Source organism: Chryseobacterium contaminans, assembly GCF_001684955.1.
Lineage (GTDB): Bacteria > Bacteroidota > Bacteroidia > Flavobacteriales > Weeksellaceae > Chryseobacterium > Chryseobacterium contaminans.
Genome location: NZ_MAYF01000113.1, coordinates 1 through 48,529 on the forward strand (window position 1 = coordinate 1; position 48,529 = coordinate 48,529).

The following is a 48,529-nucleotide window of genomic DNA, read 5'->3' on the forward strand; positions in this document are numbered from 1 at the left end:
AACCGTCCGCAAATCTTACTTCCTGATAGCAGTCCAGGTGAACCTTTCCTTCCGCTTCTTTCCAGAAGGCTTTCATATCTGGAACAAGGTCCTTAAGGCTTTCCGCAATCCCGAAAAACACGTCATGCTGTTCTATGTTTCTACCTTTGGGAGTTGCCCCAAGGATGACATAAAATAATTTCATTTCACTTTTCATGCATACAAAAATACGTTAAATTTATCTTTTTCAAATGTTTGGCAGACTACTACAATAATTTTATATTTGTAATATTAATTGTAGTATGTCAGAAATCATCATACTCTTCTTTGGTGCCATTTCAGCGGGCCTTTTGGGTTCACTTACAGGACTGGGAGGAGGAGTTATCATTATTCCTTTATTAACGCTGGGATTCGGCGTTCCAATGCATTATGCCATCGGTGCTTCTCTTATTTCCGTGATCGGTACTTCTTCTGGTGCTGCGGTAGCTTTCGTAAAAGAAGGTTTTACCAATATGAGAGTCGGAATGTTTCTTGAAATAGCTACCACTGCCGGAGCGATTGTTGGAGCTTTAGTCTCAGGAATGCTTAATCCAAATACCATTGGAATTATTTTCGCCAGTATCCTCCTTCTGACCGTTATTTTAAATTTAAAAGGAAAACCTGATCATCAGGAACCTTTAATTCATGGAAGTCTGGAAGAAAAACTTAAACTTTACGGAACTTTTCCTGATAAAGGAATCCTGAAAAGCTATTCCGCGAGAAATACAGTCCCAGGATTTTTAATGATGATGTTTGCCGGTGCAATGTCCGGACTTTTAGGAATTGGTTCCGGAGCATTGAAAGTATTGGCAATGGATAATATGATGAAACTACCCTTCAAAGTTTCTACCACTACCAGTAATTTTATGATTGGGGTAACAGCCGTTGCCAGTGCACTGATCTATTTCCAGAGAGGTGAAATTATTCCGGTGATTGCAGCTCCTGTACTGATTGGAGTGGTTATTGGAAGTTTTATCGGTTCTAAAACATTAATGGTATCTAAAACCAAAAAGTTAAAGGTATTTTTTGCCATTGTGATTACAATTCTGTCTGTGTATATGATGTATAACGGTATTAACAAAAGCTTCAGATAATGAAAAAGAACTTTACAGATGTAGATCTGAACCGCTCCGTAGGAAATCTCCTGAGACTGGGTGTCATTCTTTCTGTGGCTACATCCTTGATCGGCTTTATCAAACTGTTTACTGAAGGCTTTGAAATGCCCAGCAAATATACCAGTCTTGTTGTAGGAACTTCTTCTGAAAAAATATGGAGCCACTTTTGGAATTCTCTTTGTAAAGGGGAAGGAATGGCTATTATTCAGCTGGGAATCCTGATACTGATTCTAACTCCTCTGATGAGGATTATCTTTGCTTTAATAGGGTATTTAAAAGAAAAAGACTACGTATATGTATTTATTTCTTCAGTAGTTTTAGCAATTATGGCAGTAAGTTTCTTTGCTGGTTACGCCCATTAATTACATTTCATAAAACTCCAACGGCAGCTGGTCCGGATCCTGGGTAAAGAAAAATTCTTTCCCTGTGAATTCATCGATACGGATTTCTTCACAACTCAGTCCCTTCCCTATCAGTTCATTTCGTTTTTCTGTTACATTTTCCACTGAAAAAGCAAGATGTCTTAATCCGCAGGCTTCGGGACGGGATGGACGCGCAGGTGGATTGGGAAAGGAAAATAATTCAATTACATAATGATCTCCTATAGCCAGATCCAGTTTATAAGACTGTCTCTCTTCTCGATAAACTTCACGGACAACTTTTAAGCCTAAAGTCTCTGTATAGAATTTCTTTGATATTTCGTAGTTTGAGCCAATGATGGCAATATGGTGGATCTTCATTTCTTTTTAACTGCTTTGATTTTTTTATTTTATTTCCTTACAATTTTCCTTTCTTCGGGTATCAATAATATACTGAATCTTCCATTCATTATTCTGCTTAACCAATTGAAAACTATTAGCACCACAATGAGATAATTTTCCTTTCAAATAAAAGCTATAAGGAGTGAATACACTAGCCAGACTACCATCTGTATGAATAGCATCTATGGTAATTCTTTCATCCAGGTCCCCCTGTTTGAACTTAGAAACCGTTGCTATAAACTCCTGTATATTGTCGCTTTTTATGGTTCCGTCTTTAGTAATAGTCTGCAAAATGGCATTTTCAGCAAAGGCAGTTTTTACCAGTTCTGGATCAGCATTTTTCATTCCAAGAAACAGGTTACGGACAGTCTTTTCTATTTCCTGATTCTGCTGTGCGAAGCAGAAACTACTGAATATGAGAAAAATTGCGGTTATTTTATTCATAATATTGATTGAATTAGATCAATAAAAATAGGGAAAATATGTTTTGGCTAAAGCCATGGAATGTATTTTCTTAATAAAAAAGGCGGGCTAAAGCCCACCACTATTGAATATTGTTTTTTATTCTTTTTAAAACCTCATCACATCCTTCACTACTCCATTCTTCTGGGTGTGCTGTAATAATTCAGCTTCTATAAATGTTTTAATCGATTCTTCTGAAGCATCAGCCGGGAATAAAAGATGTACGTTGGCGCCGGCATCCAGAGTGAAGAATAATGGAAGTCCGGTATCTCTTCTGAAATCCCAGATTTTATTGATGACTTCTAAGGTTCCTGTTTTCATCAGGATAAAAGCCGGATCGCTCATCATCATCATGGCATGAAGAGTAAGCGCTTCGTGCTCTACCAATTTGATAAAACTTTCCATATCTCCGCTTTTCAGGATTTCCTTCATCGGAACAAAGTTCTCCCTTGCTTCCTGGAATCTTCTTTCTGCGTAAGGATTGGTTTTCATCAAACTGTGTCCAACTGTTGAAGAAACGCTTTTCTGCCCTTCATGAATCAACAGAACCCAATCATTAAAGCTTTTGAACACTTCATGAATTTCAGTATCAGGATAAGGTACTGCAAACAGATCTGAACTTCCCTGAACTTCTTCTGTTGCTCCCCAGACAATAAGCCCATTGTACAAACTTCTGCATGCACTTCCGCTTCCTAATCGGGCTAAAAATGAGGCTTTTCTCAAAGATTCTTCTTCAGAAGTTTTTCCTGTAAATGCTTCATCCAATGCCATCAGACATTTAGCTATTGCTCCGAAACCTGAAGCTGAACTCGCAATTCCTGAACTGTGAGGGAATGTATTCTCTGTTCTGATGATATATTTCCCTTTTAAGATCCATGGAAGATACTGTTCAATATTTTTGAAGTATTTTTCAATCTTTTCAGCAAACTTCACTTCTTCATTTCCTGACAAAAAGGTTTGGACAGAGAAAGGTTCATCTGCCAGAAACTCCATCGTAGTATTGGTCTTACAGTGATTTAATGTATAACTGATACTTGGATTAGCTGGAATCTGATGCTCATATTTCCCCCAATATTTAATCAAAGCAATATTAGACGGACAGCTCTCTGAAACCGTTTGTGTATGAATCGTGAAATTTTCTTTTCCTATAAATTGTGTTGTCATAGTTTAATTTAAGTGATTGAGACCTGACCACCCCGTCAAAAATTCAAAGAATTTTCGCCACACCTCCAAGGGAGGGAATTTTCACGTTTTCAACTGAGATATTCGTGAAAATCGGAGATTCTTACAAAACTTAAGTGTACTTCTTATACGTTAAGCTAGTAACTTAAAAACCTTAAGTGTTTAAAAATATGTGGTTTACAAGTCAATTAATACATCTTCTCTATAATATCTGCATATTTTTTAAGAACCACGTTTCTTTTTACTTTCAATGTAGGAGTAATTTCTCCTGTATTGATGTCAAATTCAGCCGGCATCAGCGTAAATTTCTTCACTTTCTCATAATCGGCAAGGTGACTTTGCAGTTCTTTGATTTTTTCTTTATAAAGATTGATTATCTTTTCATTTTTCACCATATCTTCCCAATTGGTGAATGGAATATTATTCTTTTTAATATAGTCCTGTAGGAACTCAAAATTCGGAACGATTAAGGCAGATACAAACTGTCTTCCTTCCGCTACCAGCATAATCTGTTGAATGAAATTATTATTGGTCAGAAGGTTTTCAATCTGTTGTGGTGCAATGTATTTCCCATTGGAAGTTTTCATCAGATCTTTAAGCCTGTCTGTAATAATAAGGTTTCCTTTATCATCAATTTTACCTGCATCACCTGTTTTGAACCAGCCGTCTTCTGTAAACACCTTTTGGGTTTCTTCAGGTCTGTTATAATACCCTTTCATGATTCCGTTTCCTCTGGCCTGGATCTCATCGCTTTCTCCGATACGGATTTCAACACCTGGCAATGGTTTTCCGCTTGTTGCATGTTCAAAATGGGTTAAAGGGAAAAGCGTTAAAGTAGCCGTAGTTTCCGTTAAGCCATATCCAACCGTCACGTGAATACCAACAGACTCAAAGAATCGGGTTACTTCAGGTGATAATGAAGCTCCTCCACAAGGTAAAAACCATAATCTTCCACCCATTTTTTCTTTAATCTTGCTAAAGACCAGCATATCTGCAACAGATTCTTTTAATTTTAGCCCAAAAGGAATTGGTTTTTCATTTCTTCTTAACTCTGCAGTTTCCCATCCGGTCTTTAAAGCCCAATCGAAGATTTTTTTCTTTAGTGATGAACCTTCTTCTGCCTTTTCAAGGACTCCGGCATATACTTTCTGAAAGAATCTTGGTACCGCACACATAGCAGTAGGTTTTACTTCTTCCAATGCTTTGGCTACGTTTTTCGGATCTTCAAGGAAATAGACTCTTGCTCCACCATACAGACATAGTAAACTCCAGCTTCTTTCAAAAACGTGGCTTAAAGGTAAGAATGCCAGCGAAAGTTCTTCTTCAAAGTTTTTAAATTTAAAAAATTCAAAGTGGGAATCAAATGCTTTGATGAAATTTCCATGGGTAAGCATTACTCCTTTAGGTGTTCCTGTAGTTCCGGAAGTATAGATCAGCGTAGCAGTATCATCGTATTCTCTTTTGCATATCTCCAATTTTGGAGAAGCCTTAGCGATGAAATCTTCAAGATAAAAACTATTGAATTCTTTCTTGATCCATACTGCTTTTTTAGACACAATAATGGTTTCAAGATGATTATCTTCTTTATGTAAAAGTTCCAGACAAGCATCGTACTGCATTTGGTTTCCTACCAAGACTACCTTTGCTCCGGAATCTTTAATGATATATTCTGCCTGCTCAGCATTATTGGTAGAGTAAATAGGAACAGTAATCGCTCCAATGGCCATTGCTGCTAAATCTACGATCATCCATTCAGATGAATTGTCTGAATAAATAGCCACTTTATCATTTTCCTGAACGCCCGCTCCTTTTAGTGCATTGGCTGTTTTAAAAATAATTTCACTGAATTTCTTCCAGCTCAGCTCTTTCCAGGCTTCTTCTTTCTTTTTAAAACCGATGGCTGCTTTTATAGGATGTTTTTCTACATTTTTAAGGATGATTGCCTCTGCAAGATTCATTTCTTCAGCTTTTTGTCGTTAATATAATTGTTCAGGTGAAAGTCGATGCTTTCTTGGATGGGAATAAACTGGTAATTCAGTTTCTCCGTGACTTTGTGATTGGAAATGGTATTGAATGAAGAGATCGCCTCAATATTGGATTCCGTAACCATTCTCAGCTTGGGAAACAGCCATCCGAAAAGAGTATTGGCCCATTTTCCTATGTTTAATTGCCATCTTGCAAGAATTTTTGCTTCTTTAAGTCCCAATCGAGTTCTGATCTGTTTCGCCAGATCGGCATATCTTTTATTTTCGGCAACAATGATAAAACGTTCTCCAAAAATATTGTTTTCCATCAGTTCAATGGCGGTTTTAGCAACATCTCTTACATCTACATAGGCAGATCCGCCGGCAAAAGTAAAGCTGTTATCTTCAAAGGTTGAAAAAAGCTCACCGCTGCTTTGCGTCCAGTTTCCGCTTCCTACAATCATTCCGGGATTGATGATCACTATATTCATCCCTTCAGCAGAGGCTCTCCAGACTTCCATTTCAGATAAATGTTTGGAAATAGCATAAGCTGAGTGTTCTAATTTCGGATTAAAATCAGACTCTTCGTCAAGCTCTCCTTTTTCATTATAATTATCTAAAACGGCTACAGAACTTACGTGCAGAAATTTTTTAACATCTGATCCTTCACAGGCATACAATAGATTTTCGGTACCTTTAATATTAGTATGGTACATTTCTTTTTCATCTTTAGGATGAAAGCTTACTTTTGCGGCACAATGATAGACCTCATCTACTCCTTTCAATGCATCTCTTAAAGAATCAATATCATCAAAATCCACATTCATCCATTCGATCTTATTGAAAAAATCATCAGGATTCTCCGTATAAAAGCTGTATGAATGCCTTACTTCGTTTAAATTGCTGCCCGGTCTTTTGGAAGCACGTACGCTTTTACCTCTTTTAAGAAGCTCCAGCACGATTATTCTTCCCAGAATTCCGGTTGCACCCGTTACAAAAACCATTAAATTATGTTGCTTGATTGCTGACTAAAATATGACAATATTTTCTATCCGGCAATTCTTCAGGTTCCTGCAAAAGTTACCTAAAAAACTGCTTTTGCAAATTTGCGATTTTTAAAGCAAAATTCAACTTTATTTAACCAATATTATCATTCTGGAAATCAGAAAATATGAAATTTAAATACAGAATACTTTTATTTGAACCACAAATCGAAGATTCAACGAAATCAAAAGACGCAAAGTTTTTGAACACTTAAGTTTTTTAAGTTACCAGCTTTGCGAATAATAAGAACACTTAAGTTTCATGAAAATCTTCGATTTTCATTGATATGATAACTACACCTAATGTTCAGTTGAAGACGTGATCATTCCCTTCCCGCCGGAGGGGTGGCAAAAATTCAAAGAATTTTTGACGGGGTGGTTTAAAAAAAGCCCTGAAAGCATAAAACCTCCAGAGCCAATATATAAAAAGTTAATCATTTTATACCATCACCACATTATCTCTTCTCGGAGCTTTATCACAGAGAACATCTGCAATACTCTTAGAGATAAGATTTCCTTCTGTAAGTTTATCCAGCCAAAAGAATTCTCCGGCAGCGTTGATTTCTATGAAATAATATTCATCTTCAGGAGAAACGATAATATCTATTGCTCCATAATCTACGTTATAAACATCCAGAAGTTCCAGAAGTTTTTCTTCAACATCTGCCGGCAATTCTGTCTGCTTCCATTTATCCAGCAGATTAATTCCATCTTTTCTCCAGTCAACTTTAGCATCTTCAAACTGTTGGGAATCCACTTCAAAAGCATACACATCCCGCCCCACAATAGTCACCCGCAATTCTTTTTTCTTTTGAATCATTTTCTGGAACTGCATTGGGCAATACAGCAGTGAATCTAATTCTTCAAGCTTATCTTCACTCACCACATTGGTAAAGACTACGCTTTCCACACCGTCTTCATAGATGGCAAAGCCGGTTTGCATTTTGGCTACCACATTCTGATGCTTGAGAATAAACTGTCTGGCTTCTTCAGGATTATTGGTAAGGCAGGTTTCCGGTATGGAAAGTCCTATTTTATGAGCGATTTTAAGCTGTTCTTCCTTACTGTCGAGTCTTCTGTAAACACTTGGCTTTCCTAGAGAGTAAGTATCAATAGATTCAAAAAAACCAAATAACGTATTACGAATTTCTCCCATGGCAGCACTCAGGAATTTAGCCTCCATTTCATCCTTCAACCCTTTTCCTATATTGTAAGCCCGGCGATACCAGACTGCCGAAATATCATCCAACCTGTATTTTTTTGCAGGTGTTTCAAGCAATGTAATCCATTCTCCTTCCTGAAAAACAGTTGACAGTTTATTTTGTAAAGGATACAGATCAACATCAAAACGAATAACCTCACAATTATTCCCTTCAATATATTCCGTTACCTTTTCAATGGAAAAATTATCTGCAGTATGTGTTATAATTAAAATTTTATTCATGAATATTGGTTCTTTTAATAAGGTTGTCGGCAATTCTTTCTGCAATGGGAAACCCCAGCTCTTTTTGAAGCATTCCCCATTCTCCCTGCGGATTGACTTCCAGGAAATAATATTTCCCATCTTTTCCACGGATCATATCAATAGCTCCAGTATATAATCCCATTTCCTTCATCATAGAAGTCAAATTATTTTTGATATCAGCAGGCAGTTCATAAGCTGTCCAGAAGTAATCTTGATGACTTACTCTCCAATCTGCATTTTCACTGTTATTGATCTTTCCGGTATAAAATTCCCCATCTACATACATGATCCTCAGCTCATATTCTTTATCGATATAAGGTTGGAAAATCATGGGGCAATAAATGATATCCGAAAGGCTTTCCAAGGTTTCCTGTTCTATTACCATCGTAGAAATCAGGTTTTCGCCATTCATTGTTTTCCGGGTTACTCCGTGAAGTTTAGCAATAGCTTTTCCTGAGCAATGCTGTTCAAAAAAAGCTTTTACTTTTTCTTCATCATTAGTAAAAACAGTGGGAGGAATCGTAAGGTGATTCCGTTGTGCAATGTTCAGCTGAAGCATTTTATTTCCATCAATTTTCTTTTCATTTTCATAAGGATTGATCCATGGAAGGTGCTGTAGCTGGGTAAAAAGGTTATAACGGAGGTGAGTGTATTCATTCAGGAATATTTTTTCGTATTCCTGATCCAATTCTTCAGGAACGCTGATTCGCCATGCTTTTCTATTCCATACTCCTGTAATATCATCAGAATGTACAGATTTTCCATTCTCATCAGTAATCTCAAATGAATCTACATTGATACTGATTTTCTGAAGATGGTTCAATTGGTCAGAATTCAGCCTGAAATAAGGGATATTTTTTGAAGAAAGATGCTGAAAAAAACGATCAATCGTATAAAAATCCTGTGAATGGGTAATACAGAGAATCATTTGCCGGTTTTAGTAAAAAGGGAAACTTAACATGTTAAGTTTCCCTCCTTTGTTACAATTTTGTTAATATGTTACTGTAAAATAATCATTTTATAGGTCACTAGTATCATCATCTCCGTCAGAAGGATATTTCAATGTACGATCCATATCCGTTAACTTAGATGTTACATCATCCAGGGTAGGTTTTGTAATAACATCTCTCTCAGGAATTGTAATATCTGTTCCTCCTTTTACTGTTTCCGGATCCTTAAGTTGTTTCTCAAGAAATGTTGCAAAAAACGGCTTCTTTTTTGATTTTTTATTTTCCATAAGTTAATATGTTTGTTTATTTGATAATCGAATGTACAAAATTTTCAACTTATGGAGAAATAAATCAATATTTTAATATAATTTTAACACATTGTCAAAATACAGAGTATATTATTAATTCAAACTCAAAAATTTCTTAACAACAATAGCGAAATCAACAGGGTTTTCAGCCTGAACCCAGTGCCCTGCATTTTTAACGGTTACAATTTTCGCTTTTGGAAACTGTTGTTTGATCCCATATTCATCCTGTGGCAGAATATAATTAGACTTCTCTCCTGCAATGAATAAAGTTTCTCCTTCAAAAACACCATACTTCACAGCATTGGATACAAATTCATTATATTTTTCAGACAATGTTTTAAGGTTGAATCGCCAGTTCAGCCTTTTATTATCATCCCAATACAGATTCTTTGTTAAAAACTGTATCGTTGATTTTTCAGGGATATACTGATTCAAAACAGCTTCCACCTCATTTCTTGAGCCTACCGTATTAAAATCTACTGTTTCAAGGGCCTTGATGATTCCCTGATGATGTGGCGGGTAAGCTTTTGGTGAAATATCTACCACAATCAGTTTCTCCACTTTTTCAGGGTATTTTATAGCAAACTGCATCACAGCTTTCCCTCCCAGAGAATGTCCTAAAACATGAGCTTTCTGAATACCATAATGTTCCATATAGCGGGCAATGTCATCCGCAAGATCATCATGAGACATATCATCGGAATGAAAACTTCTTCCGTGGTTTCTAAGGTCAATAAGGTGTACCGGAAGATATTCTCCAAGATCTTTCCCGAAGCTTCCCCAGTTATCAAGCATTCCAAACAATCCGTGGAATACTAAAAGCGGCGTGGCAGTTGAACCTTCGCCAAATATTTTTGAGTTTAAGATTTCCATATTTTTTAAATAACAGATTTGAAATACAGATTCCAGAGGATACAAACAAAACTTTTACGATAAAGTTTAGCTGTCACATCCGGTATCTGTTTTACCATTTTGCCAATCTCTTCAAATAAGACTGAACTGTATTTTCCAAGCCCATGTATAATGCTTCAGAGATCAAAGCATGTCCGATAGACACTTCTAACAGGTTAGGGATAGTATCTGCGAAATATTTCAGGTTTTCAAGGCTCAGATCATGTCCTGCATTGATTCCCAAGCCAAATTCATTGGCTACAACAGCAGTATCATAGTAAGGTTTGATGGCCTGCTCTTTATTAGAGAGATAATTTTTCGCGTACGCTTCCGTATACAGTTCAATTCTGTCTGCTCCTGTCTTTGCAGCATATTCTACCAACTCAGGTAAAGGGTCAAGAAAAATAGATGTACGGATGCCTGCATTTTTAAATTCACTAATGATTTCTGTAAGATAATCAAGGTGTTTTTTAGTATCCCATCCTGCATTGGAAGTAATAGCATCATCTGCATCCGGAACCAGCGTTACTTGCTCAGGTTTCACTTCCAGTACCATATCAATAAATGACTGATGCGGATTTCCTTCAATATTAAACTCAGTCGTCACCAATGGCTTCAGATCGTAGACATCTTTTCTTGTAATATGCCTCTCATCCGGTCTTGGGTGAATCGTAATTCCCTGTCCCCCGAATTCCTGAATCTTTATAGCAGCCTCTGTCACGCTTGGTGTTTCACCTCCTCTTGCATTTCTTAATGTCGCAATCTTATTGATGTTTACGCTTAGTTTTGTCATTTTTATATTTAGATGTTAGATAACAGAAGCTAGAAAATGGAAGGCAGAAGATGGAAGTTTATCCAGACTTACGACTTCTTTAAGATATTCTAACTCCATTATCACTTAAGTTGAATTTATTTTTCAGAGAGTTTATCTCTCTTTATACTTTAACACTTACCTGCATCACCTGAAGCTCAAATTCTTTAGATGCCACCAATAAATGATCGAAAATATCAGCCTGAATTTGCTCAAAATGTTCCCATTTAGAATCATTGGCAAAACAATAGATCTCAAGAGGAAGCCCTTGCGGGGTAATTTCCAGCTGACGAACCATTCTTGTTGCATTTTCTTCAATATCAGGATCGTTTTCTATGTATTTCTGTGCATAATATCTGAAAACCCCGATGTTGGTAAGCTGTCTTCCGTTAATGGTTTTATCATTATTGTTCAGGCTTTCTTTTTCTCTTCTGATTTCTATTCTTTTCTGTTCAAGATAGTCCGCAATAAGATTAATTTCTTTTAAACGTTCAATATCCTCTTCGGTAAGAAACTTAAAAGAATTGATATTGAAATAAATAGATTTCTTAATCCTTCTGTTATTAGATTCAGACATCACCTGCATATTTTTGATCTCCGTAGTCAGGAAATCATAGGTAGGAATAGTAGAGACCGTTTTATCAAAATTGGTGATTTTTGTAGTCAGAAGACTTATCTCTGTAATATTTCCTTCTATGCTGTATTTGGGAATACTGATCCAGTCTCCTACTTTCAGATTCTTGGAAGTCGCCACATGAATTCCGGTTACAAATCCCAGAATAGTATCTCTGAAAACGAGTACCAAAACTGCCGTTATTGCCCCAAGACTTCCTAAAATCGTTCCGCCCTTAATCCCAAAAATCAAACAGATTCCTATGACGGAAAGCACAAAAATCCCAAAAATCTTTACAGTTTCCGAAATAGCATTAAGCGTCATAATCTTATAATAATCCTGCTTAATCACGAAATAATTTCTAAAAGCAGTTAATGCCCTGAATAACAGTCCTGCTATTACAAAAATCGTAGCTACTCCTACTATTATTTCCAGTAATGCAAAGCTTTTCGGATGTCTATAGAAGACTGAAAACAATGCATATCCGGCAAAATTCAATGCTCCTAAGTGAACTACAGAATTTGTAATTCTTGAATCATAGATTGACTTTAAAACAGGAAATTTTTCTTTATCAAAAAAGAATTTGAAAATAGTATTGACAATTAATTTAAAAACAAAATCCAGGATATAGATCATCCCTGCCAGAAATATAAATTTCAGCATAATCTGAATAGGAAGTGCCAGATCAGGATATACATGATCTCTTACAAAATAATGGATCTGATCACTGATATTCTGCAGAAAATCTCTGGTATCTTGTATTTCATCTTTCATTACCGCAAATTTATAAAATTAAGGATGATCATATTACTATTCCCAATCAATTTTCATCCCAAAATCTAAAACCGTTTATAAATTCCTTTTAAATCATTTAAAAATCTGCTGTATTTTCATATTTAGGCCTATTTGTTGAATGGTTAAGGTTTCATATATTCGTTTATATTTAAAAGAATGGATACAACGGTTATTAATATTCTATGCCTTATTTTATTGTTTGTAGGAATACTGGGCACATTCCTTCCTGTTTTACCAGGGCTTTTACTAAGCATTTGCGGATTACTGATCTATAAATTCGGTACCGATGCTGATCTACCGATGATCTATGTCTGGGCTTTTGGAATTCTCACTGCAGCCTCTGTTGTTTTAAGTTACGTAATTCCTGCAAGAACCAACAGAAAATATGGCGGAACGCGTTGGGGAAGTATTGGCTCTGTTATAGGAACCATTGTCGGGATTTTCATTCCAATTCCTTTAGGCTTTCTTATCGGAATGTTTGCAGGAGTCTTTATTGGTGAGATGCTTCACGATAGCAAGGATATGAACAAAGCTTTACAATCCACTAAAGGCGCCTTAATTGGTTTTATCTATGGAACCGGATTCAGTTTTGTAGTGGGTGTGGCAATGTTTTTGGTAGTACTTCTTAATATGTTTGATATTATTTAATTCAAAAAAAAGAAAAATCATGCTTCATAAAATCATCTTATTCAGTCTGGGAATTTTCGCATTAACAGGATGTGATGCCCAAAAGAAAGCCAAAACAACCTCGAAGACCTCTGAAATGACCAGCAACAGTACAAAACCTGATGAACAAAAGAATGATATCATCTATCTGAGTGAGGGTGAGAATAAGTTTCTTCCGGAATATAAAATGAATATTACTTTTAAAGGAATTTCCGAAGACAGCCGTTGCCCTGAAGGCGTAAATTGCATTTGGGCTGGCGTTGCTCTTGCTCAAGTTGAAGTTATGGGAACCTCTACCCGACCTGTTCTTTTAAATCTGGCCAGTATGGATTTTCCTAGCAGACATTATCATCAATCCGCTGATTTCAATGGCTACACTATTGCCTTACAGGAAGTCACTCCGTATCCTAAAGCGGGAGGAGCAGAAGGGCTAAAAGGAAAATACAAAATTGGAGTCAGCATCAAAAACAAAAGAGCATCTTCAGATACTACCATGAAATAGGCTTCTTCCCTTTGGAAATAAGATATTCATTAATTTTTGAGAAAGGCTTACTTCCGAAAAAACCTCTATGAACAGAAAATGGTGACGGGTGCGCCGATTTCAGTATAAAATGCTTAGCCGGATCTATAAGTTCGGCTTTTTTCTGTGCAAAAGCTCCCCACAATACAAAGACTACATTTTCTTTTTTATCTGAAATTTCCTTAATGATATAGTTGGTAAATGTTTCCCACCCGAGATCTTTATGAGAATTGGGTGAATGGGCACGAACCGTTAGTGTTGCATTCAGCAGAAGAACCCCTTGTTTTCCCCAGTCGTCCAACTCTTTGGAAGTTCTTACCACTCCAAGATCATCTTTTAACTCTATAAAAATATTTTTAAGGGATGGTGGTGCCGTAACCTGCTCAGATACAGAAAAACATAAACCATTAGCCTGAAAATCGTTATGATAAGGATCCTGGCCAATAATTACCACTTCAACATCTTCAAAGGGTGTAATTTCCAAAGCTCTGAAGATTTGATTTTTCGGAGGAAAAACCTTGGTAGTTGCATATTCATTTTTTACTTTTTCCCAAAGGGTTTTAAAGTATTCTGTACTTTTTATCGGGGCTAAAACTTCTGTCCAGGTCATATTGCAAAAGTAATTAATATTAAAATAAGACTGCAAATTATACTTTAAATATCTTTATTTTTCTTTAAATTAAAACAGATGAAACATTATTACACCTGACGGTCAGTCTCTGTTTAAACTAAAAATAACACTGTCCGGATTATGTTCGTCCTTTTTACCCTCTTCAAGAATAAAATGATGTTTTAAAAGCAGTTTTTTAGAATTTTCATTGAACCTGTTGGTGATGGCTATGATTTCCTGCAACTCTAATTTATTAAATCCATACTCTACAACAGCACTAAGCGCTTCAGACATAATTCCTTTTTTGTGGTAATCAGGCAATAATTCATATCCGATTTCTGCTGTTTTTTTGTCCTGTGAAAAATTCCAAAGGCATATTGTTCCTATGAGATTCCAGGAATCTTTATATGAAATTCCCCAAAAAGCAACCTTTTTATCCTGAGTTTCTTTTTTAATGTGTAAAATAAATTCCAATGCATCATAATTTGTTTTAGGAGATCTTCTTTTCACATATTGATTGGTTATTTCATTGCTTCTGATACGCAGAATATCTTCCGTATGGGCTTCATTAATCTCTTTTAAGACCAATCTTTCAGTTTCCAGTTTCATATTTTCATTAAAAATTAACATCAAATCTCTAAAAAGAAAAACAGAATAAGGCGTAATTCTTTCATCAATCTATTTTGTAAATCACTCAAATATACGTAATAATCAAAATTCTCACTAAATTTGCAGTGTGTATATAGATAAAGAAGATTTAGACGAATTAGAGTTTCCGCAATTGCTCGCGGAAATCTCCCCATTTGCGTATTCTCCGAAAACAAGAGAAAAAATTCTTCAACTTCGTCCGATGGAAATTGACGAGGCGGAGCTTTCATTGAAAAAAACGTCAGAATATCTGTCGAGCTTTGAAAGTTCAAATGCAATTCCGTTTGATGAATATGAAGATATTGAAAGTGAGCTGAAACTGATGCTTATTGAGAACTACCGTCTGGAAAACAGTGCTTTCATCAAAATAAAAACCATCACGGAACAGATCGGAAGATTACAAAAATTCTTCCCTACCATGCCGGAAACGTTTCCTACTTTACTGGAAGAGGTTTCTGTACTGGAATTCAGAAAAGAGATTATCGAGAAGGTTGATAAGGTATTCAACCGCTTCGGTGAAGTAAAAAGTGAAGCTTCTCCTACTTTAAAAGGGATAAGAACTGAGATCCAACATGCTAAAAAAGCGATCCAGGAAAACTTCAATCGTGCTCTGACTACGTATGGACAGAGTGACTTTTTGGATGATATACGGGAAACTATTATTGATGACCAAAGGGTTTTGGCGGTAAAATCAGGATTTAAGAAAAGAGTTCCGGGAAGAACCCTGGGAATTTCAAAAACAGGTTCTATCACCTATATCCAGCCGGACAGTGTTGTAAAACATTACTTCAAATTGCGTGAAAATGAAGAGGAAGAGAAAAAAGAAATTGACAAGGTCCTTAGACAGCTTACCGGTGAACTTGCAGAATTTCAACCTCAGCTTTGGAGGTATCAGGTGTATATTTTTGATCTTGACCTGGTAAGAGCTAAAGCTAAGTTTGCAGAACTTATTAATGGAGTGCTTCCTAAGATCAACCGTCATAAGACATTGAGATTAAAAGATGCTTTTCACCCTTTGTTATGGCTAAGGAATAAGGTTGAGAACAAAACAATTCATCCACAGACTCTGACTTTAACGGAACATAACAGAATTATCTGTATTTCCGGACCAAATGCCGGCGGAAAATCAATTACATTGAAGACTGTCGGATTACTGCAACTTATGATTCAGAGTGGTATTCTGGTTCCTGTTCATCCAAAATCTGAGATGTTTTTCTTTGAGAAAATCATGACTGATATTGGTGATAATCAATCTATAGAAAACCACCTTTCTACCTATTCATCAAGATTAAAGAAAATGTCCGGAATCATCCGTGAGGCTGATTCGGATACGCTTTTACTGATTGATGAGTTCGGAACAGGTTCTGACCCTGAATTAGGCGGTGCATTAGCCGAGAGTTTCATGGAGTTTTTCTATGACAAGAAGAGTTTTGCGATCATTACAACGCACTACACCAATATCAAACTGGTTATAGAACAGCTTCCGAATGCTCAGAATGCGGCAATGCTTTTCAACGAAGAAACGCTGGAGCCAATGTATAAACTGGAAGTTGGCCAGGCAGGAAGTTCCTTTACTTTTGAAGTGGCTGAAAAGAATAAGATTCCAAGGTTCATTATTCATTCTGCCAAGAAAAAGGTTGAACATGATATTGTGAATCTTGATAAAACGATCGTAAAGCTGCAACAGGAGAAGTTTGAAGTTGAAAAACTGAAGTCTGATCTTGCGGAAAGAAAAGAATCTGTAGAGGATAAACGTGATAATCTTCAGAAACTGAATGACCAGCTTCAGCAGAAACTTTTCAATTTTCAGAAACTGTATGAAGAGGAACACCGTAAGCTTCAGTTTGGAAACAAGATTGAAGCTTTCATCGACAGCTATACAAAAGGAAAATCCAGAAAAGATGTTGTAAAGGATTTTGTGAAACTGCTTGAACAGGAGAAATTCAGAAAACTGGGGGCTGACAAGGATGAATCCAAGCGTCTGCAGGTGGTGAAGAGAAAGATTACGCAACAGCTTAAAAAGGAGGAAGTGATTGAAAAAATTGCTGAAACCAATGAAAAACTGGAAGAAAAACGTAAAAGTGACCGCGCCATCTGGATGAAAGAAGGCCAACGTGTCCGAATTACCGGAAGCACAAGTGTAGGAACGATTGAAAAAATCTCCAGAAACAAGGTGATCGTTAATTACGGAACTTTCAAAACAACTATTAATGCAGATGAATTAGAGAGAATCTAATCAATTTGAAAATGTGTTAATTTGAGAATTTGAAAGTTAACTGAATACAATAATGGAAGAGAGCGTCTGAAGATGCTCTCTTTTCTTTTATACATTATCATAATTTTCCTATTTTTAACAAAAACAATAATTTATGAAACCATTAAAAGTATTATCAGACCTTATACCGATACCGAGTTATACAGTCATTATTTTGTGTTTTTTCTTCCCGTTTTTCCTGATAAAATGCGGAGACACCACCTTAATGTCTATTAAAGGAACAGATTTGATAACGGGAGTTTCCAAGCAAACAATGAATGAACGTATGAAGGAAAATCTGAAAAAGACTTCGCCTTTTGGTTCTGCATTCGGAAATGATTCAAGCGATAAATCGTCCAATACAGATTCTGAATATTCACCACTGAACGAATCCGACAATAAAAAAAACAAAGAAAATATTCCACCTAGTCCAATTATTATCATTGCTTTTCTGGCAGCTATTGCCGGAATTATCATCCAGGTGGTAAAAAGCATAAGGAAGAAATATATTTATCATATTGCCATTTCTTTAGTTGGACTTATTTCTTTACTCACTTTCTATTTAACTTTTCAATCCAAAATGGAAGGATTAGGAAACAATCAAATCGGAATGGGATTAGGTGGCGGAGTAACGATCAGCTACGGCTTCGGAACAGCTTTTTATATTTGTGGGGTATTATTCCTTCTTATATTGTTATTCTTCGGAGTATTTTCTTATTTCCTGAAAAATAATCCAAAAGCAATTTATGGCCCTGCAGATCAAAATCATGAATAAAAACCTACTTATCCTTTGGATTTTCTATAAAAAACTCATTCTTCCTGCCGGATTATTTTCCCTGCTTTTTTATTTTTTATTTCAATCTGATCCTAAAACCTTTGGGCTGAGCTTTCTTTTAATTTTACCTCTTCTTCATTATTTCATTTATGAGCTGAGATTAAAAAATGAATATTATTTTTATGCGAATTTCGGATTCTCAAAACTATTCCTCTGGATCTTCACTGTATCATTAGGATTAACTGTAAAAATCATCACCTATTTCTTATGAATACACTTCATATCGACAGTATTACCAAATCTTTCGGTGAGAAAAAAGTATTGCAGGATATCTATCTTGGATGTAAAACCGGGCAAATTGTAGGGTTACTAGGTAGAAACGGTTCCGGAAAATCAACTTTATTAAAGATTATTTTTGGTGTTCTGAACAGTGAAACCCAGTTTATCAGATGCAATGGTAAAGTCTTAAAAAGTATAACAAACAGAAAAAAATTAATTTCTTATTTACCACAGGAACCTTTTTTACCTAGAAAGAAGAAGGTGAAAGACCTAATTTCACTTTTCTGCAATAAAGAAAATACTGCAGTTCTTCTTACATCGGATCTGATGAGCCCCTTTCTCAATGAAAAGCCTAAAACCCTTTCCGGCGGTGAACAAAGACTGATTGAAGCCCTACTGATCATCTATTCTGAAGCTAATTTCGTCCTTTTGGATGAACCCTTCCAAAGTCTTTCCCCAAAAATAATTGACAAGCTAAAGAAAGTCATCAGTTTACAAAGTAAAAACAAAGGTTTTGTTATTTCCGATCATTATTATCAGGATGTACTGGATATTTCAACCTCTATTTATCTACTTTCCAATGGCCATTTGAAATTGATACAGAATTTAAAAGAATTGCAGCAATATAGTTATCTTCCGAAAAGCATTTAATTTATATATTTGAGGATCTAAAATTTGTTAAGATGATTTCAGTAAACAAAGCATTGTACCTGTCTGCATTCAGTATTTTTTCTTTAGCCTTTGTTAAAGGTCAGAATAAAGTTCCTTTTGGTGTTGTAAAAGCTGAAGAAGGATATGCCAATGTACGTGTGCATAAGGATAATTACAGAAAAATTGTTGATAAGATCCGTATGCGTAAAGGAGATGTTTTTGTTTATGTAAAACCTGCTCCGGGAGAAACGGAATGGATCTGGATTAAATACCCTGAAAAACAGGACGAAGACAAACCATTTGTACGCTATGAAACGCTTGACAAAGAAGGAATGGTGAATAAAGAGCGTATTGCCTTTGTAGATCAGCTCCCAGCCTATACTCCTTCTAAGTCTAAAAACGGAAGATCGCTTATTTTTACTGATAATTCTGACCCTAAAATTCCTACTGCACAGAGAAGCAAGGTTGTTATTGATATTTATCCATCTAATGCCGGCTACCGTAAAAAGGAAAAGGATGCCGAAGGAAAACTTCTTACCATTGATAAAGTAAAACCATGGGGAATTGGAAATGACCTTCCTGAAGGGATGACCGAGATCAAATCGATCAGGCTTCAACAGCCCGGAAGAGGTTCCGTTTTCGTGAGAGAAGCCATCAAAAATATGTTTCAGCCTACAATGGATTTCAACAATGTAGGAGTAACTTCCCTGGACAATGATAATATTTTCCTTTACATGACCAATGGTACAGGGGAATACAGATATACTACCCTTTGGACCATCAAGAAAGGAAGAGTAATCAGCCAGATTATTTATCATAATCCGGAATAAATTCATTATTTTTGCACCGAAAAGTTTTAACGCTTATTCATCACAGAAACTGGTTCTGCATAACCGCAGATTAAAAGGGAACCGTGTGAAAATCACGGACTGTCGCGCAACTGTAAGTAACTAAAGTCTTTATCAAAAGATCCACTGTGCGAGGCATGGGAAGGAGATAAATGATGTTACAAGTCAGGAGACCTGCCGATTTCTTAAACAAGAAACTTTCGCGATCTGAAGTTTTATTGATCTGATGGATTGTTTCAGGAATTTCCAAAGTTCCTGTCATTATTCTGTTGTTTTAATACCATTTCATTTCGCTTTAATTAATAATGAAATATGACTACAGAAGAAAGAATTGAAGCTGCCGAAACCAGAATATTTAAAGCGGTTTTCCCTAACACAACCAATCATTACGACACCCTTTTCGGAGGTACTGCCATGCAGCTGATGGATGAAGTAGCCTTCATAGCAGCTACCCGTTTCGCAAGAAAGAGAGTGGTAACAGTGAGCAGTGACAAAATCGATTTTAAAAAGCCTATTCCTGCCGGAACTATTGTAGAACTGATCGGAAAAGTTTCATACGTTGGGAAAACCAGTATGAAGGTAAGCGTGGAGATCTATACAGAACAGATGTATTCTTACGAAAGAGAAAAAGCAATTGTGGGTGATTTTACTTTTGTAGCGATTGATGAATTCAAGAAACCAATCCAAATACTATAAATAGAAAAGTTTCGGGCGGCCAAAGGCCGCCCGAAACTTCATATCTCGTTATTCTATTTACTTTAAAACTTTTTCCGTTTCCAAGCTTCTGCTTAACAATACTTCAAAAGCTTCTCCCATTTCATCTGATGCTCTGGTAATCGCATTTTCAAGCATATTTCTGATTTGCTTTTCGGTAACACCAGCTTCTGTCCAGCTTTTCCCTGAAGTATGAGAATTCAGGATGAAAGGCATAATTCTATCGATAGAACAGGCAAAAATAGCATCAGGAGTAGCTTCTTCCTCAAATTCAAGCCAAAGATTGAAAAATTCCGAACGTAATGGTTCATCAAGAATTCCAAAGATCTTTTGTGCGGAAATTTTTTCTCTTTCAAATTTCCCTACCATAGCTGCTTCATCAAAAAGAAAGGTATCTCCTGCTTCAATCTCTACAAGATCATGAATGGAAAGCATCCTGATTACTCTCAGTAAATCAATATCTTCGCGGTTTTTGGCATACGGGTAAAGGATTTGCGCCAGTATAACGATCTGCCATGAGTGTTCAGCAGTGTTCTCTCTTCTTGAATCATCTGCATTATAATTTCTTCTCTGTACATTTTTCAAGGCATCTACCGCCAGGATAAAATCGATTTCTTTTTGAATTTTCATTTTACTTTTTCTCTATTATATTGATCTGATGGATATACCTTGGTTCTGGTAGTCCATTTATTATTTTTCTTTTCTTTTATGGTAACTTTTACATAATCTTCATGGGTAAGGTCTTCTTCTTTGTCAAGAACCCTATCAAGTCCTTTATTAGGAATAACTTCATATTCTGTGGTAAAAAGCCGGCAACATCCATCCTTTCCGAAAGTAATAATACGTTTACGAACCGGATCTGTTTCAAAAAAATCAAAATTATCTGATGCTAACTCTGTAAGTTCTTTACTTTTCACAAAAGCCATTCTGGTACTATTGAAAACATACACATCATAAGATGCCGAGCTGTAATTTCCCATATTGCCATTTCTTATGGCGAGATCTTCGGTTCCATCAAAATTAAAGTCACCAAAAATCAATGGACTTTGTTCCTTCTTTAATGGAATTATTTTCCCACGTTCCAGCCTTTTGCCTTCTCCAAGATACAGCACCAAATTATCTGATGTAAAAGTCTGCACTTTACTGTTATTGTTGTTAAATAATTCAACAGTTCCTTTATCCATACATTGGCCATCAAAACAATTCTCTATATGGATAATGGCATCATAGTTTTTAGAAGCGTCTTTAACTTCAAACTGATATTGTCCAAAACATAGCGGGCCTAATACTATAAAAGCGGATAAACTCCTGTAATAATTCAAAATATTCATGTTCATAGTCATATTTGGATTCAAATGTTTTATAAAAAACTTTCAAACAAAAATACGAATCATAATACCGATTTCAAAGCTCGAATGCTTTCAGATATAAATATAATGATGAATCGATAGAAACGCAAACTGCTTATGATTTAAACACTAATACCACAAATAACATATAAAATTTCACCCCAATAAGGGCTTCAGCCTTCCATCCATTTTCACCTTAAATTTTCCAAAATTCATCAATTTTTTAAACTTTCTTCCCTGGAAATAAGATTATCAAAAATTGAGGTGAAAAATTATTACATTGAATATCAAATAGTTAATTATTTTATTTTCAAAATTTCACTACTTTGTATTGCATAATACCATTTTAATTATATATCTTTGTAATGTAAAATCAGAATAGGCTCAACTAGCTAGGAGCATCTTTCTGAAAATATAACCTTAATTAACAAAAACTTATCAAAGATGAATACTGAAAATACCAAAGCGCAAATGCGAAAAGGAATTCTGGAATTCTGTATTCTAAGTCTCATCAATCATCGTGAAATGTATGTTTCTGATCTTATTGATGAACTGAAAAAAGGAAAACTGGATGTAGTGGAAGGGACCCTCTACCCTCTTCTCACAAGACTTAAAAACGGAGAGTTTCTCTCTTACAGATGGGAAGAATCTACAGGCGGACCACCCAGAAAATACTATCAGATCACAGAAAAAGGAAAACTTTTCCTGGATGAACTTCAAAATACGTGGAATGAGCTTACCGCTTCAGTAAACCAAATCACTCAACAACATTAAAAAACAAAGCTATGAACAAGACACTCTCAATAGGACTCGCAGGTTTTTCTTTTACTATAGAAGAACACGCATATATAAAGCTCAGCGATTACCTGAACGCTCTGAGAAGCTCACTGGATGCTTCTGAAGCAGATGAAGTAATGCATGACATAGAAATAAGAATGGTGGAGATCTTCAGGGACTCACTGGGAAAACGTGAAGTAATTAACGATACTGATGTAGAAAAAGTAATCGCACAGATCGGAACTCCTGAGAAAATTGAAGAACAGGAAGAAGCTTATTTTTCTGAAAAAAGCACCACTAAGAATACCAATACAGGCGGAAACTATACAGACAAGAAACAATTATTCCGTGATCCTGAAAAGCAGAAAATTGCAGGAGTTTGTGCAGGCTTGGCACATTATGTAGGAATGGACATTACCGCTATGAGAATTATCTGGGTAGTTGTTTTCCTAGTAATGATTCCTGCAGCAGGAAGCGCATTAGTAATCCTTCTGCTTTATCTGATCCTTTGGCTGGTACTTCCAAAAGCACAAACCGCTTCAGATTTTCTGAAGATGCAGGGAAAGCCTATGAACTTCGACAATCTTAAGAATGAGTCTAATAAATTGGTACAGTTTGCCAATGAATCTACTCAGAGGGTCGGAGAAATCTACAACGAAAACAAACCTTATATCAACAATGCAGGGAGTGGAATCTGGAACGTATTCAAATACATCATCGGAGCATTCTCAGTATTGATGGCAGTAGGAAGTATTATCGGAGTATTTGTATTATTTGCCCTTTTCGGGATGGATACAGATTTCCCTGGGGCCAATCAGATCAGGTTCTATATGGATGACAATGGTCTGGATAAAGTACTGGCAGCCATTATGATTATAGGAAGTTTGATTCCTGCTATCCTTTTCAGCTTATTAAGCATTAAGATATTCTCTCCAAAAACAAAGCTGAGAAATCTAGGATGGGTAGTTGGCGGATTATTCCTTCTTCTGATCGGACTGGGAACGTATTTCGGAATCAGCATGGCTAAGAAAAACCTGATCTATAAAGGCAGCAAAGAGGATATTGAAAATGTAGCCATCAACACAACTTCTGACACAGTGTATGTAGATGTGAAACAGGTAAGCATTCCACAAAGCTATAAAGCTTATGATGATGACATTTATTCTGATAAAAAATCAGTGTATGAAGAAGATTATATCTCTGTAGAAGTGACAAGAAAACCGGAAGTAAAAACCCCGTATCTAATCATCAAAAAAGAAGGAAACGGTTATAATTTCCCAATTCAGATGAATGTTCCTGTAGAGGTTGTAAATAACAAAGTAATGCTTCCTAACTACATTAAATATCCATATGACCACAGATTCAGAGATTACAGGGTGAATTATGAACTTGTAGTTCCTCAAAATGCCATCGTAATTCCTGTTAAGAAAGACAGAATTGACTTTGATGGAGACCTGAACGGAGACGGCATGGATGACGATGACCAGAACGGAGATGAAAATCATAACGGAATCAGAATCGAAAAAAATAAGATTACAGTAAATGGTTCCAGCATAGAATACAATTCTGATGATAAAGATAGTGTTATCATTAATGGTAAAAAAGTTCCGAACAACCAGGCTAAGAAAGTTATTGATTCCGTAGCATCTGATATCAAAAAGATCAACAAGGATGTGGACATCAAAATAAAAGACGGCAAAAACGAGATATCCATAAAAACTAAATAATTAACTACAGAGAGTGGTAGAAGGTGTGAATGGAAAGCAACCGTTTGAAATTCACACCATTCTTCTCTCAGAAAAGTGAAAAAAACTAATAATTAGTTCTCTATGTGAAAAAATTGTTATAATTTCGTATAGTTAAAATTTAATAACCAACCAAACACTAAAAAACACTCTTATCATGATACAATTTGCAATGGAATTCGTAATGAAAATCGTAGATTTAATCAACGGTTTGTTTTAAGAGCAATAATATTTCAATATATTTGTAAAAGTATAACCAATATTTGGTTATACTTTTTTGTTTTTAATCCAAGAATCTATGAAAAAGCTGATAGGCAAACTGATGTTAAAATTATTAGGATGGAAAGTTGTTCTACAGGGCGATGTTAACGTCCTGAACCGATGTATCCTGGTAGTAGCACCACATACCCACAATATGGAATACATTTTAGGAAACTTTGCCTACTGGTCCCTGAATAAACCTTTAAAAATTATCATTAAGGACGCCCACACCAAAGCGTGGTACGGAAGTGTTGTAAAAGGCCTTGGTGGGATTGGTATTGACAGAAGCCAGAAAAATGACCTGGTAAATTTTGTGGCCAATCAATTTGCAAAGGAGGATTTCAGTCTTGTTATTACTCCGGAAGGAACAAGAAGCTGGGTTCCGAAGTGGAGAAAAGGATTCTATCACATGGCCTTGGCTGCAAAGGTTCCTATTGTATTAGCTGCAGGTGATTTCAAGAGAAAAATCGTTTACCTGGGCTATACTATTCCTTACGAAAGAATTGCATCTGTTCCGTTTGCTGAGATCATGCAGGAAATTCAGGATTATTATGTAAAAAACAATATTGTACCTAAAGTTCCGGCCAACTGGAATCCAAATATTATGGGTACGGGAGAATAATCTCATCATTTATCAATCATCTCTTATCTATTATAAAAATGAAAGGTCAGACTAAAGAAAAAATATTAGCATTCATCAATAACTGGGGTGATGAAACCCTGGCAAAAGCAATGGAAATCAAATTCATTGATATCGATCTCGAAAATGAAACCCTTACCGCTACCATGCCGGTACTGCCAAGAACCCACCAGCCTTTCGGAATTATGCACGGTGGAGCAAGCTGTGTATTAGCTGAAACATTGGGTTCAAGCCTGTCTAATATTTTCATTGACGGTGAGAAGTATTATGGTGTAGGAACCAATATCAATTCTAATCACCTTAAAAGTAAAAAAGACGGAATAGTAACCGCTACTGCCCGATTCATCAGAAAAGGAAAAACAATGCATGTTTCCGAAATTGAGATCAGGGATGAAAAAGGGACACTCATCAACCATACAACGATGACGAATAACATTATTCATAAATAATAGGTTGAACATTCATAAAAAATTAAAAAGCTCAAAAAAATTTGGGCTTTTTTTATACACTTTCTGCAACTATTTTATTTTCCTGCATCTTATAGAAAATAACAACCATGAAAATTCAAATTCTAGCTTTTTTAACAACCTTTTTACTCTGTATTTCCTGTAACAATGAGGATATTCCGTTAATTAAAAAAAATTCCTATGATGTTTATATTGGTGGGGTAGATAACAACAAAGCCTGCTACTGGAAAAATGGGCAGCAGATTTTTGTGCAGGGTGGAGAAAACCTGGTGGGAACACAAATTATTGTTGATAATAATGATGTCTATCTCTTTGGAACCAATATCAAGGAACTGAATCCGAAACCTGCCTGGTATTTCTGGAAAAATGGAGTAAAACATAAAGTATCAGAGTATTTAAATACAGCGTCTGATAATGATTTCTCCCTATACTCAACAATGACAGTTCATAACGGAGATATTTATTTTTTGGGGATGGCAACTAACCCCTCCTCTACATCTGTAATGGACAGATACCATTATTGCTACTGGAAAAATGGAGTAAAAACAGTTCTGGAAACTTTAAGTGCTAAAATGGAAATCATTTTAAATAGCGGTACACACATCTTTAATAATGAGGTATATTCAGCTGTTCTCAAAGACACAACTTTATCTCCGATTCCTCACTGGGAACTGGGGTATTATAAAAACACAGCTTTTAACCTGCTTACCAATCCTAATCATCACATTCCTCATGACCTTATTAAAGACCCTTCGAATCCATCACAATTATATTTAATCACTAAAACAAACACCTATCCCCTTCAACACATCTCATCCATCAGAAACATTACTTCAGGAAATGATATACAGATTCCGGCTAATATTCTTCAAAGCAAGATTAATCAGGTATGTTTTGAAGGTTCTGATAAATATTATATCGGTAAAGATTTTTATTACAAGAATAATACATTAGTACCAATGAATACTACTGGCGGATTCAATAATATAGGACAGTTCACCGTGAAAGATAATAATGTTTATTCAACGAGAACAAATGCTACAGCCACTTCAGTAAAGTTTTATATCAATGATGTAGAAACTCAAAGTTTGCCTGATATGACAAAAAGTGGCTTCAATTCAATCTTTGTTGTAAAAAAATAACATAAGTAATGATAAAAATAAGTGATTGAAAAATCGCCCATCATATTCCCTGAAAAACTTTGGGGAATATGATTTTTTTATTGTTAAAAATTATATCAGAGATAAAATATTATCTGCATTAATCACTAAAAATGAATTCAATTGATGATAAAATCCAATGATTGGCAAAAAATCTACAGGATGCACTCCCCAAAGCTCTTGGGGATTTGCCGTAGATATATACAGGATATACATACCGCAGAAGATATTCTTCAGGATAGTTTCATTACAGCCATCCAAAATATTCATCAACTCAAGGATGAAAAGATGCTTTTTGCATGGCTGAAAAAAATAGTGATCAACAATGCCTTACAATACCTACGAAAAAGCAATAAAGAAATTTTCATTGCAGATGATTTTTCTGAGCTCACTGATAAATCATTTGTAATGAATACTCCCGAAGAAAAAGCACATGTTCTAACCTATGATTTTACTCAGGAAGAACTTCTGTCTTCTATTGACAGTCTTCCCAATCATCATAAGCTGGTTTTTAATCTATACTTTATTGAAAACTATTCACATGCGGAAATTGCCAACGAACTTGGAATTACAGTCAATACCTCAAAATCACATCTTTTAAGAGCAAAAAAAGCAGTACAGAACTACCTTCTCAATAAAGTACAGCCAGATACTCCTAAAAATAGAAAAAAGCTTACCCAGTTATTAGTTTTCTTTGGTTTCTGCAGCCTATTATGGGGGCAAACTTTCAGAAGTAAGTTTTCAGATTTTTCAGTACATTCATCAAAAATATTGGAAATACCAAAGCAACTGACAGCTCAAAGCTATGCAGTTCCATCAGGTGCAGAATGTATTACAAAAAAAACTGGAATGATAATAACCGGCAGTGCTATTTCCACAATTATTCTTGTATCCGCATTTATTTTTCAACTCAATTATAACAGTACATCCAAAAGTAACATTGTTTCTAGAAGTACAGAAGAAGAAAGAATACAGCCGGCAATTGAAGCTAAACCTCTTCATAGTTCTGTCGCAGATATAAGGCGGAATGGATCAAAGCAAAACGAACAGGCAATATCCGAAACAGACAATACAGTATTAAAAGAAATAAAAACTCCAGCGGAAGCAGCAGATCATATAAACAAAGGATATCACATTCCCATAAAGGATACTGTCAAAGAAGAGCCTCCCCAAAAAGTCATTATTGTAAAGAAAATCATACAGAGAGACACCATATATGTTGAAAGATAAACGGACATTCATTATGTTTTTAAGAAATTTATTTTTTATATTTTTTCTGGCTATCATACAGATCTTTAATGCCCAAAGAAAAAAGGCAGATACAATATATGTTTATGAAAAGGTTATTATCTATGACACTGTTTATCTGGAAAAAGCATTAAAAATACAACCCAAAGATCTTGTTGTTAAACCTTCATCAAATATAGAAGGAAACAGATTACATCTATCAGAGGCTACAATTAAAAATGAAATCGAAAGAATAAAAATATTTACAACGAAAAAATTTCAATTTGGACTAGAGATTGGCGCTTGCTTAAAAGGCAGCAGCTGGGCGAAAGAACTCTCCAAAAGCAGTTCTCAATTAGGAATTAATGCCGGATTATGGATTTCAAAACCTATTATTGAGAAGTTTTCATTAATGCTCTCTGCTCATATATATCATTGGAATTCTACTTATGATCTGGATGCCAACAAAGAAGATACATGGTTGAACGGCTACTATTTTGCAGAAGGCTCGCAACCTTTACTCTTCCAGAAATTTAATAATAAACATTTTGAATATGCTTTACAGCTGAAATTATTCTATCAATGGAAAAACTTTCAGCCATTCATTGGTATTTTAGCGAACAAAAACATCTATAAAATGCAGTTTTTAGTTCCTGAAAATATGGTCTTGAATAAATTAGATGACTTTAAATCTGACCAAACCAATCTGGGATTTTCAGTAGGAGTTCAATATAAAATATTAAAAAAAGCATTGTTATCACTGGAGTATCAGGAATATAAAATGAACAATGTTTCCTTAAAAAACAGCTCGTATAATTTTGACATCTTTAAGACTAATAATACCTTTGCAGAAAGGAAAATCAACTTCGGAATTTCCTATATTATTTCCGGCTGGTGATTTTCAAAATCCGTTCATAACTCATGATTTATTTCAAACTTCCCTTCAAAGAAGGATTGCACACTGTAGAGGAAACAACTGATAAAAACGCAGTCAATTTTCATTCTTATAACAGCCTGAACCAGATCAGCTTTAATGGAAACATCATCAAGGTTGATTCTACAGAGTGGAATGATATTTCGATCACTAATGAGCTATTTTTAAAGGACAAAACAAATTTTACAGCAGAAACTAAAGAGGAATATTGTAATACTTTACAACAGGTCATTGAGGTGATTAAAGAAAATAGCCTTCCCAAACTGGTGTATTCAAGAAGGAAAATCTTTACTGACTTCAATACAATTGATTATAAGGCTAGTTTTGATAATCTGTGTAAAGCTTATCCCAATGCTTTCAGATACCTGTTTAATGATGGCGAAAATACGTGGATGGGAGCCTTTTCCGAAGTATTAGGCAAGTTTAATAAAACTACGCATGAATTTGAAACTATGGCGCTGGCAGGAACGCTTCCCACTTCTGAAGAATGGACGAAAAAAGAGATTGAAGAGCAGAAACCGGTGACCACCTACATTCAGAATATCCTCAAAAATTATTCACACCAGGTTTTGCAATCTGAAACCTATGACCATGTTTCAGGAAATATCAAACATCTTCGTACCGATTTTAAAACTACTATAAAACCTGACGATCTTGACAGCCTGATCCAGGATCTCCACCCAACTCCTGCAGTCTGTGGCATTCCTAAAGACTTTTGCAATGAAAACATCAGGAAGTATGAAAAATTCCCCCGAGAATTTTATGCAGGCTATATCAAAGTAGAAACAGAAGAGAGCATCCTTTATTTTGTAAATCTACGATGTGCAAGATTATATAAGGATTCTGTACACGTTTTTGTAGGTGGCGGAATTACTGCCCAGAGCAATCCGGAAAAGGAATGGACGGAAACAGAACTGAAGTCTGAAGCTATTTTAAAGAATCTGGCTGTTTCTTAGTAGATAAATTTTTAACCATAGATTAGCACAGATTTCACCGATTTTTTGATATTATATTCAGAATAGCAAAAGGAAAGCTTAGTTTAGATTCTTTCAGAATGACAAATGAGATGGCTGTGAGACCATTTGTAAGATTCGTGTTTCAATATTAGGTTTTGGCTAAAGCCGATGGAATGTTTTATATTTATTTAGCTGGGCTAAAGCCCACCTCTATTGATGTTGATATACTAATGTATAATTGTTGTTTAGCTGCAATACTTTTTACTTTTTACTTTTTACTTTTTACTTTTTACTTTTTACTTTTTACTTTTATCCATAAAAAAAACCTCCTTCAAAACGAAAGAGGCTATATCTATATAAATATTTAATTTACTTCTTTACACCGATTCGGCTCCAGGTATCCATTACAAAAAGCAGGATAAGACCTATTGCAGCAGCAGATGCAGAAAATACAAACTTAATGTTGTCTTCATCTGCGATAAGGTCATTCTGCCAGTTGATAGCATATAAATTAATAGCGATGAAAACGATGAACAGTACTAAAAATACTTTATAAAACTTCTTCATAATTTTTAAAAATTAACATAATTCAGCACCAATTGGGCAAAATTTGCAGTGAATAATTTAATTGAAATCGCTAAAAGGATAATACCGAAAACTTTCTGAAGAATCATTAAAGTAGCATCTCCTATTTTCTGCTCCAACCATTTCGCGGATTTCAGCACCAAATATACGAAAATTGTATTAAGAATAATTCCGCATATAATATTAATATCATGAAATTCAGCTCTGAGGGATAGTGCGGTTGTTAATGTTCCTGCACCAGCAACTAATGGAAATGCGATGGGTACGATGGACGCAGCCTTTGCTTCGGTGGTTTTATTAATTTCAATTCCTAAAATCATTTCCAGTGCTATGACAAAAATCACAAAAGCTCCGGCAATGGCAAAGGAATTTACATCCACTCCAATTAGTTTTAAAATTTTGTTCCCTACAAACAGGAACACAATCATAATTGCTCCGGCGGTAATCGCTGCTTTTCCAGCTTCAATCTTTCCGAACTTCTGCTGAAGGCTTACTATAATAGGAACCGAGCCGATAATATCAATAACGGCAAAAAGAACCATAAAGCTGGTAACGATCTCTTTAAAAGAGAAACCATCAAGAATTTCCATCTCTTTGTAATTAAAAATTTCGCAAAAATATGAAAATAAATTAACTATTTGCTAATTTGTGAATATAAATTAACAATTGTTTTCAAAAGTTCTTCTATACCATCATGAGTTTTTACAGGGGCATATTTCTCCATTTGAATTTTCTGCTGTAAACTTGCATATTGCTCAGCAACTGCAGAACCTTTATGTTTTTCAAGAAAAGTCTTAAACTCCGCAACAGAGCTTTGAAAATACTGATTTCTTACTTCCTGATCCAATTCTTCCAGTGTAACAAAAAACTTTTCATATTCACTATTATCTTTAAGATTTTCAAGATAACCGAAATAATCGTTGATATCCGTTTTCAGCAACTCTCTGATCTCTTTTTCCGTTTCAGCCACAGAACCTAAAGGTTTTTGAGATACGGTTTCCCTAACTAATGTACGTTTTTTTTGCCAAGTTTTAAATAACAGATATACAATAAATAAGCCTACAAGAATAGCAATATTGGTTAGAAGGATATTCCAGTGGAATTTACTTTTTTCTTTTACTTTAAATGAAGTAGTTTTAAGAACCGGAGTATCTACTGTTTCCAGAAGATTATTGGTATATTCATTTACCTTTTCTACGGTAGAACGGGATTCCAATACCTGATCGTGAGAAAGAGCATTTACATCCAGCTTTTTCTGTCCCATATCCACATATTCCCTATTCTCAGGATCAAAGAAAGCGAATGGTTCTGTTTTAATAGAAATGGCACCTGATTTATTAGGGATTACTACATAATTGGCCAAAATCTCTCCTTTTATTCCGTATGTACCCGGCGAAACTTTTGAAGTGATTTTTGGAGCGAAAACTTCATAATCCGGTGATGATGCAATTTTCGGAAGCACAAGGTCCGGTAAATTACCTTCTCCCGCCACCTTCACTACAACATTCAATGGTTTTTTAGCCTCTGGTTTTTCTTTTGTAGTGTTATAAACGCTCACATTGAAATTTCCAACGGCATTTGTAAAACCATCAGGTGCTCCTTCCGGAAGCTTTCTTACATTAAGCTTTACTTTATTGGAAACTATTTTATTTTTATTAGAATAGGTACTTACCGATGCGGATACTCCTGGAACCTCAACATATCCTGCCTCATTCGGGAATACCATAAACATCGCCAATACCTGAGATGCCATATTTCCATTATCAGACGGATCAATCTCTGATTTATTGAAATTGATAGGATGTACATTGATATTGTCCTGCTGTGGAAGACGGATATTTTTTACTTTTCTGAGATTATCCATATTCCTGGAGTATACTTTTAGAACAGCAACAGTAGGCTGGTCCTGGTATACATCCCTGTCTTCAATCTCCATATTCAGATATACCTCATTGGACGTATTGCTGGCTAAGGATTTCTTTTCAACTATATCGCGGATATTAACATCGAAAGGTTCAGTCTTGTAAATTTTGTTATTAACGGTAACCAGTACTGACCCGATTTTGATCTTTCCTTTTTTCTTAGGCTCAAGGGCAATTCGGGAAACTTTTTGGGTAATAAGCGTATTGGTGGCAGGATCAATTACTGTATTGGTTACAGATCCGCTGCCGATAATATTAAATTTTGAAAGGTCCGGAAGCTGAAAACCTGTCTGCTGAACAAGGTCACTTCCATTCAGCTCAAGAACAATGGTAAGGTTTACAATATCCTTTCCTCCATATTCTGTTTTATCGGCATCAAGAGAAAGATTTACCTGTCCGTAAGTAATTACGGATGCTAAAGTAAGCAATATGTAAATCAATTTGTTTTTCATCACCAATCTTTCTCGTTGCTTTCGGGCATCGAATAAGAATTTTTATTTAAAATTCTTCTGGCGGTTTCTTTTTCTTTTTCGTTTATTTTATCTAAGAGCTGATTTTCAAGATTTTTTGGCATTCTACCCTCATTGTTCTGTTTTTGCTGAGGATTGCCCTGGTCACTTTTACCTTCGTTTTGCTGGCCATTTCCCTGGTCCTGCTTTTGATCTTTATTATCACCTTTCTGATCTTCACCTTTGTTCTGATCATTACCGCTACCGCCTCCTTGTCCGGACTTATTCTGTTCGTTTTGCTTTTGCTGCTTTTCTTTTTCCTTCAGCTTGGCAATTTCATAATTCTTACGGGTAGCCTCACTGTAGGGATTTTGTTTAAGAGATTTTTTATAATAATCGGCCGCTTTTTCCGGCTGATTCATCTGCATATAGGTATTTCCTAAATTATGAAGGGCAGCTGCCTTATCAGGAAGAGTCTGCGAAAGTTGTTGTGCTTTTTCAAACTCTGCTTTTGCTTCTTCATACTTTTTACTTTTGTACAGGGCATTTCCCATATTATAGTGAGCTGTAAAATCTTTATCATTAGATTTCACCGCTTCCATATATTTGGAAGAAGCTCCGTCATAATCTTTACCGTCAAATTTCTGATTGCCTTCATGAACTAAAGTTCTGTAGTTTTCCTGCCCAAACAAAAAGCCTGAGAACGAGAAAGCAACTATAAACGATAAAAATATGGTTTTAGTATTCATTACCTGCAAAATTATTCCTTTATATGTTAAGAAACAGAGTTTTATTTGTTAAAATTGGGTTAAAGTACCTATAGATTTTCTTCTATAAACAGAGGAAAATTACAGATTAAAATCATTTTTGGGATTAAAAATATAAATTAAAAAGAAAAACAGGATAGATACTGCTAAAAAATATTGATAATAATGATTGGCATTCTGTGATTTCACCAGTGTTTCAGATCCTGAAGACTTCTTGTTAATGGCGTCTATAATCCTCTCCGGAGCTTCATTGATATTATTTCCATCAATATACGTTCCACCAGTAGAACCCGCCATTTTATTTAGAGCTTCAGTCTGTCTTTTGGAAATAACCGTACTTCCGTTGACATCTGTTTTATATCCCATCAGCTGCCCGTCATTATAAACCGGAACCGGTGCTCCTTCATCTGTTCCTATTCCTACAGAGGTAATGATAATTCCTTCTTTATTAGCGAGCCTTATTGCAGCATTGTCATTCCCTTCATTATCCTCACCATCACTCAATAATATAACTTTACGCGATCCTTTGCTTACATTTTTAAATTTCTCAGTGGCAGCCTGCATCCCTTTCAGGAAATCTGTTCCCTGAATCTTCATAGAATTGGTTTCAATAGCTCCAATATAGGTCTCTGCAGAATTATAATCAGTTGTTAAAGGCATGATAGATATAGCCTGACCAGCAAAGATGACAATTCCAACCTTATCGTTTTTCATTTTCGACATGGTCTGCATCATCAGGTTTTTAGCTTCCGTAAGGCGGCTTGGTTCAATATCTTCCGCATTCATAGAGTTGGAAACATCAAGCATAAAGATCACATTATTCAATCTCTGATTGCTTTTTACCTCTTCGGAACCATTCAGAAGATCGATGATTGAAAATATCAGAAATAAAGTTCCCAATAAATATAGTGCAGGAAAGAATCTTGTAAATCCTGAATTCTTTTCAAATAGATTATCATGAAACTGGCTGGCTGCAAAGACCTCTCTTTTCTTCTTTCTCCATTTTAAAAAACGGACTAAAAAGGAAGCTAACAGCGGCAGCAGCAACAGTAAAAATAAATACCAGTAATTTCCTAAAGACCAACTCATCAGCTTAAAATTTTATAAAACACCCATCTCATTAATGCATCCAGTACCAGCATAGCCAAAGCAATCCAAAGAAAAATCTTGAAATACTCTTCATAGTTGTACAGCTTTGATACTTTTACATCGGATTTTTCCAACTGATTGATCTCATCATATACTTCTTCAAGACTGCTGTTGGAAGTGGCTCTGAAATATTTTCCACCTGTAGTCTGAGCAATTTCTCTCAATGTATTTTCATCAATAGTTACCTCAGCTTCGGTAAAAATAAGATCTCCGAAAAAATCCACGGCTGTTGGCATGAGGGCATAACCGTTTGTACCAATTCCAATGGTATATACCTTAATATTATTATTTTTTGCCAGTTCTGCAGCAAGTTGCGGCGGGATTGCATTTTCAATATTGCTTACTCCATCCGTCATCAGAATGATCACTTTGCTTTTGGCTTTACTTTTAATCAAATGGTTCACTGCAACAGAAAGTCCTTCTCCAATAGCTGTTCCCGGTTCAAGACCTGTAGAGTTAAGGTTTTTGATCTCATCAATCACCACCTGATGGTCTGATGTAACAGGAACTTTGGTAAATGCTTCGGCAGCATAGGCAACCACTCCTATCCTATCATTTGGACGTTTCTGCACAAACTTAACGGCAATATCTTTAAGGGCAGTAATACGGTCCGGATTTAAATCTTTTGCCAGCATACTGAGTGAAACGTCAATAGACAGCATAATATCTACTCCTTTGGTATCATCTCTATCTTGCGAAACCGTAAAGGTTCTTGGCCTTGCCATCGCAATAATAAGCGCCGAAAGAATGATGTACTTTGATATTTTCAATAAGAAAAGAACGCCTTGTATACCACCGCTTGCCCCCATATTTTTTATGGTAGGAACTTTTATCCCCTTTCTCTTCTTTTTACCCGCATCTTTTATGATAAGAGGAATAAACAGCAGAAAAAGCAGTAAAAACCACGGACTGTAAAACTCAAAATTAAACATCCTTTCTTAAGTTTTCGAATTCTAAATCTTTGGAAGATCTTTTCACAAAGTCTCTGATCTCAGCAAAGTCTTTCTCCATCATGGCCTGATCCGGGAATGTTTTGGCAAATTTCACCAAATCTCCTCTCAGGAATACTTCTTCAATGATTTTCTCATTATCCTGAGAAATGGTATTGTTCTTTTTCAGAACATCGATAAGATCATCCGTTAAAAGAACATCTGCCGGAAGATGGTATTGTTTGGTAATAAAATTTCTTGAAATTTCGATAAGTTCCACATAAAATGAACGGAAATTGCCTCCTTCAATATATTTTTTCTTTTTAAGGGAATTCAGCTCCTTCAATGTCTGATTGGTAGCCACAACAGGTGAGCTTTTCGATTTTTTACCCCATTTTACAATCATAATGATAGCAATAATAAGGGCAATGACTGCGATTGCTGCCAGAATATAAAACTTATACAGTTCCCAATAATCTTTGGCTTCAAGCTTTACCTCTTTGTTTTTCATGATATCATTAATCTGATCAGCCTTTTGGGCAGTATTAATGACTTCTATTTCATAAGGAATGGTTTTCAGTATCTTATCACCTACTTTAAATTCCAGTTCAGGAATGGTAAACTTTCCTTCTTCAAAAACTGCGAATTCTATTTTCCTTTCGTATGAATTGGCATTTTGTCCTATACTGTCTTTGGTTTCTTCAAAGTGGAAAGGCAGCAATTCATTTTTAGCTGCAGAATTTACCTGCTCATTATGGAGATTATCAATCTTTATAACAAGGTGGTTGATTTCTCCCAGAGCAATGGTTTTCTTCTCTACATTAGAGGATAATATCTGTGAAAAAGCATTTGCACAGACTAGAAAAGATAATATTAAAAGTATTTTTTTCAATGTTAAATAATAATAAAGGCTAAAGCCGGATGTTTATGTTGGGCAAAACCCATCGTTATTTTTTCTGAAAATAATTATACAACAATTTTGAATAATCCGAACCGGTATTTACATTCATAAAACTGGCCGAACTGTTGGCAAAATCTTCCTCCAAAGCTCTTAATTTCTGCTTTTGAGCTTCCGCAAAGGTATATCTCCATCTTGCACTGGAAGTGTTGGCCCATATTTCTTTTCCTGTTTCAGCATCATACAGCAATGTGTATCCTACATCAGGAATTTCATTGTCTTTTTCATCATAGATCCTCATTCCAAGCAGCTGATGTTTCTTTGAGGCCACTCTCAGCATTTTAGAATCATATTCATCCTGAAAGTCTGAGAAGAGGAATACTAAAGATTTTCTTTTAAATATTCCCATCATATATTCCAGTGCTTTATCTATTTTAGATTCTGCCGGAACATAATCTGCAGTAAGGATGTTACTGATGATAGATAGGATATGTTTTCTTCCTTTTTGGGGTGGAATTACCTTATATACTTTATCTGCAAACAGGATCAATCCTACTTTATCATTATTTCCGGCTGCTGAAAATCCAAGGCTGGCGGCTATTTCTGCCACATACTCTCTTTTCAGCTGGGTTTTTGTTCCATAATCCATTGAAGCGGAAATATCTACCACAAGCATCATCGTTAGCTCCCTTTCTTCTTCCATAACCTTTACAAATGGTTCGCGGAAACGAGCGGTCTTATTCCAGTCGATTCTTCTGATCTCATCACCAAACTGGTACGGGCGGACTTCTGAAAAAGTCATCCCCTGCCCTTTAAAGGCGCTGTGATATTGCCCCATTAAAGCAGCCTCCGTCTTTTTTCTGGTACGGATTTCTATCTGCTTTACTTTTTTTACAATATCTTTTATCTGCATAGAGGGTTTTTATGTTTAAAGTTGAAAGTTTTGGGTTTAAGGTTTTTCGGGATTCGAGTTTCGGGAGTTTCAGTAAATGTTTTACATATATGATTATAACCTCTAATTCCCGTCTTCTAATTCCTACTTAAACTCAATGGATACATTCAACCATTCGTCATCAAACTTTGGACTGTATTTTTTATAAAAATTGATGGCTGGCTCATTCCAGTTTAGTACCTGGAAAACCATTCCGCTGTAGGCATTGGATTTTCCATATTCTACTGTAGCATCAAACAGAAGTTTTCCAATCTGCTTTCCTCTCATTTTTTCTGTTACTACCAGATCTTCAAGATACAGCCTTCTTCCCTTCCAGGTTGAATATCGGTCATAATATAAGGAAATGCCTACAATTTCGCCGTTCAACTCTGCAACGAAAGCGCCCCAAACCGGAGATTTCCCAAAGCCATCTTCGGTAAACTCATCCAGGGTTACTGTTACTTCGTGTAGTGCTTTTTCGTATTCTGCCAGTTCCTTAATTAATTCCAACATGGAAAAACAATCCTCCTGAACTGCTCTTCTGATTATAACATCACTCATTACGGCGCCTGGATTTTTGCTAAAATTCTGTTAATGATTTCTTCTGTTGAGATTTCTTCGGCTTCAGCTTCAAAGGTTAAGCCCATTCTGTGTCTCAGTACATCTTTAGCCAATGCTTTTACATCTTCAGGAATTACAAAAGCTCTTCCTTTTAAGAATGCATAAGCTCTTGAAGCAATTGCAAGGTTGATAGATGCTCTTGGAGAAGCTCCAAAACTGATATAATTTTTAAGTTCAGACAAGCCATAGTTTTCCGGATAACGGGTTGCAAAAACCATATCTAGGATATATTTTTCTATTTTTTCGTCTAAATAGATCTGGTTAATCAGCTCTTTTGCATCCACAATATCCTGAAGAGAGATGACTGGTTTTACCGTTGGCTGGTGAGAAGTTGAAACCATTCTCATAACCTGTCTTTCATCTTCAAAAGCAGGATAATCAATGGTACACTTCAGCATGAAACGGTCGCTCTGCGCTTCCGGCAACAGATAAGTTCCTTCCTGGTCGATCGGGTTCTGAGTAGCCAGCACCAAAAATGGTTTTGGAAGCTTCATGGTTTCGTCACCAATGGTTACCTGCTTTTCCTGCATCACTTCTAACAGGGCAGACTGTACTTTTGCAGGAGCACGGTTAATCTCATCCGCAAGAACAAAATTTGCGAATACCGGGCCTTTTTTTATAGAAAAATCATTGTCTTTGATATTGAAAATCATGGTTCCCACAACATCTGCAGGAAGCAAATCCGGTGTAAACTGAATTCTTGAGAACTCACCATGAACAGCATCTGCCAGGGTTTTGATGGCTAGGGTTTTTGCTAATCCCGGAACTCCTTCAAGAAGAACGTGACCATTTCCTAAAAGCCCGACTAACAGACGGTCTACCATGTATTCCTGCCCAATAATCACCTTGTTGATTTCCTGTCTCAGAAGAGAAAATAAGTAGTTTTTTTCTTTTACTTTTTCCGTCAACTGACGGATATCCTCGGCTTGATATGTATCTGACATAGCTTGATTTAAAATAAGTGGTAAATTTCTGATAAATACTTGCATTAATCAACATAATGAATGCCATATTTGAGTTAAAGTTTGTTAAAAATTCCGGGTTTAACAAATCTTTTTGAATTCAGAATGTATTCTATTGCAATAATTATATCATACATACAACCTTTTATGTTATCACTCAGTTCATTATAAAAAAAGTGTTGTGACAAATAATTAATTATCACAACACTTTTTATTAATTTAAATTTTTTCTAAAGTAAAAACTGGGAAATTACAGCTTGGTAATATTTATTGTAAATGCACCTTCCGGCATATCTACTGAATCTTCATAAGATCCTACATTGATGTAATATTCTGTTCCTGCAGTTGTTGTAATGGTCATTGTTTCAGCAGAACCTCCGCCACCATTATCTTGTGTACCTACACAAACCAAACTATTACAATTTCCGCTATAGACTCCTATTTTAGGATCAAAAGAAGCTGCTCCGGGAGCAACCTTAATGGTATACTGACTGCCATCTCCCGTAAATCTGAACCACAAACCATCGTTCATTCCATCATTAGCACATGCTAAAATAAATCCGCTGTTATTAGTGGAAGACATTCCATCAGCCTGTGTATAAGCATAAGGAAATGCAGAAACCTGCAAAGCTCCGGAACATGCATCGTTTACAGGTACAGGAGGAATTGTTTTAAAGGTATATTCTGTACAGCCAGCAGACTCTCCGCTAGCAGAAACAGCAGTTACTTTTAAATAATAATTGGTATCGTTATTAAGAACAATAGATGGAGAAAGATTATACCCTGCTCCATTTACAGTTTGATGATTGATAACATCTGTTCCGCCAGGAGTTGTTCCTAAAGATATCCTATAAGAAGTTGCCCCCATCACAGATTGCCAGCTAATGTTAGGTGACAAAGGAATGAATTGCGCATTATTGGCAGGAGAAATCCCCAAAGGACAACCTGGAGCAAGATTAGCTGTTAAACCTGAAATAGTTACTGCTGATTTATAATCTACTCTTATCCCTCCCGGTGGAGAGGCCGGATCAACAACATTACGATCTCCTTTATAAACAAGAGTGGAGTTCTGTAAGTAAGGATAAACACGAAAAACCTCATCAAAATTATTGATATCAATACTTGGCGAATTTTCTTTGGCAGCAATAACTAAATTATCTGTATTATTATATGCGAATGGAGTGGTAAATACCACTTCAACCTTGTTACCATTTTTATTAACTGTACCCGAAAATACTTGAGTCAGTTGAGCAGCAGGAACCCAGTCTGTATTCGATGCAAAGGATACTTTCGGGGTATGACCAAGATAAACAGTCCAATTAGAGGAATCATTAATAGTTGCAGAAGGATCAAGATAAAAAGTTAAACCTGTTATATTTCCTGCAGCATTGGCATTTACTTCCTGTTTAGGAAAGATTTGCTGAACATAAGAGTAAGAAAAAAAACTGCTCACAGGTGCAGATCCTACACTTCCACTTCCTATATTGATATTGATCTGAGCATTAACTACAAACACTACAAAGAACAAGGCTAAAAGTAAAATTCTTTTCATTATTAATAATATTACCATTGAATACAATGCTAATTTAACAATAAAATATTGATTATTGTAATAAAAAAAATTATTCAACCATATATCATAATTAAGATGAATACTTTCAGTATAGATCGCACTATTCAATTAAAATATTTAAACATTCAGCAACAAAACAATCGTTAACTTAAAAACACTAACAAATAATCATTATTTTTAATACATATTTTAATATATTTACATTAAATATCAACGATATGTATAAAAGACTATTTTTTGCAAGTCTATTCCTTACAGGTCTCTTTAAATCACAGACGACTACTGTTACAAATCTGATTTCAGATGCTGTATATTATGACGGCTATGCTAATCCTGTGGCTACTCCGGTTCCTCCCGGCTTAATCAGATTGGGAAATACCAGATATGCGAGAAAGCTTACAGACACAGAAATGGATTCTTTTAAAGCAAAAATTGCCATGAGGGTAACTATTGGAGCTTTATGTGACAATTATGATCGTTTGGGTGAGGTATTCCTTGCTTTAGTTCCTAAAAACCAGCCTACCTATACCACGAATGATCCTAATGTTAAAAGAATTGAAGCTGCCCGATACATCACTCCTTTCATGAATAAGAACCGTTCACCTATAGAAGTTCCCTACACTTACGATATCAGCAATTTGTACAGTGTATTTCATAATACCGAAATGCGAAATGCTTATGATATGTATATGGAACTTGATGTTTTCGGAGTACCTTATGCTGCACAAGCCCAAGTTGCAGGCTGTACAGGCAGGATTGATGTTTTCTCAGGAAATCTTACCTTTTTCTCTACAGATGTAGGGGCAACTCCTATAGATTACAATACGTTAGTCCCTATACTAAGCTATAATAAACTCAATAACTATGACGGCAACACAGATGTTATTGGAGAGACAGTAAGACTGGTTACATTCAATCTTCCGAATGCAGTCACCAATGCTAATTTTGTTGTAATCTCTACCCCTCACGGAGCCAATACTGGTGGTGAAGAATATATAAGAAGACAAAATTATACTTATATAGATGATGTTCAGATGTTAACCTATACGCCTGGAGGAATTTCATGTGAACCTTACAGAGTATACAATACACAAGGCAACGGAATCTATGGAACCACACCTATGTCATCTCAGGACTGGACTTCGTGGAACAACTGGTGTCCAGGTAACGCAGTTCCCATTCGTGGATTTACTATGGCCAACCTTACTGCTGGAAATCATACTTTAAAGCATACCATTCCTACTGCTGTTTTTAATGGAAAGCAGGGAGAAGTCTATTTATCAGTTTACATGCAAGGCAAAAGCAATGCTTCTTTAAATGTAAAGGATGTAAAAACAATAGATGTAAATATCTACCCCAATCCTACCACAGATTTTGTTAATATAAGATCAAAAGAAGATGTTGCATCTATGACGCTTTTCAGCATGGATGGGCGAAAATTGACTGAAGTTTACAGAGAAAACAGGATCAACCTTTCTACATACAGTGCCGGAGTCTATTTTTTAAATATTGTTTTAAAGGATGGAACTGCTTTTAAACATAAAATCATTAAAAAATAACCATTCTCAATAAGAACAGAAAAACAGGTTTGCTTAAGAAAAAGATGAAATAATTCATAAAAAACAGTTAATAAAATAATAAAAAGCCCTCCTTTAATAAAAATTATCGGAGGGTTTTTAGCATCATAAAATTTGATAAATATCTAAAAAGGAAAAGTTAAATTTTCTAAAACCCATTATGATCCTATCAAATTTCCTTTTAAAAAGAAAATAATAAATAATGCATTTTTTTGGCATTATGGAACTTTTACTTTAATCCTTTCCCCAAAAAATTGTCATTTTCAGTTTATTAAACTATTTTTGGTGATTAAAATTTTTGCAAAATGAATTATCATTTTCAAGCACACAGACAAGTAAGAAGAAACCTTTTAGATATTCTGCAAAACACATCTCATGAGGACCTTCTGCTGATTCCTGATGGCTTCAACAACAATATTTACTGGAATATTGCCCATACCGTTGCTACCCAGCAGCTTTTACATTATTATTTAAGCGGAAATCCTTTCCGTATTGATAAATACTGGGTTGAAACCTACAAAAAAGGAACATTACCGAACTTAAACGTTCAAAAATCCGAGGTGGAAGATCTGGAGTTTTTACTTACAGAAACCTCTAAGATTTTAATGAAAGATTATGACAGTGATTTCTTTTCAGACTACACTCCTTACACCACAAGTTTCGGGATGGATCTGAAAAGCATCCAGGATGCCATCATCTTTAACAATATGCATGAAAGCCTGCATTATGGATATGTAATGGCACAGAAAAGAGCAATTTTAGGAGAAAAATATTAGAAGGAAGCTGGAAGAAAGGAGGCAGGAAGTTTGTAGTCATCACAACCACGAACCTTCCAATCCCGAACCCCGATACCCTTAAACATAAAATTTTATACAAATCAATGAAAGACGATTTTATTTTCGGGCTGCGTCCCGTGATTGAAGCAATTGAAGCGGGAAAAACGATTGACAAGATCTTTGTGCAGAATGCACTTCAGGGTCCTATTTATGCTGAACTGAAAGCGATTTTAGCGAAAAATAAAATCCGTCCCAATTATGTTCCGGTTGAAAAACTGAACCGTTTTACAAGAAAAAACCACCAGGGTGTGGTAGCTTTTATTTCGGATGTTCCGTTTCATAAAGTGGAGGATCTTGTTCCACAATTATTTGAAGAAGGTAAAACACCATTCCTTTTGATTCTGGACAGACTTACAGATGTAAGAAACTTTGGAGCCATCTGCAGAACAGCAGAATGTGTAGGGATAGATGCTGTAATTATTCCTGAAAAGGGAGCTGCACCCATCAATTCTGATGCAATCAAAACTTCTGCAGGAGCTATTTATAATATTAAAATCTGTAAGGAAAACAATCTTGCTCATGCAGTAGATTTCCTTCAGCAGAGCGGTATTACCGTATTTTCAGCATCTGAAAAAGCTCAAAAACTAATCTATGATGTAGATTTCACAGAACCATGCGCTATCGTTATGGGAAATGAGGAAACAGGAATTTCTAAAGAAGTACTGCACCATTCTGATGAAAAAATAAAACTTCCTATTGAAGGAAAAACTCAATCTCTGAATGTTTCCGTAGCATGTGGAGCCATCCTTTATGAAGCGGTGAGACAGAAGAGTCTGAAAATAAATTAATTCGATAACACAACACTTAAAAAAATTAGAAAATGAAAAACATAGCAGCAATAGCGCTATTATCATCTATAGCTTTTGTATCTTGTAAAAAAGAAACAGCAAAAATCACGAAAGTAGATCCTAAAACAGGAAAAACTGTAACCGTAGAAGTTCCTGCTGACTCTGTAGCAAAGGTGGCAGAAAATCCTGCTATCAGAGACTCTGCCGGAATCGTTACTCAAACGTTCAAACTTGAAAAAGGGAAAACTTACCCGCTGACAACTTACCAGAGAGATGTAAAAACAATGACGGACCCACAAGGGAAATCCATCACTGCAACAGCAGAATCTACGGATGAAATGAACTTCACAGTAAACGATATCAAAGGAAACGTTTACGAAATGACGCTTAACCTTGTTTCTAAGAGAAGTTCCCAGTCTGCACAGGGTAAAACAGTTGTAGTAGACACTAAACAAGCTCTTCCGAAAGAGGATGATCTTAAAATGATCTGGAATATCAACAAAGCGCTTACCAGCAACAAACTTGATATGAAGATGGATACAAAGGGGAATGTGATTTCCATTACAGGTTTTGATGCTGTTTATACTAAAGTTTCAACAACTCTTACTCCATTAATTAAGGATGCCAATGAAAGAGCAAGCGTTGTAGCAAGCCTTAAAGAGTCTTTTAATGAGAAAGTATTGAAAGATCAGTTCAATAAAAATCTTTCTATCATTCCTAAAAAAGGGGTGAAAGTAGGTGAAAAATGGAGCACATCTGAAAATGCAGATCCAAACGGAACCATTAAAGTAACTTCAAACTATGTTTTAAAAAGCCTAGGAAACGGAATTGCTGAAATTGCTGTAACCGGAGGTATTCCGAAGAAAACTGAAAAGAAAGCTCAGGGACCTATCACCCACAGCATGAGCAGTGAGCTTGCCCAGAACGGAACCATTAAGTTTGATGAGAATACTGGATGGATCATCAACCAGAATATCAATGTAAAAACAACGCAGGTAGAAACTATTTCAGACGGAAAACAGTCTCAATCTATGAAGAGCGTTTCCAATTCTTCTGTAATGGTAAATCCTTCTGCAAAATAATTAAAGCTTAAAAGGGTAAGGATCAAACTTTGATTCTTGCTCTTTAAACCTTAAATCAATTTATTATGAAGTACATTCTTGAGTTAGTACTGTCCGCCATTATTATTTTCTTTGTCTGGAATATTCTGAAGAGAATTTTCTTTAAGACATTCTACAGCTACAGGTTTAATAACCAACAACAAAATAATTCAAGAGAAGACATCCACAACTCGAATAAGAATAACAAACAAAACCTTAAATGGGATGCAGAAACCGTAGACTATGAAGAGGTGAAAGAGAGTAATGACAAAAGGTAAAAAATCCAAGAAATAAAAGATAATAACCAGCATGGCAAAAAATAAAAACTTAATTTATATTGCAGTTTCGTTAGTAGTATTTATAGTTTTAGCATTTTTATATTCCACTCCTGTATTTTCAGGAAAACAGCTTTTTCAGCATGATATTGTGCAGTACAGAGGAGGAGCAAAGGAACTTTTAGACTATAGAGCGAACACAGGGAATGAAACGTATTGGAGTGACTCCATGTTCGGGGGAATGCCTACTTATCAGATGGGTAGCCAGTTTAAAGGCGATATCATCAAAAAAATCGACAGCAACCTGAATTTCCTGCCAAGACCGGTCAATTATCTCTTCCTGCTTTTTGCAGGTTTTTTCCTTTTGGGAATGGTAGTGGTGAGAAACTGGAAATACGCCTTACTGGGCGCTACTTTCTTCGGTCTTTCCACTTATTTCTATATTATTATTGCCGCGGGACACAATGGAAAAGTAAATACTATTGAATATTTTGCTCCGCTTTTAGCCGGAATTTTACTGGTTTACATCAGAAAACAATATATCTGGGGATTCATTGTTACTACACTGTTTATGGGACTACAGATTGCAGCCAATCATCCACAGATGACCTATTACCTGTTTCTGGCCCTAGGATTCTTATTCCTTTCCGAATTAATCAGAGCGATCCAGAAAAAGACGCCAATGAAACATTTCCTGATCTCTTCAGGAATCATTGCAGCTTCTTGTATTATTGGAGTTGGAATGAATTCCCAAAGAATTATGGCCAATTCTGAATATGTAAAGGAAACTGTTCGTGGAAAACAGATTTTAACCAATGACAGCCATACTTCAGGAAAATCCGGGATGGATAAGGAAAGTATGCTGATGTGGAGCTACGGGCAGCTGGAAACGTTAAACCTTTTCATTCCAAGGCTAATGGGTGGCGGAAGCCAGGAACCGGAAGCTAAGGAAATGATGAATAAGGTACAGGAGCTTGTTCAGGAAAATGTAGGTTCACAGGCTGAAATGGACAGGATTTCAAAAGGTTTCAGCGGAATGACCTACTGGGGTGACCAACCGGGAACTTCAGGACCTGCTTATCAGGGAGCTATCGTATGTTTCCTAGCTCTGTTAGGATTCTTCTTTGCATGGAAAAAATACCGTTACTGGATTTTAGGGGCTTCTATTCTGACCATCTTGCTGGCTTGGGGAAGCAACTTTATGCCGCTATCTGATTTCTTTATAGATTATGTGCCGTTTTACAATAAATTCAGAGCACCATCTTCTATCCTTGTGGTAGTAGAGTTATTATTCCCTTTAATTGCTATTTTAGGACTATACAGATTCTTCACGGATGAAAAACTGACTGAGGAATACAAACAGAAAATCCTGATGTACGTAAGTGGCGGAACATTAGGGCTACTATTAATTCTTTTGATCTTCGGTAAATCATTACTTGGGTTTTCTACTGCCGGGGAAAAGACTTACTTCCCACCTTTCCTATTGGATTATTTAGTAGATGAAAGATACAAACTCTTCAAAGCAGACGCTATCAAGGCATTTATCTATGTAGCGATTGCTGCCGCTGCCCTATTCTTCAGCTTAAAGAAAAAACTTAATCCTAATATTGCTTTATTAGTAATTGGTTTGGTAAGTTTATTTGATCTGTGGACTGTCAACAAACGTTATTTAAATGATGAAAACTATGTAGACAAGATCTTTGCAGAGAACCCTTTCCAGACAGAAAGTTCAGATTTATTAGCAGAAAAAGTGCAGGGAAATCCGAACCTTGAGTCTATTTTATCTACTGTAAACGTCAATAAAGCCTTAGAAACAATTGCTGATAAGGATAAAGCACATTACAGAATTTACAACCAAACCCTGGGAGTTACCAGCGAAACCAATACCTCTTATTTTAAAGCATCTATTGGGGGATACCACGCTGTCAAACTGAGAAGATATGATGATGTACTGAACGAGTATATCTCCAATACCGACACTGTAAAAACACCAAGAATATTAAACTTACTGAATGCAAAATATATGGTTTTTGGAGGTCCGGATCAGCCTCAGGTAGTTCCGAATCCTAAAGCTAACGGAAATGCATGGTTCGTAAGCGACCTTAAGTTTGTGGATACTCCTAACGAAGAAATTAAATCTATCGGGGAAATTGACAGTAAAAAAACAGCGGTTATTGCTTCTTCTGATAAGGCTTATTTCAGTAATAAACCTGTTCAGGCAGATTCTACAGCATTCATCAATTTAACTTCGTACCAGCCTAACGAGTTAGAGTTTAAATCTCAATCTAAGACTCCTCAATTGGCCGTTTTCTCTGAAGTATATTACCCTCACGGATGGAAAGTTCTCGTAGATGAAAAAGAAGTTCCGTATATTAAAGCAGATTATTTACTTCGTGCAGTACACGTTCCTGCAGGAAATCACCACATAAGAATGGTATTTGAGCCGGAAGTAATTGAAAAAGGAAAATGGATTTCTCTATTAAGCTTCGGACTATTTATAGCACTGGCTGCTTTTGGAGTTTTCTGGATGAATAAAAACAAGAAAAAAGAAACTTTTGTTGAACCAACTGCCTAATTTAAACATTGTGCTTCTGTCACTGCATGAAGAGATAGAATGAGATTCTTCACTACGCTTCGCTTCGTTCAGAATGACAAATGAATAAAAGACCATTCATATAAAAAATGGAACAAAAGAAAATATTGATAATCACCTATTACTGGCCTCCTGCGGGAGGTCCTGGTGTTCAAAGATGGCTGAAGTTCGCTAAATATCTGCCGGATTTTGGCTGGAAACCGGTAATCTACACTCCGGAAAACCCAAGCTATCCATTGATGGATGAGACTTTGATGAAGGACGTTCCTGAAAACATTGAAATCGTAAGAACAAAAATCTGGGAACCTTATCAGCTGGCTGAAAAGCTTAATAAAAGCAATAAAAAATTTAAAGCAGGCCAATTTGATGTTGGTAAAAATCAAAGCTGGAAATCCAGGCTTTCGATATGGGTAAGAGGTAATTTTTTCATTCCTGATGCCAGAGTTTTCTGGGTAAAACCATCTGTTCAATTTCTGGAAAAATATTTACAGGACAATAAGATTGATACCATTGTAACTTCCGGGCCACCCCACTCTCTTCATCTGATTGGATTAGGCTTAAAAGATAAATTACCGAATTTAAAATGGATTGCAGATTTCCGTGATCCATGGACAGAGATTTCTTATTACAAACACCTGAAACTTACCAAGAGTTCAGACAAAAAGCATCGCCAATTGGAAAGCGCTGTATTCAAAACAGCAGATATTACTCTGGC

The 48,529-nt window shown here is 35.9% G+C and carries 51 protein-coding genes, 1 pseudogene and 1 riboswitch; of the genes and pseudogenes, 25 read left to right on the plus strand and 27 right to left on the minus strand.

Going from position 1 to position 48,529, the window contains the following annotated elements:
- The coding region (locus tag BBH99_RS08340) for a DUF1543 domain-containing protein (RefSeq protein ID WP_123873075.1) at positions 1 to 184 on the minus strand (184 nt) is incomplete at its 3' end.
- 97 nt (positions 185 to 281) lie between these two features.
- Between BBH99_RS08340 and BBH99_RS08345 the strand changes: the two genes are divergently transcribed.
- A complete protein-coding gene (locus tag BBH99_RS08345; protein WP_066694566.1) occupies positions 282 to 1,112 on the plus strand; it encodes a sulfite exporter TauE/SafE family protein in 831 nt (276 codons plus the stop codon).
- Positions 1,112 to 1,495, plus strand: coding sequence for a DUF1634 domain-containing protein (locus BBH99_RS08350; protein ID WP_066694567.1), 384 nt, complete (start codon positions 1,112 to 1,114; stop codon positions 1,493 to 1,495). Before BBH99_RS08345 ends, BBH99_RS08350 begins: the two co-directional genes overlap by 1 nt.
- Here the strand turns inward: BBH99_RS08350 and gloA2 are convergent, their stop codons facing one another.
- From gloA2 to BBH99_RS08405, 11 genes are all read right to left on the minus strand, one after another.
- Positions 1,496 to 1,873, minus strand: coding sequence for an SMU1112c/YaeR family gloxylase I-like metalloprotein (gloA2, locus tag BBH99_RS08355; RefSeq protein ID WP_066694570.1), 378 nt, complete (start codon positions 1,871 to 1,873; stop codon positions 1,496 to 1,498).
- 24 nt (positions 1,874 to 1,897) lie between these two features.
- A complete protein-coding gene (locus BBH99_RS08360; protein ID WP_066694573.1) occupies positions 1,898 to 2,338 on the minus strand; it encodes a nuclear transport factor 2 family protein in 441 nt (146 codons plus the stop codon).
- A 126-nt stretch (positions 2,339 to 2,464) separates the two neighbouring features.
- Positions 2,465 to 3,520 carry a diphosphomevalonate/mevalonate 3,5-bisphosphate decarboxylase family protein gene (locus tag BBH99_RS08365; protein WP_066694576.1) on the minus strand — a complete coding sequence of 352 codons (1,056 nt, stop codon included), beginning with the start codon at positions 3,518 to 3,520 and terminating at the stop codon, positions 2,465 to 2,467.
- 206 nt (positions 3,521 to 3,726) lie between these two features.
- The gene (locus BBH99_RS08370; RefSeq protein WP_066694579.1) at positions 3,727 to 5,496 is read right to left on the minus strand and encodes an AMP-dependent synthetase/ligase; all 1,770 of its coding nucleotides are present in this window, start codon (positions 5,494 to 5,496) and stop codon (positions 3,727 to 3,729) included.
- On the minus strand, positions 5,493 to 6,506 hold the full coding sequence (locus tag BBH99_RS08375) for an NAD-dependent epimerase/dehydratase family protein (protein ID WP_066694582.1): 1,014 nt from the start codon (positions 6,504 to 6,506) through the stop codon (positions 5,493 to 5,495). Before BBH99_RS08375 ends, BBH99_RS08370 begins: the two co-directional genes overlap by 4 nt.
- Positions 6,507 to 6,984: 478 nt before the next feature.
- Positions 6,985 to 7,989, minus strand: a complete 1,005-nt coding sequence (locus BBH99_RS08380) for an MvdD family ATP-grasp ribosomal peptide maturase (RefSeq protein WP_066694585.1) — start codon at positions 7,987 to 7,989, stop codon at positions 6,985 to 6,987.
- Positions 7,982 to 8,938 (minus strand): MvdC/MvdD family ATP grasp protein, encoded by a 957-nt coding sequence (locus tag BBH99_RS08385; RefSeq protein WP_066694587.1) that lies wholly within the window; start codon positions 8,936 to 8,938, stop codon positions 7,982 to 7,984. Before BBH99_RS08385 ends, BBH99_RS08380 begins: the two co-directional genes overlap by 8 nt.
- Before the next feature lie 90 nt (positions 8,939 to 9,028).
- Positions 9,029 to 9,247, minus strand: a complete 219-nt coding sequence (locus tag BBH99_RS08390; protein WP_066694589.1) for a microviridin/marinostatin family tricyclic proteinase inhibitor — start codon at positions 9,245 to 9,247, stop codon at positions 9,029 to 9,031.
- Between the two features lie 114 nt (positions 9,248 to 9,361).
- On the minus strand, positions 9,362 to 10,141 hold the full coding sequence (locus BBH99_RS08395) for an alpha/beta fold hydrolase (protein WP_066694657.1): 780 nt from the start codon (positions 10,139 to 10,141) through the stop codon (positions 9,362 to 9,364).
- A gap of 91 nt (positions 10,142 to 10,232) precedes the next feature.
- Positions 10,233 to 10,952 carry a pyridoxine 5'-phosphate synthase gene (locus BBH99_RS08400; protein WP_066694592.1) on the minus strand — a complete coding sequence of 240 codons (720 nt, stop codon included), beginning with the start codon at positions 10,950 to 10,952 and terminating at the stop codon, positions 10,233 to 10,235.
- A 142-nt stretch (positions 10,953 to 11,094) separates the two neighbouring features.
- Entirely contained in the window at positions 11,095 to 12,357 is a 1,263-nt protein-coding gene (locus tag BBH99_RS08405) for a mechanosensitive ion channel family protein (RefSeq protein WP_066694594.1), read from the minus strand.
- Positions 12,358 to 12,534: 177 nt separating this feature from the next.
- Here BBH99_RS08405 and BBH99_RS08410 point away from each other — a divergent pair, with 177 nt between their 5' ends.
- The gene (locus tag BBH99_RS08410; RefSeq protein WP_066694596.1) at positions 12,535 to 13,026 is read left to right on the plus strand and encodes a DUF456 domain-containing protein; all 492 of its coding nucleotides are present in this window, start codon (positions 12,535 to 12,537) and stop codon (positions 13,024 to 13,026) included.
- 19 nt (positions 13,027 to 13,045) lie between these two features.
- Positions 13,046 to 13,546, plus strand: coding sequence for a hypothetical protein (locus BBH99_RS08415; protein WP_066694659.1), 501 nt, complete (start codon positions 13,046 to 13,048; stop codon positions 13,544 to 13,546).
- On the opposite strand, the gene BBH99_RS08420 is transcribed toward BBH99_RS08415, so the two are convergent.
- Positions 13,533 to 14,174, minus strand: a complete 642-nt coding sequence (locus tag BBH99_RS08420; RefSeq protein WP_066694598.1) for a uracil-DNA glycosylase — start codon at positions 14,172 to 14,174, stop codon at positions 13,533 to 13,535. The genes BBH99_RS08415 and BBH99_RS08420 overlap by 14 nt on opposite strands.
- 102 nt (positions 14,175 to 14,276) lie before the next feature.
- Positions 14,277 to 14,783, minus strand: a complete 507-nt coding sequence (locus BBH99_RS08425; RefSeq protein WP_066694661.1) for a GNAT family N-acetyltransferase — start codon at positions 14,781 to 14,783, stop codon at positions 14,277 to 14,279.
- Positions 14,784 to 14,910: 127 nt separating this feature from the next.
- Between BBH99_RS08425 and BBH99_RS08430 the strand changes: the two genes are divergently transcribed.
- The 6 genes from BBH99_RS08430 to BBH99_RS08455 all read left to right on the plus strand — a co-directional run bounded on the left by BBH99_RS08430 (position 14,911) and on the right by BBH99_RS08455 (position 20,325).
- Positions 14,911 to 17,058, plus strand: a complete 2,148-nt coding sequence (locus BBH99_RS08430) for an endonuclease MutS2 (protein ID WP_066694601.1) — start codon at positions 14,911 to 14,913, stop codon at positions 17,056 to 17,058.
- A gap of 133 nt (positions 17,059 to 17,191) precedes the next feature.
- Complete coding sequence (locus BBH99_RS08435; RefSeq protein ID WP_066694604.1) at positions 17,192 to 17,851, plus strand: hypothetical protein; 660 nt, start codon at positions 17,192 to 17,194, stop codon at positions 17,849 to 17,851.
- On the plus strand, positions 17,844 to 18,122 hold the full coding sequence (locus BBH99_RS08440) for a hypothetical protein (protein WP_123873077.1): 279 nt from the start codon (positions 17,844 to 17,846) through the stop codon (positions 18,120 to 18,122). The genes BBH99_RS08435 and BBH99_RS08440 overlap by 8 nt, the downstream gene beginning before the upstream one ends.
- On the plus strand, positions 18,119 to 18,781 hold the full coding sequence (locus BBH99_RS08445; protein WP_066694606.1) for an ATP-binding cassette domain-containing protein: 663 nt from the start codon (positions 18,119 to 18,121) through the stop codon (positions 18,779 to 18,781). The genes BBH99_RS08440 and BBH99_RS08445 overlap by 4 nt, the downstream gene beginning before the upstream one ends.
- A 32-nt stretch (positions 18,782 to 18,813) precedes the next feature.
- A complete protein-coding gene (locus tag BBH99_RS08450; protein WP_066694607.1) occupies positions 18,814 to 19,611 on the plus strand; it encodes a hypothetical protein in 798 nt (265 codons plus the stop codon).
- 33 nt (positions 19,612 to 19,644) lie between these two features.
- Positions 19,645 to 19,825: riboswitch (cobalamin riboswitch) on the plus strand.
- Positions 19,826 to 19,941: 116 nt separating this feature from the next.
- Positions 19,942 to 20,325 carry an acyl-CoA thioesterase gene (locus BBH99_RS08455; protein WP_047098292.1) on the plus strand — a complete coding sequence of 128 codons (384 nt, stop codon included), beginning with the start codon at positions 19,942 to 19,944 and terminating at the stop codon, positions 20,323 to 20,325.
- A 57-nt stretch (positions 20,326 to 20,382) separates the two neighbouring features.
- On the opposite strand, the gene BBH99_RS08460 is transcribed toward BBH99_RS08455, so the two are convergent.
- Complete coding sequence (locus BBH99_RS08460; RefSeq protein ID WP_066694608.1) at positions 20,383 to 20,973, minus strand: HD domain-containing protein; 591 nt, start codon at positions 20,971 to 20,973, stop codon at positions 20,383 to 20,385.
- Positions 20,970 to 21,674 carry an XAC2610-related protein gene (locus BBH99_RS08465; RefSeq protein WP_123873079.1) on the minus strand — a complete coding sequence of 235 codons (705 nt, stop codon included), beginning with the start codon at positions 21,672 to 21,674 and terminating at the stop codon, positions 20,970 to 20,972. The genes BBH99_RS08460 and BBH99_RS08465 overlap by 4 nt, the downstream gene beginning before the upstream one ends.
- Positions 21,675 to 22,136: 462 nt before the next feature.
- On the opposite strand from BBH99_RS08465, the gene BBH99_RS08470 reads away from it, so the two are divergent.
- The 8 genes from BBH99_RS08470 (at position 22,137) to BBH99_RS08505 (ending at position 29,859) form a co-directional block, all read left to right on the plus strand.
- Positions 22,137 to 22,466 carry a PadR family transcriptional regulator gene (locus tag BBH99_RS08470; RefSeq protein ID WP_066694610.1) on the plus strand — a complete coding sequence of 110 codons (330 nt, stop codon included), beginning with the start codon at positions 22,137 to 22,139 and terminating at the stop codon, positions 22,464 to 22,466.
- 11 nt (positions 22,467 to 22,477) lie between these two features.
- Complete coding sequence (locus BBH99_RS08475) at positions 22,478 to 24,196, plus strand: PspC domain-containing protein (RefSeq protein ID WP_066694612.1); 1,719 nt, start codon at positions 22,478 to 22,480, stop codon at positions 24,194 to 24,196.
- A 316-nt stretch (positions 24,197 to 24,512) separates the two neighbouring features.
- On the plus strand, positions 24,513 to 25,097 hold the full coding sequence (locus tag BBH99_RS08480) for a 1-acyl-sn-glycerol-3-phosphate acyltransferase (RefSeq protein ID WP_066694614.1): 585 nt from the start codon (positions 24,513 to 24,515) through the stop codon (positions 25,095 to 25,097).
- A 38-nt stretch (positions 25,098 to 25,135) separates the two neighbouring features.
- Positions 25,136 to 25,564, plus strand: a complete 429-nt coding sequence (locus BBH99_RS08485; RefSeq protein ID WP_066694616.1) for a PaaI family thioesterase — start codon at positions 25,136 to 25,138, stop codon at positions 25,562 to 25,564.
- Between the two features lie 107 nt (positions 25,565 to 25,671).
- A complete protein-coding gene (locus BBH99_RS08490; RefSeq protein ID WP_066694618.1) occupies positions 25,672 to 26,724 on the plus strand; it encodes a hypothetical protein in 1,053 nt (350 codons plus the stop codon).
- Between the two features lie 144 nt (positions 26,725 to 26,868).
- Positions 26,869 to 27,972, plus strand: a complete 1,104-nt coding sequence (locus BBH99_RS08495; RefSeq protein WP_066694620.1) for an RNA polymerase sigma factor — start codon at positions 26,869 to 26,871, stop codon at positions 27,970 to 27,972.
- Positions 27,973 to 27,985: 13 nt separating this feature from the next.
- The gene (locus BBH99_RS08500; RefSeq protein ID WP_123873081.1) at positions 27,986 to 28,867 is read left to right on the plus strand and encodes a hypothetical protein; all 882 of its coding nucleotides are present in this window, start codon (positions 27,986 to 27,988) and stop codon (positions 28,865 to 28,867) included.
- 23 nt (positions 28,868 to 28,890) lie between these two features.
- Entirely contained in the window at positions 28,891 to 29,859 is a 969-nt protein-coding gene (locus tag BBH99_RS08505) for a chorismate-binding protein (protein WP_066694624.1), read from the plus strand.
- Between the two features lie 369 nt (positions 29,860 to 30,228).
- On the opposite strand, the gene BBH99_RS08515 is transcribed toward BBH99_RS08505, so the two are convergent.
- From BBH99_RS08515 to BBH99_RS08565, 11 genes are all read right to left on the minus strand, one after another.
- Entirely contained in the window at positions 30,229 to 30,426 is a 198-nt protein-coding gene (locus BBH99_RS08515; RefSeq protein ID WP_066694630.1) for a hypothetical protein, read from the minus strand.
- Between the two features lie 5 nt (positions 30,427 to 30,431).
- Positions 30,432 to 31,034, minus strand: coding sequence for a MarC family protein (locus tag BBH99_RS08520; protein WP_066694632.1), 603 nt, complete (start codon positions 31,032 to 31,034; stop codon positions 30,432 to 30,434).
- 44 nt (positions 31,035 to 31,078) lie between these two features.
- A complete protein-coding gene (locus tag BBH99_RS08525) occupies positions 31,079 to 32,818 on the minus strand; it encodes a BatD family protein (protein WP_066694634.1) in 1,740 nt (579 codons plus the stop codon).
- The gene (locus BBH99_RS08530; protein ID WP_083188787.1) at positions 32,818 to 33,564 is read right to left on the minus strand and encodes a tetratricopeptide repeat protein; all 747 of its coding nucleotides are present in this window, start codon (positions 33,562 to 33,564) and stop codon (positions 32,818 to 32,820) included. Before BBH99_RS08530 ends, BBH99_RS08525 begins: the two co-directional genes overlap by 1 nt.
- A 99-nt stretch (positions 33,565 to 33,663) precedes the next feature.
- Positions 33,664 to 34,671 carry a vWA domain-containing protein gene (locus BBH99_RS08535; RefSeq protein ID WP_066694635.1) on the minus strand — a complete coding sequence of 336 codons (1,008 nt, stop codon included), beginning with the start codon at positions 34,669 to 34,671 and terminating at the stop codon, positions 33,664 to 33,666.
- Complete coding sequence (locus tag BBH99_RS08540) at positions 34,671 to 35,663, minus strand: VWA domain-containing protein (RefSeq protein ID WP_066694636.1); 993 nt, start codon at positions 35,661 to 35,663, stop codon at positions 34,671 to 34,673. The genes BBH99_RS08535 and BBH99_RS08540 overlap by 1 nt, the downstream gene beginning before the upstream one ends.
- On the minus strand, positions 35,656 to 36,552 hold the full coding sequence (locus tag BBH99_RS08545; protein ID WP_066694637.1) for a BatD family protein: 897 nt from the start codon (positions 36,550 to 36,552) through the stop codon (positions 35,656 to 35,658). Before BBH99_RS08545 ends, BBH99_RS08540 begins: the two co-directional genes overlap by 8 nt.
- A 55-nt stretch (positions 36,553 to 36,607) precedes the next feature.
- Positions 36,608 to 37,471: a DUF58 domain-containing protein gene (locus BBH99_RS08550; RefSeq protein ID WP_066694638.1), complete on the minus strand. Its 864-nt coding sequence runs from the start codon at positions 37,469 to 37,471 to the stop codon at positions 36,608 to 36,610.
- 123 nt (positions 37,472 to 37,594) lie between these two features.
- Complete coding sequence (locus BBH99_RS08555) at positions 37,595 to 38,050, minus strand: GNAT family N-acetyltransferase (RefSeq protein WP_066694639.1); 456 nt, start codon at positions 38,048 to 38,050, stop codon at positions 37,595 to 37,597.
- Entirely contained in the window at positions 38,050 to 39,054 is a 1,005-nt protein-coding gene (locus BBH99_RS08560) for an AAA family ATPase (RefSeq protein ID WP_066694641.1), read from the minus strand. The genes BBH99_RS08555 and BBH99_RS08560 overlap by 1 nt, the downstream gene beginning before the upstream one ends.
- Positions 39,055 to 39,322: 268 nt before the next feature.
- Positions 39,323 to 40,624 carry a hypothetical protein gene (locus BBH99_RS08565; RefSeq protein ID WP_066694642.1) on the minus strand — a complete coding sequence of 434 codons (1,302 nt, stop codon included), beginning with the start codon at positions 40,622 to 40,624 and terminating at the stop codon, positions 39,323 to 39,325.
- Positions 40,625 to 40,863: 239 nt separating this feature from the next.
- On the opposite strand from BBH99_RS08565, the gene BBH99_RS08570 reads away from it, so the two are divergent.
- The 7 genes and pseudogenes from BBH99_RS08570 to BBH99_RS08600 form a co-directional block, all read left to right on the plus strand.
- A complete protein-coding gene (locus tag BBH99_RS08570) occupies positions 40,864 to 42,204 on the plus strand; it encodes a peptide-N-glycosidase F-related protein (RefSeq protein WP_066694643.1) in 1,341 nt (446 codons plus the stop codon).
- A 323-nt stretch (positions 42,205 to 42,527) separates the two neighbouring features.
- Positions 42,528 to 42,998, plus strand: coding sequence for a DinB family protein (locus BBH99_RS08575; protein ID WP_066694648.1), 471 nt, complete (start codon positions 42,528 to 42,530; stop codon positions 42,996 to 42,998).
- Positions 42,999 to 43,102: 104 nt separating this feature from the next.
- Entirely contained in the window at positions 43,103 to 43,846 is a 744-nt protein-coding gene (gene rlmB, locus BBH99_RS08580; RefSeq protein WP_066694653.1) for a 23S rRNA (guanosine(2251)-2'-O)-methyltransferase RlmB, read from the plus strand.
- A gap of 32 nt (positions 43,847 to 43,878) precedes the next feature.
- Complete coding sequence (locus BBH99_RS08585; RefSeq protein ID WP_066694654.1) at positions 43,879 to 44,928, plus strand: DUF6263 family protein; 1,050 nt, start codon at positions 43,879 to 43,881, stop codon at positions 44,926 to 44,928.
- A 65-nt stretch (positions 44,929 to 44,993) separates the two neighbouring features.
- Entirely contained in the window at positions 44,994 to 45,224 is a 231-nt protein-coding gene (locus tag BBH99_RS08590) for a hypothetical protein (RefSeq protein WP_066694655.1), read from the plus strand.
- Positions 45,225 to 45,255: 31 nt separating this feature from the next.
- The gene (locus BBH99_RS08595) at positions 45,256 to 47,796 is read left to right on the plus strand and encodes a YfhO family protein (protein ID WP_066694656.1); all 2,541 of its coding nucleotides are present in this window, start codon (positions 45,256 to 45,258) and stop codon (positions 47,794 to 47,796) included.
- Between the two features lie 107 nt (positions 47,797 to 47,903).
- Positions 47,904 to 48,529 (plus strand): annotated as a pseudogene (locus BBH99_RS08600) (glycosyltransferase family 4 protein); the annotation flags it as partial.

Coding starts and splice junctions, on each gene's coding strand:
- BBH99_RS08410 (WP_066694596.1), top strand. CDS start 12,535: ATGGATACAACGGTTATTAATATTCTATGCCTTATTTTATTGTTTGTA.
- BBH99_RS08540 (WP_066694636.1), bottom strand. CDS start 35,663: ATGTTTAATTTTGAGTTTTACAGTCCGTGGTTTTTACTGCTTTTTCTG.
- gloA2 (WP_066694570.1), bottom strand. CDS start 1,873: ATGAAGATCCACCATATTGCCATCATTGGCTCAAACTACGAAATATCA.
- BBH99_RS08450 (WP_066694607.1), top strand. CDS start 18,814: ATGATTTCAGTAAACAAAGCATTGTACCTGTCTGCATTCAGTATTTTT.
- BBH99_RS08385 (WP_066694587.1), bottom strand. CDS start 8,938: ATGATTCTCTGTATTACCCATTCACAGGATTTTTATACGATTGATCGT.
- BBH99_RS08535 (WP_066694635.1), bottom strand. CDS start 34,671: ATGAGTTGGTCTTTAGGAAATTACTGGTATTTATTTTTACTGTTGCTG.
- BBH99_RS08485 (WP_066694616.1), top strand. CDS start 25,136: ATGAAAGGTCAGACTAAAGAAAAAATATTAGCATTCATCAATAACTGG.
- BBH99_RS08575 (WP_066694648.1), top strand. CDS start 42,528: ATGAATTATCATTTTCAAGCACACAGACAAGTAAGAAGAAACCTTTTA.
- BBH99_RS08495 (WP_066694620.1), top strand. CDS start 26,869: ATGATAAAATCCAATGATTGGCAAAAAATCTACAGGATGCACTCCCCA.
- BBH99_RS08550 (WP_066694638.1), bottom strand. CDS start 37,471: ATGCAGATAAAAGATATTGTAAAAAAAGTAAAGCAGATAGAAATCCGT.
- BBH99_RS08555 (WP_066694639.1), bottom strand. CDS start 38,050: ATGAGTGATGTTATAATCAGAAGAGCAGTTCAGGAGGATTGTTTTTCC.
- BBH99_RS08415 (WP_066694659.1), top strand. CDS start 13,046: ATGCTTCATAAAATCATCTTATTCAGTCTGGGAATTTTCGCATTAACA.
- BBH99_RS08500 (WP_123873081.1), top strand. CDS start 27,986: ATGTTTTTAAGAAATTTATTTTTTATATTTTTTCTGGCTATCATACAG.
- BBH99_RS08520 (WP_066694632.1), bottom strand. CDS start 31,034: ATGGAAATTCTTGATGGTTTCTCTTTTAAAGAGATCGTTACCAGCTTT.
- BBH99_RS08570 (WP_066694643.1), top strand. CDS start 40,864: ATGTATAAAAGACTATTTTTTGCAAGTCTATTCCTTACAGGTCTCTTT.
- BBH99_RS08525 (WP_066694634.1), bottom strand. CDS start 32,818: ATGAAAAACAAATTGATTTACATATTGCTTACTTTAGCATCCGTAATT.
- BBH99_RS08380 (WP_066694585.1), bottom strand. CDS start 7,989: ATGAATAAAATTTTAATTATAACACATACTGCAGATAATTTTTCCATT.
- BBH99_RS08590 (WP_066694655.1), top strand. CDS start 44,994: ATGAAGTACATTCTTGAGTTAGTACTGTCCGCCATTATTATTTTCTTT.
- BBH99_RS08460 (WP_066694608.1), bottom strand. CDS start 20,973: ATGAAAATTCAAAAAGAAATCGATTTTATCCTGGCGGTAGATGCCTTG.
- BBH99_RS08490 (WP_066694618.1), top strand. CDS start 25,672: ATGAAAATTCAAATTCTAGCTTTTTTAACAACCTTTTTACTCTGTATT.
- BBH99_RS08565 (WP_066694642.1), bottom strand. CDS start 40,624: ATGAAAAGAATTTTACTTTTAGCCTTGTTCTTTGTAGTGTTTGTAGTT.
- BBH99_RS08445 (WP_066694606.1), top strand. CDS start 18,119: ATGAATACACTTCATATCGACAGTATTACCAAATCTTTCGGTGAGAAA.
- BBH99_RS08505 (WP_066694624.1), top strand. CDS start 28,891: ATGATTTATTTCAAACTTCCCTTCAAAGAAGGATTGCACACTGTAGAG.
- BBH99_RS08480 (WP_066694614.1), top strand. CDS start 24,513: ATGAAAAAGCTGATAGGCAAACTGATGTTAAAATTATTAGGATGGAAA.
- BBH99_RS08350 (WP_066694567.1), top strand. CDS start 1,112: ATGAAAAAGAACTTTACAGATGTAGATCTGAACCGCTCCGTAGGAAAT.
- BBH99_RS08455 (WP_047098292.1), top strand. CDS start 19,942: ATGACTACAGAAGAAAGAATTGAAGCTGCCGAAACCAGAATATTTAAA.
- BBH99_RS08400 (WP_066694592.1), bottom strand. CDS start 10,952: ATGACAAAACTAAGCGTAAACATCAATAAGATTGCGACATTAAGAAAT.
- BBH99_RS08560 (WP_066694641.1), bottom strand. CDS start 39,054: ATGTCAGATACATATCAAGCCGAGGATATCCGTCAGTTGACGGAAAAA.
- BBH99_RS08360 (WP_066694573.1), bottom strand. CDS start 2,338: ATGAATAAAATAACCGCAATTTTTCTCATATTCAGTAGTTTCTGCTTC.
- BBH99_RS08405 (WP_066694594.1), bottom strand. CDS start 12,357: ATGAAAGATGAAATACAAGATACCAGAGATTTTCTGCAGAATATCAGT.
- BBH99_RS08375 (WP_066694582.1), bottom strand. CDS start 6,506: ATGGTTTTTGTAACGGGTGCAACCGGAATTCTGGGAAGAATAATCGTG.
- BBH99_RS08585 (WP_066694654.1), top strand. CDS start 43,879: ATGAAAAACATAGCAGCAATAGCGCTATTATCATCTATAGCTTTTGTA.
- BBH99_RS08370 (WP_066694579.1), bottom strand. CDS start 5,496: ATGAATCTTGCAGAGGCAATCATCCTTAAAAATGTAGAAAAACATCCT.
- BBH99_RS08465 (WP_123873079.1), bottom strand. CDS start 21,674: ATGAATATTTTGAATTATTACAGGAGTTTATCCGCTTTTATAGTATTA.
- BBH99_RS08475 (WP_066694612.1), top strand. CDS start 22,478: ATGAACAAGACACTCTCAATAGGACTCGCAGGTTTTTCTTTTACTATA.
- BBH99_RS08470 (WP_066694610.1), top strand. CDS start 22,137: ATGAATACTGAAAATACCAAAGCGCAAATGCGAAAAGGAATTCTGGAA.
- BBH99_RS08425 (WP_066694661.1), bottom strand. CDS start 14,783: ATGAAACTGGAAACTGAAAGATTGGTCTTAAAAGAGATTAATGAAGCC.
- BBH99_RS08440 (WP_123873077.1), top strand. CDS start 17,844: ATGAATAAAAACCTACTTATCCTTTGGATTTTCTATAAAAAACTCATT.
- BBH99_RS08345 (WP_066694566.1), top strand. CDS start 282: ATGTCAGAAATCATCATACTCTTCTTTGGTGCCATTTCAGCGGGCCTT.
- BBH99_RS08395 (WP_066694657.1), bottom strand. CDS start 10,141: ATGGAAATCTTAAACTCAAAAATATTTGGCGAAGGTTCAACTGCCACG.
- BBH99_RS08365 (WP_066694576.1), bottom strand. CDS start 3,520: ATGACAACACAATTTATAGGAAAAGAAAATTTCACGATTCATACACAA.
- BBH99_RS08435 (WP_066694604.1), top strand. CDS start 17,192: ATGAAACCATTAAAAGTATTATCAGACCTTATACCGATACCGAGTTAT.
- rlmB (WP_066694653.1), top strand. CDS start 43,103: ATGAAAGACGATTTTATTTTCGGGCTGCGTCCCGTGATTGAAGCAATT.
- BBH99_RS08420 (WP_066694598.1), bottom strand. CDS start 14,174: ATGACCTGGACAGAAGTTTTAGCCCCGATAAAAAGTACAGAATACTTT.
- BBH99_RS08390 (WP_066694589.1), bottom strand. CDS start 9,247: ATGGAAAATAAAAAATCAAAAAAGAAGCCGTTTTTTGCAACATTTCTT.
- BBH99_RS08595 (WP_066694656.1), top strand. CDS start 45,256: ATGGCAAAAAATAAAAACTTAATTTATATTGCAGTTTCGTTAGTAGTA.
- BBH99_RS08515 (WP_066694630.1), bottom strand. CDS start 30,426: ATGAAGAAGTTTTATAAAGTATTTTTAGTACTGTTCATCGTTTTCATC.
- BBH99_RS08530 (WP_083188787.1), bottom strand. CDS start 33,564: ATGAATACTAAAACCATATTTTTATCGTTTATAGTTGCTTTCTCGTTC.